57 protein-coding genes and 1 tRNA gene (1 of these 58 running past the window's edge) are annotated in these 57671 nt (G+C 46.2%); 38 read left to right on the top strand and 20 right to left on the bottom strand.

Going from position 1 to position 57671, the window contains the following annotated elements:
• From HPC38_RS00290 to truB, 9 genes are all read left to right on the top strand, one after another.
• On the top strand, positions 1–452 hold the 3' portion of the coding sequence (locus HPC38_RS00290) for a hypothetical protein (RefSeq protein ID WP_208119288.1). It extends 256 nt beyond the left edge of the window; only the last 452 of its 708 coding nucleotides appear in the window; its start codon lies off the left edge, out of view; the stop codon is at positions 450–452.
• 46 nt (positions 453–498) lie between these two features.
• On the top strand, positions 499–1221 hold the full coding sequence (locus HPC38_RS00285; RefSeq protein WP_208119287.1) for a BUD32 family EKC/KEOPS complex subunit: 723 nt from the start codon (positions 499–501) through the stop codon (positions 1219–1221).
• Positions 1218–1355, top strand: a complete 138-nt coding sequence (locus tag HPC38_RS00280) for a hypothetical protein (RefSeq protein ID WP_208119286.1) — start codon at positions 1218–1220, stop codon at positions 1353–1355. The genes HPC38_RS00285 and HPC38_RS00280 overlap by 4 nt, the downstream gene beginning before the upstream one ends.
• Before the next feature lie 53 nt (positions 1356–1408).
• Positions 1409–1485: transfer RNA gene (locus HPC38_RS00275), tRNA-Met, on the top strand.
• Between the two features lie 168 nt (positions 1486–1653).
• Positions 1654–2115, top strand: coding sequence for a ribosome maturation factor RimP (gene rimP, locus HPC38_RS00270; protein ID WP_208119285.1), 462 nt, complete (start codon positions 1654–1656; stop codon positions 2113–2115).
• Between the two features lie 32 nt (positions 2116–2147).
• Positions 2148–3641 carry a transcription termination factor NusA gene (gene nusA, locus HPC38_RS00265; RefSeq protein WP_208119284.1) on the top strand — a complete coding sequence of 498 codons (1494 nt, stop codon included), beginning with the start codon at positions 2148–2150 and terminating at the stop codon, positions 3639–3641.
• Between the two features lie 10 nt (positions 3642–3651).
• The gene (infB, locus tag HPC38_RS00260; protein WP_208119283.1) at positions 3652–6297 is read left to right on the top strand and encodes a translation initiation factor IF-2; all 2646 of its coding nucleotides are present in this window, start codon (positions 3652–3654) and stop codon (positions 6295–6297) included.
• Positions 6298–6352: 55 nt separating this feature from the next.
• Entirely contained in the window at positions 6353–6736 is a 384-nt protein-coding gene (gene rbfA, locus HPC38_RS00255; RefSeq protein WP_208119282.1) for a 30S ribosome-binding factor RbfA, read from the top strand.
• A gap of 1 nt (position 6737) precedes the next feature.
• On the top strand, positions 6738–7655 hold the full coding sequence (truB, locus tag HPC38_RS00250) for a tRNA pseudouridine(55) synthase TruB (RefSeq protein WP_208119281.1): 918 nt from the start codon (positions 6738–6740) through the stop codon (positions 7653–7655).
• 39 nt (positions 7656–7694) lie between these two features.
• On the opposite strand, the gene HPC38_RS00245 is transcribed toward truB, so the two are convergent.
• Complete coding sequence (locus HPC38_RS00245; RefSeq protein WP_235977535.1) at positions 7695–9173, bottom strand: DUF2264 domain-containing protein; 1479 nt, start codon at positions 9171–9173, stop codon at positions 7695–7697.
• A gap of 63 nt (positions 9174–9236) precedes the next feature.
• Positions 9237–10799 (bottom strand): sulfatase-like hydrolase/transferase, encoded by a 1563-nt coding sequence (locus tag HPC38_RS00240; RefSeq protein ID WP_208119280.1) that lies wholly within the window; start codon positions 10797–10799, stop codon positions 9237–9239.
• Between the two features lie 349 nt (positions 10800–11148).
• On the opposite strand from HPC38_RS00240, the gene agaR reads away from it, so the two are divergent.
• From agaR to HPC38_RS00175, 13 genes are all read left to right on the top strand, one after another.
• On the top strand, positions 11149–11922 hold the full coding sequence (gene agaR / locus HPC38_RS00235; protein ID WP_208119279.1) for a transcriptional repressor AgaR: 774 nt from the start codon (positions 11149–11151) through the stop codon (positions 11920–11922).
• 17 nt (positions 11923–11939) lie between these two features.
• A complete protein-coding gene (kbaZ, locus tag HPC38_RS00230) occupies positions 11940–13226 on the top strand; it encodes a tagatose-bisphosphate aldolase subunit KbaZ (RefSeq protein ID WP_208119278.1) in 1287 nt (428 codons plus the stop codon).
• Between the two features lie 12 nt (positions 13227–13238).
• A complete protein-coding gene (locus HPC38_RS00225) occupies positions 13239–14405 on the top strand; it encodes an SIS domain-containing protein (RefSeq protein WP_208119277.1) in 1167 nt (388 codons plus the stop codon).
• Between the two features lie 13 nt (positions 14406–14418).
• Positions 14419–14904 carry a PTS N-acetylgalactosamine transporter subunit IIB gene (gene agaV / locus HPC38_RS00220; RefSeq protein ID WP_208119276.1) on the top strand — a complete coding sequence of 162 codons (486 nt, stop codon included), beginning with the start codon at positions 14419–14421 and terminating at the stop codon, positions 14902–14904.
• A gap of 26 nt (positions 14905–14930) precedes the next feature.
• The gene (agaW, locus tag HPC38_RS00215) at positions 14931–15698 is read left to right on the top strand and encodes a PTS N-acetylgalactosamine transporter subunit IIC (protein ID WP_208119275.1); all 768 of its coding nucleotides are present in this window, start codon (positions 14931–14933) and stop codon (positions 15696–15698) included.
• Positions 15688–16548, top strand: coding sequence for a PTS system mannose/fructose/sorbose family transporter subunit IID (locus HPC38_RS00210; RefSeq protein WP_208119274.1), 861 nt, complete (start codon positions 15688–15690; stop codon positions 16546–16548). Before agaW ends, HPC38_RS00210 begins: the two co-directional genes overlap by 11 nt.
• A 60-nt stretch (positions 16549–16608) precedes the next feature.
• Entirely contained in the window at positions 16609–17049 is a 441-nt protein-coding gene (agaF, locus tag HPC38_RS00205) for a PTS galactosamine/N-acetylgalactosamine transporter subunit IIA (RefSeq protein ID WP_208119273.1), read from the top strand.
• A gap of 45 nt (positions 17050–17094) precedes the next feature.
• A complete protein-coding gene (locus tag HPC38_RS00200; RefSeq protein ID WP_208119272.1) occupies positions 17095–18141 on the top strand; it encodes a glycoside hydrolase family 88/105 protein in 1047 nt (348 codons plus the stop codon).
• Positions 18142–18239: 98 nt separating this feature from the next.
• Positions 18240–18881 carry an RpiB/LacA/LacB family sugar-phosphate isomerase gene (locus HPC38_RS00195; protein WP_208119271.1) on the top strand — a complete coding sequence of 214 codons (642 nt, stop codon included), beginning with the start codon at positions 18240–18242 and terminating at the stop codon, positions 18879–18881.
• 58 nt (positions 18882–18939) lie between these two features.
• Positions 18940–19860, top strand: a complete 921-nt coding sequence (gene kdgK, locus HPC38_RS00190; RefSeq protein ID WP_208119270.1) for a 2-dehydro-3-deoxygluconokinase — start codon at positions 18940–18942, stop codon at positions 19858–19860.
• A gap of 92 nt (positions 19861–19952) precedes the next feature.
• On the top strand, positions 19953–20900 hold the full coding sequence (locus tag HPC38_RS00185) for a tagatose 1,6-diphosphate aldolase (RefSeq protein ID WP_208119269.1): 948 nt from the start codon (positions 19953–19955) through the stop codon (positions 20898–20900).
• Between the two features lie 100 nt (positions 20901–21000).
• Positions 21001–22164, top strand: a complete 1164-nt coding sequence (locus HPC38_RS00180; protein ID WP_208119460.1) for an anaerobic sulfatase maturase — start codon at positions 21001–21003, stop codon at positions 22162–22164.
• Between the two features lie 9 nt (positions 22165–22173).
• Positions 22174–22962, top strand: coding sequence for a hypothetical protein (locus tag HPC38_RS00175; RefSeq protein ID WP_208119268.1), 789 nt, complete (start codon positions 22174–22176; stop codon positions 22960–22962).
• A gap of 76 nt (positions 22963–23038) precedes the next feature.
• Here HPC38_RS00175 and HPC38_RS00170 read toward each other — a convergent pair whose 3' ends face one another.
• The 5 genes from HPC38_RS00170 to prmB form a co-directional block, all read right to left on the bottom strand.
• On the bottom strand, positions 23039–23335 hold the full coding sequence (locus HPC38_RS00170) for a YciI family protein (protein ID WP_208119267.1): 297 nt from the start codon (positions 23333–23335) through the stop codon (positions 23039–23041).
• A gap of 2 nt (positions 23336–23337) precedes the next feature.
• Complete coding sequence (gene yciA / locus HPC38_RS00165) at positions 23338–23817, bottom strand: acyl-CoA thioester hydrolase YciA (RefSeq protein ID WP_208119266.1); 480 nt, start codon at positions 23815–23817, stop codon at positions 23338–23340.
• Between the two features lie 2 nt (positions 23818–23819).
• Positions 23820–24371 carry a septation protein A gene (locus tag HPC38_RS00160; protein WP_208119265.1) on the bottom strand — a complete coding sequence of 184 codons (552 nt, stop codon included), beginning with the start codon at positions 24369–24371 and terminating at the stop codon, positions 23820–23822.
• Complete coding sequence (locus tag HPC38_RS00155) at positions 24371–25069, bottom strand: hypothetical protein (protein ID WP_208119264.1); 699 nt, start codon at positions 25067–25069, stop codon at positions 24371–24373. Before HPC38_RS00155 ends, HPC38_RS00160 begins: the two co-directional genes overlap by 1 nt.
• Before the next feature lie 103 nt (positions 25070–25172).
• A complete protein-coding gene (gene prmB, locus HPC38_RS00150) occupies positions 25173–26123 on the bottom strand; it encodes a 50S ribosomal protein L3 N(5)-glutamine methyltransferase (protein WP_208119459.1) in 951 nt (316 codons plus the stop codon).
• A gap of 121 nt (positions 26124–26244) precedes the next feature.
• Between prmB and smrB the strand changes: the two genes are divergently transcribed.
• The 6 genes from smrB to xseA are packed head-to-tail and all read left to right on the top strand — an operon-like array spanning position 26245 to position 30584.
• Complete coding sequence (smrB, locus tag HPC38_RS00145; RefSeq protein WP_208119263.1) at positions 26245–26757, top strand: endonuclease SmrB; 513 nt, start codon at positions 26245–26247, stop codon at positions 26755–26757.
• A gap of 33 nt (positions 26758–26790) precedes the next feature.
• Positions 26791–27225 (top strand): type II toxin-antitoxin system RatA family toxin, encoded by a 435-nt coding sequence (locus tag HPC38_RS00140; protein ID WP_208119262.1) that lies wholly within the window; start codon positions 26791–26793, stop codon positions 27223–27225.
• Complete coding sequence (locus HPC38_RS00135; RefSeq protein WP_208119261.1) at positions 27218–27589, top strand: RnfH family protein; 372 nt, start codon at positions 27218–27220, stop codon at positions 27587–27589. The genes HPC38_RS00140 and HPC38_RS00135 overlap by 8 nt, the downstream gene beginning before the upstream one ends.
• On the top strand, positions 27576–27896 hold the full coding sequence (locus HPC38_RS00130) for a hypothetical protein (RefSeq protein ID WP_208119260.1): 321 nt from the start codon (positions 27576–27578) through the stop codon (positions 27894–27896). Before HPC38_RS00135 ends, HPC38_RS00130 begins: the two co-directional genes overlap by 14 nt.
• Entirely contained in the window at positions 27893–29104 is a 1212-nt protein-coding gene (locus tag HPC38_RS00125; protein WP_208119259.1) for a ribosomal protein uL16 3-hydroxylase, read from the top strand. Before HPC38_RS00130 ends, HPC38_RS00125 begins: the two co-directional genes overlap by 4 nt.
• A 1-nt stretch (position 29105) precedes the next feature.
• Positions 29106–30584 carry an exodeoxyribonuclease VII large subunit gene (gene xseA, locus HPC38_RS00120; protein WP_208119258.1) on the top strand — a complete coding sequence of 493 codons (1479 nt, stop codon included), beginning with the start codon at positions 29106–29108 and terminating at the stop codon, positions 30582–30584.
• Between the two features lie 11 nt (positions 30585–30595).
• Here xseA and der read toward each other — a convergent pair whose 3' ends face one another.
• Together der and HPC38_RS00110 are read right to left on the bottom strand one after the other, a co-directional pair.
• Entirely contained in the window at positions 30596–32110 is a 1515-nt protein-coding gene (der, locus tag HPC38_RS00115; protein WP_208119257.1) for a ribosome biogenesis GTPase Der, read from the bottom strand.
• A gap of 141 nt (positions 32111–32251) precedes the next feature.
• Positions 32252–32446: a CsbD family protein gene (locus tag HPC38_RS00110; RefSeq protein WP_208119256.1), complete on the bottom strand. Its 195-nt coding sequence runs from the start codon at positions 32444–32446 to the stop codon at positions 32252–32254.
• Between the two features lie 199 nt (positions 32447–32645).
• On the opposite strand from HPC38_RS00110, the gene HPC38_RS00105 reads away from it, so the two are divergent.
• The 3 genes from HPC38_RS00105 to HPC38_RS00095 all read left to right on the top strand — a co-directional run bounded on the left by HPC38_RS00105 (position 32646) and on the right by HPC38_RS00095 (position 35462).
• Positions 32646–33197, top strand: a complete 552-nt coding sequence (locus tag HPC38_RS00105; protein WP_208119255.1) for a DUF924 family protein — start codon at positions 32646–32648, stop codon at positions 33195–33197.
• Positions 33198–33333: 136 nt separating this feature from the next.
• Positions 33334–34374 (top strand): DNA cytosine methyltransferase, encoded by a 1041-nt coding sequence (locus tag HPC38_RS00100; RefSeq protein WP_208119254.1) that lies wholly within the window; start codon positions 33334–33336, stop codon positions 34372–34374.
• Between the two features lie 2 nt (positions 34375–34376).
• Entirely contained in the window at positions 34377–35462 is a 1086-nt protein-coding gene (locus tag HPC38_RS00095) for an HpaII family restriction endonuclease (RefSeq protein ID WP_208119253.1), read from the top strand.
• A gap of 60 nt (positions 35463–35522) precedes the next feature.
• Here HPC38_RS00095 and HPC38_RS00090 read toward each other — a convergent pair whose 3' ends face one another.
• Both HPC38_RS00090 and merB read right to left on the bottom strand, forming a co-directional pair.
• Complete coding sequence (locus HPC38_RS00090) at positions 35523–36980, bottom strand: catalase (protein ID WP_208119252.1); 1458 nt, start codon at positions 36978–36980, stop codon at positions 35523–35525.
• A 165-nt stretch (positions 36981–37145) separates the two neighbouring features.
• On the bottom strand, positions 37146–37916 hold the full coding sequence (merB, locus tag HPC38_RS00085; protein ID WP_208119251.1) for an organomercurial lyase: 771 nt from the start codon (positions 37914–37916) through the stop codon (positions 37146–37148).
• Positions 37917–37944: 28 nt separating this feature from the next.
• On the opposite strand from merB, the gene HPC38_RS00080 reads away from it, so the two are divergent.
• The 3 genes from HPC38_RS00080 to HPC38_RS00070 all read left to right on the top strand — a co-directional run bounded on the left by HPC38_RS00080 (position 37945) and on the right by HPC38_RS00070 (position 42126).
• Positions 37945–38400, top strand: a complete 456-nt coding sequence (locus HPC38_RS00080) for a DNA polymerase III subunit chi (RefSeq protein ID WP_208119250.1) — start codon at positions 37945–37947, stop codon at positions 38398–38400.
• A gap of 9 nt (positions 38401–38409) precedes the next feature.
• Positions 38410–41265: a valine--tRNA ligase gene (locus tag HPC38_RS00075; protein WP_208119249.1), complete on the top strand. Its 2856-nt coding sequence runs from the start codon at positions 38410–38412 to the stop codon at positions 41263–41265.
• A 69-nt stretch (positions 41266–41334) separates the two neighbouring features.
• Positions 41335–42126 carry an ADP-ribosylglycohydrolase family protein gene (locus HPC38_RS00070; RefSeq protein WP_208119248.1) on the top strand — a complete coding sequence of 264 codons (792 nt, stop codon included), beginning with the start codon at positions 41335–41337 and terminating at the stop codon, positions 42124–42126.
• Between the two features lie 39 nt (positions 42127–42165).
• On the opposite strand, the gene parC is transcribed toward HPC38_RS00070, so the two are convergent.
• Together parC and parE are read right to left on the bottom strand one after the other, a co-directional pair.
• Entirely contained in the window at positions 42166–44400 is a 2235-nt protein-coding gene (gene parC / locus HPC38_RS00065; RefSeq protein WP_208119247.1) for a DNA topoisomerase IV subunit A, read from the bottom strand.
• A gap of 21 nt (positions 44401–44421) precedes the next feature.
• Positions 44422–46338, bottom strand: coding sequence for a DNA topoisomerase IV subunit B (gene parE, locus HPC38_RS00060; RefSeq protein WP_208119246.1), 1917 nt, complete (start codon positions 46336–46338; stop codon positions 44422–44424).
• Positions 46339–46541: 203 nt separating this feature from the next.
• On the opposite strand from parE, the gene HPC38_RS00055 reads away from it, so the two are divergent.
• Complete coding sequence (locus HPC38_RS00055; RefSeq protein WP_208119245.1) at positions 46542–48170, top strand: sulfatase family protein; 1629 nt, start codon at positions 46542–46544, stop codon at positions 48168–48170.
• 102 nt (positions 48171–48272) lie between these two features.
• On the opposite strand, the gene HPC38_RS00050 is transcribed toward HPC38_RS00055, so the two are convergent.
• The 3 genes from HPC38_RS00050 to gloA all read right to left on the bottom strand — a co-directional run bounded on the left by HPC38_RS00050 (position 48273) and on the right by gloA (position 50799).
• Positions 48273–49631 carry a Na+/H+ antiporter family protein gene (locus tag HPC38_RS00050; RefSeq protein ID WP_208119244.1) on the bottom strand — a complete coding sequence of 453 codons (1359 nt, stop codon included), beginning with the start codon at positions 49629–49631 and terminating at the stop codon, positions 48273–48275.
• A gap of 69 nt (positions 49632–49700) precedes the next feature.
• Positions 49701–50357: a ribonuclease T gene (rnt, locus tag HPC38_RS00045; protein WP_208119243.1), complete on the bottom strand. Its 657-nt coding sequence runs from the start codon at positions 50355–50357 to the stop codon at positions 49701–49703.
• Positions 50358–50391: 34 nt separating this feature from the next.
• Complete coding sequence (gloA, locus tag HPC38_RS00040; RefSeq protein WP_208119242.1) at positions 50392–50799, bottom strand: lactoylglutathione lyase; 408 nt, start codon at positions 50797–50799, stop codon at positions 50392–50394.
• A gap of 84 nt (positions 50800–50883) precedes the next feature.
• Between gloA and HPC38_RS00035 the strand changes: the two genes are divergently transcribed.
• Genes HPC38_RS00035 through HPC38_RS00025 form a run of 3 tightly spaced genes read left to right on the top strand, consistent with a single transcriptional unit; the run spans position 50884 to position 54595 of the window.
• Complete coding sequence (locus HPC38_RS00035) at positions 50884–51699, top strand: hypothetical protein (RefSeq protein ID WP_208119241.1); 816 nt, start codon at positions 50884–50886, stop codon at positions 51697–51699.
• Positions 51699–54422, top strand: coding sequence for an intermembrane phospholipid transport protein YdbH family protein (locus tag HPC38_RS00030; protein ID WP_208119240.1), 2724 nt, complete (start codon positions 51699–51701; stop codon positions 54420–54422). Before HPC38_RS00035 ends, HPC38_RS00030 begins: the two co-directional genes overlap by 1 nt.
• On the top strand, positions 54419–54595 hold the full coding sequence (locus tag HPC38_RS00025; protein WP_208119239.1) for a YnbE family lipoprotein: 177 nt from the start codon (positions 54419–54421) through the stop codon (positions 54593–54595). Before HPC38_RS00030 ends, HPC38_RS00025 begins: the two co-directional genes overlap by 4 nt.
• Here HPC38_RS00025 and nth read toward each other — a convergent pair.
• The 4 genes from nth to rsxD are packed head-to-tail and all read right to left on the bottom strand — an operon-like array spanning position 54592 to position 57597.
• Positions 54592–55227, bottom strand: coding sequence for an endonuclease III (gene nth, locus HPC38_RS00020; protein ID WP_208119238.1), 636 nt, complete (start codon positions 55225–55227; stop codon positions 54592–54594). The two genes, HPC38_RS00025 and nth, sit on opposite strands and share 4 nt — an antisense overlap.
• A complete protein-coding gene (locus HPC38_RS00015) occupies positions 55224–55916 on the bottom strand; it encodes an electron transport complex subunit E (RefSeq protein WP_208119237.1) in 693 nt (230 codons plus the stop codon). Before HPC38_RS00015 ends, nth begins: the two co-directional genes overlap by 4 nt.
• Before the next feature lie 3 nt (positions 55917–55919).
• A complete protein-coding gene (rsxG, locus tag HPC38_RS00010; RefSeq protein ID WP_208119236.1) occupies positions 55920–56540 on the bottom strand; it encodes an electron transport complex subunit RsxG in 621 nt (206 codons plus the stop codon).
• Entirely contained in the window at positions 56533–57597 is a 1065-nt protein-coding gene (gene rsxD / locus HPC38_RS00005; protein ID WP_208119235.1) for an electron transport complex subunit RsxD, read from the bottom strand. The genes rsxG and rsxD overlap by 8 nt, the downstream gene beginning before the upstream one ends.
• Positions 57598–57671 lie beyond the last annotated feature (74 nt).

Genomic DNA, 57671 nt, shown 5'->3' with positions numbered 1-57671 from the left:
TAAAAGGCGATGTGAGCAAAGCCTATTATAAAAATGGCAAATTGTTCGCAGCAGTGGAAAAAGGGCAAATTTTTGGCTTTGATGATCAAGGCAAATTGGTGCAAGTGGTCAATAGCAATGGCAAAGTTGAAAAAGTGGATGACGCAGCAGCCATAAAACACGCTACCACATGGCATGCCAAAGCGAAAAAATGGCAAACTATGTTTGGTTTGACTGCCGCTGAGCGTAACCCATCTCGCGTGCGCACGGGTGCTGATGCGAAACTTAACTATTTATGTATCGCCAAGTTGCAACAAGTGGCTGGTACAAAACGTGTGTTCCGCAGCTCTGCCAACCGTGGCAATAGCACCCGTCTAAGTGCAGATATGCGTTTGAACGGTAATCAATATTATGTGATGGATTGCCAGTTGCAAGGCGATCGAGTTTCCAGTTTGAGACTGCATAAAAAATAATGTGTTTAACAGATAACAAGAGCGGCTTCGACCGCTCTTTTAGTTTATGATGACATTAACCGATTTGATCTCACAGCTAAGACGCGAGCATCCCGCTCAGCGGGTGTTGTCGTTTGACTATCAAGGCGAGAAATATTGGCTCAAACAAGTCGAACAAACCCGTGGTGTAATGCGGCTATTGAAAGGCAATCCTAAACGTGCGCTGGCAACAGAGATCGCCACATTGCGTCATTTGAACGCGCTAAACGCCCCCTGTGCCGAGTTAGTTGAGGCTGGGGAGGATTATTTGGTGTTAAAGGATGTGGGGGAAACGGTCAATCATTGGCTGAATAACGACAGCTTAACTGATGTGCAAAAAAATGCGTTGGTTGCACAGTGTGCCACGGCATTAGCTCAGCTGCATCACAACGAGATGGTGCATGGGCGCCCTGCGCTGCGGGATATGGGCTATATGAACGGCAAAGTGCGGTTTATTGATTTTGAATCTAGTCTCAATCATACCCAATTAGCGCGTAATAAAGTGCGTGATGTTTTGGTGTTTTTACACGATCTTTATCGAAGTGAAAGAGCTACAACAACGATGGTCACACAAGCGATCCATGCTTATCGCAAGGCAGGGGGGGAGAGTGTGTTGAGGCAGGCAACCGCACTTTTGCATCGCTGGTGTTGGTTGTATTACCTGTTAAAACCAACACGTCGGTTTGCAGGCAAAGATCTGCTTGCGGGCTTACAGCTGTTTGACTATTTTTTAAAAGAGGATAGAGCATGAAAAAATCATTGTTAATCCTAGCGTTGTGCGTCGTGCTTAGTGCGTGTGCCAACACGGGCGTAAGCGCTAGTGCAGGTGGTGGCAGCTTGGGCGTGGGAGGGAATCTCGGCATATTTACTGGTGTGAGTTTTTAAGATAACGGCTTGCTATTGCGCACAATAGTTTGTATAATGTGCGCTGTTTCGGACGCGGGGTGGAGCAGCTTGGTAGCTCGTCGGGCTCATAACCCGAAGGTCGTTGGTTCAAATCCAGCCCCCGCAACCAATCTGCGTAAGCGGAAGAATATGGCGATTTGCCTGCGTGGCAAATTGTGTAGCCCATAAAGCCCCAATAGGGGTTTTTTTGTGGAATAATGTTGGCGTTTGAGTTTTCAAACAAAAGTTTATGGGCTATCAGCCCTTTTTTTGTATCTTTTTTTAACTGGGGGATCTTTTGGCGACACTAGAGCAAAACATTGTTGATGCCGTGCAAAGTGCGGTCGATGCCTATGGCTGCGAGCTTTGGGGCGTTGAAGTGCAGCGCGTAGGTCGATTTTTAACAGTTCGTCTTTATATTGACAAAGACGGCGGTGTGAGCGTGGATGATTGCGCCGATGTCAGCCGACAAGTCAGTGCGATTATGGATGTTGAAGACTTTATCGCAGACAAATACAACCTTGAAGTGTCGTCACCTGGCTTAGATAGACCTTTATTTACTCTTGACCAATATCGCCGTTATGTTGGCCAAGAAATTGTCGTGCATCTGCGCGTGAGCGTTGCAAATCGCAGAAAATGGCGTGGCAAACTTGAAAGTGTTGAAGGCGATATGCTGACACTTAACGCCGATGGCGAAGTACAAACCTTCGCGTTTGGCAACATCCAAAAAGGACATGTCGTCTACCACTTTGATGATTAATACCCGCTGCAGCGCAGCATAGAGAGGCAACCATGAGTAAAGAAATTTTATTAGCCGCAGAGGCAGTGTCTAACGAACGTTTACTTCCAAGAGAGAAAATTTTTGAAGCATTAGAAAATGCATTGGCCATTTCAACAAGAAAAAAACATGAAATGGATATTGATGTGCGCGTGGTAATTGACCGTAAAACGGGCGACTTCCAAACATTCCGCCGCTGGCTAGTGGTGGAAGAGGTTACTATTCCAACCAAAGAAATTACCTTAGAAGCCGCGCAGATGGAAGAGCCAAATATTCAACTTGGCGATTATATTGAAGATGAAATCGATTCCATTCCATTTGATCGTATTACGATGCAAACTGCGCGTCAGGTTATTAGCAGCAAAATCCGCGAAGCGGAGCGCAATAAAGTGGTGGAAAACTTCCGCAGCCAAGAAGGCGAGATTGTTTCTGGGATTGTGAAAAAAGTTAACCGCGATGTGATTCAACTTGACCTAGGCAACCAAGCAGAAGCCGTTATTCAGCGTGATGACATGCTCCCGCGCGAAAACTTCCGCCCAGGTGATCGCGTGAAAGGGGTGTTGTATAAAATCAATCCTGAAGCCAAAGGGGCGCAATTATTCGTCACACGGTCTAAACCAGAGATGATCATTGAGCTATTCCGCCTTGAAGTGCCTGAAATTGGTGAAGAATTAATTGAAATCCGCGGTGCCGCGCGCGACCCAGGATCACGCGCAAAAATTGCAGTGAAAAGCAATGACCGTCGCATTGACCCTGTGGGTGCGTGTGTCGGCATGCGCGGTGCGCGCGTGCAGGCGATTACTAACGAATTGGGTGGAGAACGTGTGGATATCGTACTGTGGGACGACAATCCAGCGCAATTTGTGATTAACGCCATGGCGCCAGCTGATGTCAGCTCGATTGTAGTCGATGAAGACAAACATGCGATGGATATTGCTGTTGATGCAGCAAATCTCGCACAAGCAATAGGGCGCAATGGGCAGAATGTGCGCTTGGCTACCCAGTTGACTGGCTGGACATTAAATGTGATGACCACCGAAGAGTTAAATGAAAAGCACCAGCAAGAAACTGATCGGGCATTGAACTTATTCATTGAACATTTGGATGTGGATGAAGATATTGCGGAAATTTTAGTCGACGAAGGCTTTAGCTCCCTAGAACAAATCGCCTATGTGCCAACTGAAGATATGTTAGAAATTGATGGTTTCGATGAAGATTTGGTTGAAGAATTGAGATCTCGTGCTAAAAGTGCAATCACAACGATTGCATTAGCGGAAGAAGAGCGCTTGTCACAAGCGAATATTCAAGAAGAATTATTAAATCTTGATGGTATGGATCGTCATATTGCATTTAAATTAGCTGAAAAAGGTGTAACGGATCTAGAAGAGCTGGCCGAGCAAAGCATCGATGATTTGGCCGATATTGAAGAACTGAGCGCAGAAAAAGCGGGGCAGTTAATTATGGCTGCGCGTGAAATTTGCTGGTTCAGTGATGCTGAATCAAAATAGAGGGGGATATATGAGTAAAACAGTCAAGGATCTAGCAACGGAAATTAATACCCCACTAGATAAATTATTAACGCAGCTCAAAGAGGCTGGGATTGAAAAAAGCGCTGAAGATACCATCAGCGCCATTGATGAACGCAAGTTATTAAAATCACTGGGTGGTGCAGGCGCCAAACCAAAAAAATTAACTTTACAGCGCAAAGAGCGTAGCACGTTGAAAATCACGGGCACAGGTGGCAAAAGCAAAGAAGTGAAAGTGGAAGTACGGAAAAAACGGACTATCACGCCTGTGTCCAAAGAAGAAATTGAACGTAAGAAAGCAGAAGAACAAGCCCGTTTAGAAGCCATTGCCAAAGCAGAACAAGAAGCGAAAGAAAAAGCGCAAAGAGAAGCGGCGGAAAAGGCTCAGCGTGAGGCGGAAGAGAAAGCAAAACGCCAGGCGCAAAAACAAGCTCAAGCGCAGAAAAGTGAAAGTGCGGTCAAAGCCAAAACAGTGGATAGTGAAAAAGAAAAACTGCGCGCAGAAGAGGCCGAATTACGTCGCAAAGCAGAGCAGTTAGCGGCAGAAAAAGCCGAAGCGCTCGCTCGCCAAGCGGCAGAAGAAGCCAAGCGGATGGCGGAGCTGGCGAAAGATCGTGAAGATCAAGAAGACAAGCCAAAAGCAGAAGACTTCACCGATGCTAAATTAACTTCACGCTACGCGCAAGAGGCTGAAAATGAAGAAGCACGCCGCAAAGAAGGGCGCAGCCGTAATAAGAAAGTTAACAAAGCGAAAAAACGCGATGATGATAATTCAAAATCAGAGCGCGAAGCCAATCGCCGCAATCAAAAAAATGTGAAAGGCGGTAAAAATGGCAAACGTGGCAGCTCAATTCAGCAAGGTTTCACGAAGCCTGCAGCACCCGTTAACCGTGAGGTTGTGATTGGTGAAACTATTACAGTTGCTGAACTGGCTAACAAAATGGCCGTGAAAGCCACCGAAGTGATTAAAACCATGATGGGCATGGGGGCGATGGCCACAATTAACCAAGTGATCGACCAAGAAACGGCACAGCTTGTGGCGGAAGAAATGGGGCATAAAGTTGTTTTGCGTCGCGAAAATGAGCTGGAAGAAGCGCTGTTAAGTGATCGCGACAGCAATGCACAAGCGGTTACCCGTGCGCCAGTTGTGACCATCATGGGGCACGTTGACCACGGTAAAACCTCACTGCTGGATTATATTCGTAAATCACGCGTTGCCTCTGGCGAGGCGGGTGGGATTACTCAGCATATTGGTGCTTATCATGTGCAAACTGACAACGGCATGGTCACCTTTTTGGATACCCCAGGGCACGCGGCCTTTACTTCGATGCGTGCGCGTGGTGCGAAAGCGACCGACATCGTGGTGTTAGTGGTGGCCGCTGATGATGGCGTAATGCCACAAACCATTGAGGCGATTCAACACGCCAAAGCAGCGAATGTGCCGTTGGTGGTAGCGGTAAATAAAATTGATAAACCTGAAGCTGACCCAGACCGTGTGAAAAATGAGCTTTCGCAATACGAAGTGATCAGTGAAGACTGGGGGGGCGATACACAATTTGTCCACGTTTCTGCTAAAAAAGGCACGGGTGTGGATGAGTTACTTGATGCAATCTTGTTGCAATCGGAAGTGCTGGAGCTCACTGCGGTGAGAGATGGCATGGCCAGTGGCGTTGTGATTGAATCTTATCTTGACAAAGGACGTGGCCCAGTTGCGACGGTCCTGATTCAGTCAGGCACATTGCATAAAGGCGATATCGTTTTATGTGGCTTAGAATACGGTCGCGTACGTGCGATGCGCGATGAAAACGGCAAAGAAATTGACGCCGCAGGCCCGTCTATCCCAGTTGAGATTTTAGGGCTGTCAGGTGTGCCAGCCGCGGGGGATGAGGCAACGGTAGTGCGCGATGAGAAAAAAGCGCGCGAGGTGGCGTTGCACCGTCAAGGTAAATTCCGTGAAGTGAAACTGGCGCGTCAACAAAAAGCAAAATTGGAAAATATGTTCAGCAATATGACTGAAGGCGATGTGGCAGAAGTTAATATTGTTGTCAAAGCTGATGTACAAGGCTCGGTGGAAGCCATTTGCCAAGCATTGACCGAGCTTTCGACCGACGAAGTGAAAGTGAAAATTGTCGGTTCTGGCGTAGGGGGTATCTCCGAAACCGATGCCACATTGGCGGCGGCTTCCAATGCGATTTTGGTTGGCTTCAACGTGCGTGCCGATGCGTCAGCGCGCCGCGTGGTGGAAGCAGAGAACATTGATTTGCGTTATTACTCCGTGATTTATGACTTGATCAACGAAGTGAAAGCCGCCATGAGTGGCTTGCTCTCTCCTGAATTCAAACAAGAAATCATCGGTTTGGCAGAAGTGCGCGAAGTGTTTAGATCGCCAAAAATTGGCGCGATCGCAGGTTGTATGGTGACTGAAGGTGTGGTGAAACGCCACAATCCAATTCGTGTGTTGCGTGATAACGTGGTGATCTACGAAGGCGAATTAGAATCACTGCGTCGCTTTAAAGATGACGTCAACGAAGTGCGTAACGGCATGGAGTGTGGTATCGGCGTGAAAAATTACAACGACGTTCGTGTGGGCGACCAAATCGAAGTGTTTGAAACTGTTGAAGTAAAACGTAGTATCTAAGGTTGACCGCACTTTGCTTTTGACAGGTAAAGTGCGGTTTTTTTAAGGAGTTTATATGGCAAGAGAATTTTCTCGCTCGCAGCGCGTTGCGCAAGAAATCAAAAAAGAGATCGCGGTGATTTTGCAACGTGAAGTCAAAGACCCACGCATTGGCATGGTCACTGTTTCGGATGTAGAACTTTCACGTGATTTGGAGCATGCTAAAATTTTTGTGACGTTTTTGTTTGATCAAGATGAAAGTGCGGTGCAAAAAGGCATGCAAGGTTTGCATGAGGCTTCAGGCTATATCCGCACTTTGCTCGGCAAAGCGATGCGGCTACGCGTGGTGCCAGAGTTGCGTTTTGAATACGATAACTCTTTGGTGGAAGGCATGCGGATGTCAAATTTAGTGACCCAAGTGGTCAATGACGACAACGCGAAACATAAAGACGACGAATAACGTGGGCAGACCAAAAAAACGCGGGCGCGACATCGACGGCGTGGTGCTGCTCGACAAACCGCAAGGCATCAGCTCCAATGATTTGTTGCAAAAAGTTAAACGCCTTTTTCAAGCCAACAAAGCAGGACATACTGGCGCGCTGGATCCGCTCGCCACAGGAATGTTGCCGATTTGCTTAGGCGAGGCGACTAAATTCAGCCAATTTTTACTCGATGCGGACAAAACCTATGTGGTGACCGCCAAGCTCGGTGAACGCACCGACACCTCCGATGCTGAAGGGCAGGTGATAAGTACCCGTGAGGTAAAGTGCGGTTTGGCGGATATTGAGCAAGCATTACCGCACTTTCGTGGTGAGTTGATGCAGGTGCCGACCATGTTTTCTGCGCTGAAGCACAATGGCAAGCCACTTTATGAATACGCCCGCGCAGGCATCACCATTGCGCGTGAGGCGCGCCCTATTACGGTGTTCTCCCTTGAATTGCTCGACTATGAAGCGCCGTTTTTGCGTTTAAATGTGCATTGCTCAAAAGGCACTTATATTCGCACGTTGGTTGATGATTTAGGCAAAATGCTCGGGTGTGGTGCCCATGTGGTGGTGTTGCGCCGTATCGGTGTGGCGAATTATCCGCAGGATAAAATGCTCAGCCTTGAGCAGTTGCAAGCGCTCAGTGAGCAAGGAGCAAGCGCGTTAGATAAGGTGCTTTTGCCAACTGATAGCGCCGTGGACACGCTGCCAGCGCTTATGTTAGATGAAAGCCAAGCACTGCGCATATGCCAAGGGCAACGGCTCAAGCTTAATGTGAAAATGCAGCCAGGGCAGTTGTTACGTTTATTTTCGCCACAGCGGCAATTTCTCGGCGTGGGGCGATGTGACGAGCGGCAAACACTTCATCCACAGCGGCTGATTACAACCCATTAAAGCATAAAGTGCGGTCAATAAGACCGCACTTTTGTTTTATCACCGCCACTGAGTGGGCGGATTTAAGAACAGATTAAGGCGTGAGGAGTAGCAGGTTACGCCTTTGCGGATAAGGTTGTTTTTAGGCCGAATGGCGCGCCCAACAATGCGTTCAGCAATCGGCTGCCAAAAAGATTGAGACACGAGTGCGGCATTAACAAAAGGATAATCGGGATAGTCATTTTGTTGGAAAATAGCACATACTTCGCCTGTTTTTTTATGTCCGATAATGGTTAGCCCAATGGCATCAATCGTAAGATTGAAATCCCCTTTTTCAACTTCAAGCGGTTGCTCAGGTGTTGTCCATAGTTGAATATCATCACCGCCATAGGTGAGCAAAATCAACGTGCGTAATGACCACAGCGCGCTGCCCGAGCCACTGTAACTGTCCACCAGGCGGCGGTCGGTTTTAAATAAGCCTTGCGTGAGTACGCCTTTTTGAATTGCGCCGCGCTGGATAAAAAAGCGGTTCAAGGTGGCAACAATGCGTTTTACCTGCCCGTCGGCTTGCCCTTGTTGTAGCATGGAGCTGACCAGTGCACTTGGTGCGGCAAAGCGGTAGATAATACTGCGCCCGAAGAATGTCAGCCCTTGTGGGGTGAATAAATATTTAAATGTTTCACAAAAGGTTTTCGCGCTCTCAACAATAAAAGTGCGGTCAAAGGTAGGGTCAATTTGGTCGATCCAAAACAGGGCGTAGTGAAAGCCCCACGAGTTGTAATAGTCAAAATTGCCTTTTGCACCATCACGAAACCAACCATCGCCGACATAAAATTCTTTAATGCGGGCGTAACGATCGTGGTTGACGACATCTTCACCGCTGAGATCACGGATAACCAGTTGAGTGAGCACGATAAACAAATGCCAGTTATTATCCACCGTTTTGACATCGCTGATTTTTTTAAGCCAATTGATAATTTGCGCTTGCTCAGTGGCGGTGTAATGAACCCAGACCGCACTTTTACTTAACCATAAAGCGAGTGCGAAATCCGCTGTTTCACAAATGACTTGGCTGTAGTCACTTAACTCGCCCCAAAAGCCCTCACTTTGTGGATTGGTGGCACTGAGAAAGCCCGTTTTTAGAATGGCTTGCACTTTTGGATAGAGCAGTGAATTTTGATTATTTTTATTATGCAAAAAAGCCGCTAAAAGTGGATAACTGCGTGCCGCGCTTTCGATCGCGTCGCTTTCCACGCCTTGTTCGGCAGGAATGCCAGGATAATATGCTTTGGCGCCGTCGAAGTGCGCGTGATGGAGAAAACTTTGGATAAAGTAATCGCGCATAGTGATGCAGCCATTGGCAAAGTCATAATCCTCGTCTTCAAAGGCTTGCATTAATGCATCATCGTACTCGGTAAATGGCTTTTTGTATTTAAATACTTTGCGAATATTTTGTTTAAAAGTGCGGTAATAATCACGCCATGTTGGGTGTTCGTGGGCAAGAAATGGGCGTTCGGTGTAGCGGATATTATCGGGCATAGTACTCTCCTAAAAATAAATCACTCCCCATTTTACAACAGGGAGTGATTGTGTGCGCAGATATTATGCTTTTGGCTGTTCAGGGGTTGCACAAGTGTCAAGTTTCTTCTGCATTTTCTTGGTTGGGCCTGTGATAAATTCTACTGGACGCCAAGAATCACCTGTTTTTTCAAGCCATGGGATCAATTCTTCTTTAACCAATTTTTCAATCAGTTCAGGATTTTGATCGGCAATGTTTTTCTCTTGATATGGGTCATTGACGTTATCAAATAAGGTGTATTTGAGCGGTTCACCGTCTTGACGATCAATTTCAAGGGTATGGGTTGCTGTACGAACACCACGGCGACCAAACGATGGTTGACCGTATGGTACAAACAGATAGAGTTGTGATGTCGGGCTTTCGCCTTTGTCGTGCAGCACTTGTTCCGCCAAGCTCACGCCTTCCACACTGCCTGGAATAGAATCTTTCAAGCCGAGCAAATCCAGCACAGTTGGGTAAATGTCAGGTGCTGACATTAAGGTTTGGTTCACACCTGGTTTGATTTTGCCTGGCAAGCGGAACATCATTGGCACGCGCATGGATTCTTCATAAACCACATTTTTGGTTGGTTTACCGTGAGAACCAATGCAGCAACCGTGGTCAGAGAAGAATACAACTAAGGTGTTATCACTCAAGCCTTGTTTGTCAAGTTCAGCAAGAATGCGTCCGAATTGTTCGTCAACACCAGTGACCATTGCCATGTAGGATTTAAAATTATCTGGGCCGTAGCCATCCATGTATTTTTTATCCCAGTCAACGTTTGGACGTGTGTTAAGATCTTTCGAAGTTTTATCTTTATACATATCCAAGTATTTTTGTGGCACTTGGTTATAAGGTGAGTGTGGCGGATTCATAGATACGACCAACGCAAATGGCTTGTTTGGATCGCGGTATTTGTTGCCCTCATTACGCAGATAATTGATCGCCATATCTGCTTCGTGTTCAGGCCCCCATTGATCAACGTATTCAGGGTATTCACGCGGTGTATCATTGCCCCAATACATTGGTTTCATATGCAAGTCATAGGTGCCGTAGGAGTACCAAAAGTCAAAGCCATGGCGACGATCTGGCGGTGTCCACTCATTCCAGTAGCGACCTTCCATTGGGTTGTTATAACTTTTAATGTACGGTTCATGTGGCACATCCAAATGCCATTTACCGATATAACCAAGCGCATAGCCTTCGTCTTTTAACACATCAGACCAGCAGCGTGCATAAGGGGAAAGTTCAATCCCCACTTTGCCACCGTAGTCATGGGTGTTGCCTGTCACGCCATTATGCAATGGATATTGTCCTGTCATCAGCATGCCACGAAACGGTGAACACAGTGGATAGTTAGATGCCATCTGATCCATCACTTTCGCTTCTTTAGCAAAAGCATCTAGGTGTGGCGTAATGGCAGGATCTTCGCCTTTAAAACCCTGTGCTTGCGCACGCATTTCATCAGGGAAGACGAGTAGCAAATTCAATTTTGGTGCATTCTCTTTTTTATTTGGGGTGTCGTTGGCGACGGCTTTACCTGCCAATGTTGCAGCCACCGAGCTGCCTGCAACCCCTTTAATAAAGGTTCTGCGCGAGATACTCATTTTTCACTCCTTTAGTACATTATAAAAAATTTTCGTTTTCTTTTGTTTCGTAAGTATAACGGATTTTACTGACATAATTTGAGATATAGCTCACAAATTTTAAAAATAGAAACCGCACTTTAAAAATTTTGCAAAAATAAAGTAATAAAAATTGGAAAAGCATTTTGGCTCTAGAGTGCGGTTTTTTATAGTTCCTATATTAATGGCATTGGTTTAGGATGCAAGATAACTTGATTGAATACCTATTTTTTTGTGAGATTGATCAAAAAAATGAGATTCGGTGATTGAGCTTTCGTTTTCTTTCATTTATCTTGTATGCAAGAAAACAAAAGCAGTGAAGGTTGTTGTGATGAAAAGTGTGATTGAGCGTCGAATGGATATTGTTAGCCTCGTGAATGCACAAAATTCAGCACGAGTTGAAGACTTGGCAACACAATTTAATGTATCTGCTGTCACCATCCGCAATGATCTTAACTTTTTAGAAAAAAACGGCTATATCCTGCGTTCTCATGGCGTGGCTATGCCAAATAAAGGCCTGATTGCAGAGTTGTCAAACTCGGAAAAACGCCAACGTAATAGTGGCATTAAACAGAAAATTGGTGCAGCAGCACTGAAGTTTATCCACGACAATGACGCTATTATTTTGGATTCTGGTACGACGACGCGTGAAATTGCTAACCATTTAAAACAGTCTTCATTAGACAATGTGTTGGTGATGACAAATGGCTTGGATATTGCCACCGAGCTTGCCAAAGCGGCCAATACTGAGGTGTTGATGACGGGCGGTCGGCTGCGTAAAAATGTGTTGTCGTTTTCTGGTCGCCAAGCTGAGTTAAGCCTGCAAGGGCATTGCTTTAGTAAATTTTTCTTAGGTGTTGATGGATTTGATCTGCGCGCGGGTATTACCACGCATAATGAACAAGAAGCCACATTGAACCGTGCGATGTGCGATGTTTCAAATCATGTGGTGGCGGTGACGGATTCCAGTAAATTTGGCAAACAAAGTTGCCATATTATCCGTCGTGCATTTGAAATTGACACTTTAATTACCGACTCAGGTATCCCCGATGAGTATGTCAATGCATTACAAGACAATGGCGTCGAGGTCATTATAGTAGATTAGTCAATGGAGATAAGACAGTGAGCATTTTATTAGATGTTATTAAACAACACAAAGCAGGTGGACATAATGGGATTTATTCCATTTGTTCTGCTCATCCGACAGTACTTGAAGCCTCATTATTGCAGGCCTTAAAAGATGATTCTGTGTTGTTAATTGAAGCCACATCAAACCAAGTGGATCAATTTGGCGGCTACACAGGTATGACCCCCGCCGACTTCCGTGATTTCGTATTGGATTTGGCTCGTCAAGTCAATTTCCCGAAAGAGCGTTTGGTACTCGGTGGTGACCATTTAGGCCCGAATCGTTGGCAAGGATTGAGTGCCGATGAAGCCATGAAAAATGCAGAAGGCTTGATTGAAGCCTATGTGGCGGCAGGATTTGAAAAAATTCACCTTGATTGTAGTATGTCATGCAAAGGCGACCCAGTGCCATTATCTGATGACATCGTGGCAGAGCGTGCTGCGCGTTTGGCTGTGATTGCAGAAAAAACGGCTGAAAAGTGCGGTAACGCAGGCAAGACTGTGTATGTTATCGGTACCGAAGTGCCTGTGCCAGGTGGTGAAGCGGAAGCTATTAACGAGCTAGAAGTGACCAACCCAGAAGCGGCGAAGAAAACGTTAAATACGCACCAACAAGCGTTTGAAAAAGTTGGCTTAAAATCCATTTGGGATCGCGTGATTGGCTTGGTGGTGCAACCTGGCGTGGAATTTGACCACACCAAAGTGATCGACTTTGTGCCAGAAAAAGCTAAAAACTTGAGTAACGTGGTGAGTGAATTCCCACACTTGGTATTTGAAGCGCACTCAACCGATTATCAAACCGCGCAGGCGTATAAAGATTTAGTGGACAATCACTTCGCGATTTTAAAAGTTGGCCCGGCCTTAACATTCGCTTTGCGTGAAGGTTATTACGGCTTGTGCGGCATTGAAAAAGAAATTTTCCCTGAAGAAAAGCGCGCTAATTTGCGTGATGTGTTAGAAGAGGTGATGCTGGCTAACCCTGATAACTGGGCGAAGTATTACCATGGCGACAAACAACAACAATTCTTCGCACGCAGCTATAGCTTCAGTGATCGTATCCGTTACTACTGGGCTAACCCAACCATTGGTGCGGCGGTGGATAAACTGTTCGCTAACTTTGAAGGCGTGGAAATTCCATTGCCATTGTTGAGCCAATACTTCCCTGAACAATATGTCAAAGTACGTGAAGGAAAATTGAACGCCGATGCCAAATCATTGGTGATCGATAAAGTTCAAGGCGTGATTCGCGATTACGCAGCGGCAGCATTTTTCAACCAAAAATAAGGAATTGATATTATGCAAAATTATTTAGGCTTCGCACTTGAGCAGCTCGAAAAGCAAAGTGCGGTCATGACAGCCAAAGAAATTAATCAACAACCGTCATCTTGGGCGAAGGCGTTGAAAAACCTCGACGCACAAAAAGCGCAAGTGTTAGATTTTATTAAACCCGTGATGGAGGCAGAGGTTTCTCGCATTGTGTTCACTGGGGCTGGCACGTCTGCATTTGTGGGGCACTCCATTGCACCTGCGGTACGTACAATTACAGGCAAACGCACAGAATCGATTGCCACCACCGATATTGTGTCTAATCCGTATCAATATTTCAGCGAAGATATCCCAACCTTGTTGATTTCTTTCGCTCGTTCAGGCAACAGCCCTGAAAGTGTGGCTGCGGTAGATTTGGCCAACCAATGCTTGAGCAATGTACGCCATTTATTGATCACCTGTAACAAAGATGGCGCATTATTTGTTAACGGTTCAAAACAAGACAACGCCTTGCCACTGTTGATGCCAGAAGAAACGAACGACGGCAGCTTTGCGATGACATCGAGCTTTAGCTCAATGATGCTGACCGCACTTTCTGTGTTCTTCTTGCCACAAGGCTCTGTGGTTGAACGTTTTGGCTATATTGCTGAAAACACCGAAAAATTGATTCCGCGTTACGTGGACTATGTGAAAAGCATCATTAATGATGGCATTGAGCGCATTATCTATCTTGGTAGCGGTGGCTTGCAAGGTTTAGCACAAGAATCTGCTTTGAAAATTTTGGAGTTAACCGCGGGTCAAGTGGTTGCCACTTATGACTCCCCAATGGGATTCCGCCATGGTCCAAAATCGATCGTGAATAACAAAACCATGATCGTAGAGTATTTATCTAATAATGAATATACTCGTTTATATGACGTGGATTTATTAAAAGAACTTCGTCGTGATGGCATTGCGCGCCGTGTTACTGCACTGACTGCACTCTCAGATGAGGCGATTGCTAACCCTGATGTGTTGGTGCTAGATGGCTTTGAAAACGCACAAGATTTTGAGTTGCTGTTCCCTTACATTGTATTTGCACAAATCTATGCGCTTTACAGCTCATTGGCTCACGATATTACACCAGATAATCCTTGCCCAAGCGGTGAAGTAAACCGTGTTGTTCAAGGTGTGATTATTCATCAATTTACTAACTAACTTGGAGGATTCTATGCCTAATATTGTATGGACACGTATTGACGAGCGTTTACTACACGGTCAAATTCGAATCACTTGGGGCAAACATACTGGTGCTAATTTGATTTTAGTTGCTAATGATGCCGCTGCCGAAGGCCCTAATGCTGCATTTATGCAAGCGGGCATGAAAGCATCAGCTGGCGGTGAATATGCTGTACGTTTTTTCACCATTCAAAAAACTATTGATGTGATTCATAAAGCGTCACCAGCGCAAAAAGTCTTCATTCTTTGTAATAATCCAACAGATATTGCAAAGCTTGTTGAAGGGGGCGTGCCTATTAAACATGTCAACATCGGTAATATGCACTTCCATGATGGAAAGAAACAGTTAACTAAAACAGTTTCTGTTGATGAAAAAGATATCGAAGCATTTAAAAAATTGGTAGCAGCTGGCGTGAAATGTACTGTACAGAACACACCTGATGCGCCTGAAGTCGATATTATGGATCTTATCAAATAATCTAATTGATATAGGAGTTTACGACTATGTTTTTTGAAGCACTTTTGGTTGCCGGCTGGGCATTCCTGTGCGGTATCGATAAATACGATGTTGCACTTAATATTCACCGCCCATTGATTACAGGCCCAGTTGTTGGTTTGATCATGGGTGATATGCAACTCGGTCTTGTAACAGGCGCCACTCTTGAGTTGGCTTGGCTTGGTTTGGTACCAAATGCAGGTGCCCAGCCACCTGATGTTACCATGGGGACTATCGCAGCGGTTGCTTTTGCTGTGATGACAAAGCAATCACCAGACGTTGCAATGGGCGTGGGTATGCCAATTGCGGTTGTGATGCAAATGTTGGTGATCGGTTTCTTCGCAGTAACCTCATTCACCATGGGCAAAGCTGACCGTTATGCTGAAAATGCCAATCCAAACGGTATAGATTTTTTGTTGATTGCAACTATCTCATTACGTTCGTTAATGTATGCCATTATCGCTTTTGTCACTGTTTATTTCGGGGAGCATGCCGCAGCATGGATTGATGCTTATGCACCGAAAACATTGCTTGAGGGCCTAGGCTTAGGTGCTCGTTTGGTTCCAGCGATTGGTTTTGCAATGTTATTAAAAATCATGTGGTCAAAAGAAATGGCGGGTGTGTTCTTCATCGGTTTCGTGGCGACTACTTACTTAAAACTACCAATTATGGCAGTAGCTATCATCGGTGGCTCAATTGCCGTACTTTATTACTACTTCTCTGGCAGCAATAACTCAAACAACCAACAAGCACAGGAGTTTGAAGATGGAATCTAATATGGAAAAAACAGGTTTAGTGGATAACATCGACGCATACCAAGACACCACCGTACGCAAAGTAATTACCAAAGGCGATCTTTGGAAATGCGCAATCCGCGGTTTGTTCATGGAAGGTAACTTTAACTTTGAACGTATGCAAGGTGCTGGTTTTGCTTATTCCATTATTCCTGCATTGAAAAAAATCCACGGTAACAATAAACGTGACTTAGCAACCGCATTGAAAAACCATTTGCAATTCTTCAATGCCAGTCCAAAATTGTTCACCTTCTTGTTGGGTACTGCCATCGCGATGGAAGAAAACAAAGAGCAACCGTCTACCATCAACGTAATGAAAGTGGCAGGTATGGGGCCAACAGGTGGTGTGGGTGATGCCATCGACCACATGACTTTGATGCCATTGACGTTGGCACTGGGTGCGTCAATTGCTATCGAAGGCTCAATTGCAGGTCCATTTGTGTTCTTCATTCTTTACCAATTGGTGCATTTCTTTGTGTACTTTGGTTTGATGTTCATGGGCTACAAAGCGGGTACTGCGGCAATGGTGAGCATGAGTGATTCTACTGAAAAACTCGCGCGTGCTGCCAACATCATGGGGATCTTCGTTATCGGTGCATTGTGTGCGACCTTTATTCGGTTTAAAACGACCGCCACGCTCACCATGGGGGGCAAGGTTGTACCACTGCAAACCGACTTCTTTGACAAGATTATGCCAAACATTTTGCCACTTGCATTAGTTTTCTTGATGTTCAAATTGGTAAAAGGCACTGGTTTCTGGGCTAAACCACCAGTATTAATCTTCTCAACACTCGCATTTGGTGTTATCGGACACTATATCGGTATCATCTAATCACACATTTAGGAGAGGAGCTTGCTCCTCTCTTACTGCTTTTTTATTTTGGGGGATATTATGTTAGGTATCGTAGTTTCAGGACATTTAAATTTTGCATCGGGTATGCAATCAGCTGTGCAAGCCATTGTAGGCAAACAAGATCAACTGGAATTTGTTGATTTTTTAGAAAGCATGTCAACTGAACAGTTGGAAGAAAAACTCGTTGAGGCAATGAAAAACGTCAACACTGGCGAAGGTGTGCTGTTTTTAACTGATATTTACGGTGGCTCACCAACCAACCGAGCCATTAATATTTTGCTACAAAACCCAGACGTTGAAGTGGTTTGTGGTGCAAATCTTTCTATGATCGTCAATGCTGCACTTGAGCGTGAAGAGTTTACGTTAAAAGAATTAAAAGATGCGTTAGTCAGCGGTGAAATGAGCAATATTAAAGATATTCGCACAGAAGTCGAAACGGCGATGAACGCACAAGACGAAGAAAGCGAAGATGGCCTATAAATAAGCAAAGTGCGGTTAACCGCACTTTTGAAAAAAGGAGCATGTATGAGTATTCAAAAAGACGCGGTGCAAACGCTAATGAAACGCGTATATCGCTGGCAAGCAGCCAATCAAACCCGCAGCGTCATTCGCCGCTCAGGCAAAACCCGTTTTATTAAAGACACCGACTGGGAGCGTGGCGTATTTTGGTCTTGCGTGGCCGCGGCTTGGCAGGCTACAGGCGATGATGATTATCGTGACGGCGTATTAAACTATACCTTGCACACAGGTTTTCGTACAGGTCCTAATGCCCGCTTTGCTGATGATTTGGTGTGTGCACAAGGCTACATTGACATCTATCCTGAAATTAATCAAGAAGAAGCGTTAGAGCCGACCATCAATTTCATCAATGACATGATCGACAATCCAAAACCAGGGCGTGAAGACTGGTGGTGGTGCGATTCACTCTTTATGGCGCCACCTGCGTTCGCCAAATTGAGCAAACAAACGGGTGAGGCGAAATACGTTGAGTATATGAACCAAGCTTTTTGGGACAGTGTTGCGCACCTGCAAGACCCAGAAACCGCACTTTTCTACCGTGATCACCGCTACATTCCTGACGGTAAAGGCAGTGAAATGCGTGAAGCTAACGGTGAGAAAGTTTTCTGGAGCCGTGGCATTGGCTGGGTGATTGCCGCTATTCCACGCATTTTGGCCAGTCTGCCTAATGATTTTGCTGATCGTGATCGCTATTTGGACTTGTTTAAACAATTGGCGCAACAAGTGATTAAATATCAACACGACGACGGCTTCTGGCGCGCCAGTTTGCTTGACCCAGATAATTTCCCAGCACCAGAAAGCTCCGCCAGCTCACTGTTTTGCTATGCGTTAGCGTGGGGTGTGAATCACAACGTGTTGGATACAGCCACCTATCTTCCTGTGGTGGAAAAAGCTTGGTCTGCATTGGAAAGTGCGGTGCACGAAAATGGCATGATCGGCTGGGTGCAACTGCCAGCATTTAATCCGCGCGATGTGAAATTTGAACACAATATCGACTACGGTGCTGGCGCATTTTTGCTAGCTGGCTGTGAAGTGCAAAATCTTAGCAAATAAGCCAAAAGTTGATGAAACACGATAAGTGCGGTAAAATGAACCGCACTTTTAATATATTTGAAGAGTATTTTTTAAGCGATATTTAAGGATAACAATTTATGAAAATTGCATTAATGATGGAAAACAGCCAAGCGGCGAAAAACCCAATTATTTTAAAAGAATTACAAAGCGTTGTAGCACCAAAAGGCTATGATGTGTATAACGTGGGTATGGACAGCGAAAACGACCATCACCTCACTTACATCCATTTAGGGATTATGGCGAGCATCTTGTTGAACTCAAAAGCGGTTGATTTTGTTATCGCAGGTTGTGGTACTGGACAAGGTGCATTAATGTCATTAAACGCGCACCCAGGCGTGGTGTGTGGTTACTGCTTAGATCCTGCTGATGCGTTCTTGTTTGCACAAATCAACAACGGTAACGCCTTGTCATTGGCATTTGCAAAAGGCTTTGGTTGGGGCGCAGAATTGAACGTGCGTTATATGTTTGAAAAAGCCTTCGCGGGCGAACGTGGTCAAGGCTACCCAGTTGAACGTAAAGAACCACAATTGCGCAATGCTGGCATCTTAAACCAAGTGAAAGCAGCTGTGGCGAAAGACAACTATCTTGACACCTTAAAAGCCCTTGATCCTGAATTGGTGAAAACCGCTGTAACAGGTGAGCGCTTCCAAGAATGTTTCTTCAACAACTGCCAAGATGACGAAATCCGCGCATACGTTGAAAGCGTGTTAAAAGCATAAGTTAACGCATAAAAAAGCCAGCATTACGCTGGCTTTGTTTAATCAAAGAGGTGATAGTATGGCGAAAAAAGTAGCAATTATCGGCGAATGTATGGTGGAGCTAAAAAAAGAAGGTGATCTTTATAGCTCAGGCTTTGGTGGGGATACCTTAAATACCGCACTTTATCTTTCGCGTTTGACCGCCAATCACGGTGTGGAAGTCGCTTATCTCACAGGCCTTGGCACCGACGAGTTTAGCCGCAATATGCTCGACGCATGGCAGCAAGAAGGTATCAACACCGATTTGGTGGCCATTTCTGAGAAAAAATTGCCAGGCCTTTATACCATCTCAACCCGCGAAGACGGCGAGCGTGATTTCCGCTATTGGCGCAGCGATGCGGCAGCGCGTTTTTGGCTCTCCAGCGTCGATATTGAGGCGTTATACCGCACTTTGAGCGATTATGAATTGATTTACCTCAGTGGTATTAGTCTTGCCATTTTACCTGAAAAAGAACGAAATATTTTATTTGAACTGTTAGAACGCGCTCACAATAACGGCGTGAAAATTGCCTTTGACAACAACTATCGCCCAATTTTGTGGGAGAGCAAAGAGGCGACCCAGGCGGCCTATGCTCGTATTTTAAAACTTACCGACATTGCGTTTTTAACCTTTGATGATGAAGTGATGCTCTATGGCGATAGCGCTTTGAGTGAGTGCTTAGACCGCACTTGTGCATTTGGCGTGCGTGAAATTGTGATCAAACGTGGCAGCGAGTCTTGCATCGTGGTGACCCGCGATGAACGCGTGGAACTTGCCCCAACGCCAGTGAAAAACGTGATCGATACCACAGCAGCGGGGGATTCATTTAGTGCAGGTTATCTTGGTGAACGTTTGCAAGGCAAGTCAATACTGGATGCCATCGCTGGCGGGCACCGATTGGCTGGCACGGTCATTCAGCACAAAGGTGCCATTATTCCAAAAGACGCCATGCCACAATAATCATTTAGAAAGCAGGCGTATGCCTGCTTTGCTTTTTTGTGATAATGGTTTTATTATACACAAGATGAGAATGATTTTTACTAGGAGAGTCTATGTCTGAGTTAAGACAACAACGTTTAAAAAAATTATGTAGCGACACGCACATCATCGGCGCACTGGCGATTGACCAACGTGGCGCATTACGTCGTATGTTAGGCGATGGTGCGACAAATGAGCAATTAGCCGCATTTAAAGTGCTGGTATCACAATACCTTACCCCTAATGCGTCATCTATTTTGCTAGACCCAGAAGTAGGCTGGAATGCCGCAAGTCAACGTGCGCCAAATGCAGGGCTTTTAATGGCGTATGAAAAAACAGGCTATGATAAAACCGTTCCAGGGCGTTATCCTGATTTGATCGATGATGTTTCTGTTTATCGCTTGAAAGAAAAAGGCGCCGATGGCGTGAAATTATTGCTCTATATCGACATTGACGAAGGCAAAGCGGTTAATGACGTGAAAGAGGCTTTTGTGGAGCGAGTGGCATCAGAGTGTAAAGCCGAAGAGATGCCATTTTTCTTGGAATTGGTCAGTTATGACGCCAACGTCAGCGACCCAAAAGAATACGCTAAACTCAAACCACGCAAAGTGATTGAAGCCATGAAACTGTTCAGCCAGCCGCGCTTTGGCGTTGACGTGTTGAAAGTGGAAGTGCCAGTGAACATGAACTATGTTGAAGGCTATGGCGAAGAGGTGGTTCACACGCAAGCGCAAGCGAAAGCCTTTTTTAAAGAGCAAAGTGACGCGACCAACACGCCATTTATCTTCTTAAGTGCGGGTGTGAGCTCTGAGCTGTTCAACGAAACCTTGCGCTTTGCCAAAGCCGCTGGCAGCCACTTCAACGGTGTGCTGTGTGGGCGTGCAACGTGGGCAGGTGCGGTAGATGTATTTAAAAACGAGGGTGAAGACGCGGCTCGGGCTTGGCTTGAAACGCAAGGTCGTGCCAATATTGAAGCACTCAACGCTGTGTTAAACGAAAACGCCACCCCAATTAAACTATAATTTTTCTGGCGTTATTGATGTCAATAACGCCTTTTTTCTCTTTTTATTTTATGGAGTGATTTTGCAGCAACCTAATTCTAAGCCCAGCTACTTTCACGTGATGGCTAAACCAAGTAGTTTCAACTGCAATATCAAATGTGAATACTGCTTTTATCTTGAAAAAGAGGCAGTGCTTGCGCATAAAGTGGATTTGATGAGTGATGAAACGCTCAAAGCCTATGTTAAAAACTACATCGAATCGCACGCAGGTGATACAGTTGATTTTGCCTGGCAGGGGGGCGAGCCAACCTTAATGGGGATCGATTTTTATCGTAAAGCGCTGGCCTATCAACACGAATTTGCTAACGGCAAGACCATCACAAACAGCTTCCAAACCAACGGCATTGCATTTAACCGCCAGTGGATGGAGCTGTTTAAACAAAACAATTTTTTAATTGGCATTTCCGTGGACGGCGCAAGTGCGGTGCATGATAGATACCGCATTTCGATCAACGGGCAGCCGACATTTGAGCGTGTTAAACGGGGCATTAATCTGCTAAAAGAGTATGAAGTGGATTTTAATACGCTCACTGTGATCAACGATCAAAATTGGCACAAAGGTGTGGAAACCTATGAGGCTTTAAAAGATCTTGGTTCCACTTTTATGCAGTTTATCCCGATTGTGGAAGTGGCCAATTACGATTTGACCAAGGCTGATTATTCCCCCAATAAAAACGCCCGTATGGCGCCGTTTTCTGTGCCACGCGAGGGGTATGGGCGCTTTTTGTTGGATGTGTTTAACCACTGGGTGCGCCGTGATGTGGGCACCATTTTTGTACGGGAGTTTGACAATCTGCTCGGGCAATGGATGGGTTTTCCGTCCACTAGTTGTATCCACACGGTAACATGCGGCAAAGCGGTGGTTATCGAGGCCAATGGTGATATTTATTCGTGCGACCATTTTGTTTATCCAGCCTATAAAATTGGCAACGCTACTAAAACACCGCTTAGCGCGATCATCAATTCCAAAAAACAACAAGCCTTTGGTGATGCGAAACGTGATACATTAACTAAAGCGTGCGAAAAATGTGATGTGAGAATGATCTGCCACGGCGGTTGCCCAAAACACCGCATCGTACCGCTGAAAGGGGAGCAGCATAAACATAATTATCTCTGCCCATCCTACCAGCTCTTTTTCCGCCAAACAGCACCTGTAATGAACCGCATGCGGCAAATTATTCAGCATGGTGGATTAGCAGCGGATATTATGCCAATGATACGTTAAGGATAAAGTATGCAAAAACTGACATTAACACTATTCGATAAAGACGATAATATCAAGCTCGCGCGCAGTGATTTTGATGAGGTGGTGGCGACCTTTAAAGGGGAATACGCACAAGGCGACAAATGGGTGGTGGAAGCGCAAACCTACCCGTGTTTTTTAAAAGTGCGGTTGGAAGATAGCTTTGAAAGTGCGGTTTTATATTTAACCGACAAGCTCATTTTCACCATTCCTTTTGGCGATGCGGCGCGTGTCTACAATTCGGATAAAGCCTTCCGTGGCGGCATGCACTTTGTGTGGGTGAGAGTGGCGCGGGAATATGAAATTAACCAATACGGCAACCTTGCCTTTAATCCTTATCAACAAACTGATCAGCAGGGCGTTTATCCGTGCGCACAGAGCAATATTCAAGCGGGCAATATCCGTTTTGCGGCGCGTAATGTTATTGACGGCGCATTTGACACCAATGCCCATGGCTCTTACCCATACACTTCATGGAGCAACGCGCAAGATTCCAGTGCGCAGCTCAGCATCATATTCGGGCGCACAGTGGAGATTGACAGCGTCATCTTATACCTGAGAGCCGATTTTCCTCATGATAGCTGGTGGCAACATTTGACAATCACCTTCGACGACGAGCAACCTGAAACGATCGAAGCCAAACGCACAGGCAAAGCGCAGCATTACCAATTCAGCGCCCGTCAATGCCAAAAAATCACCCTCAGCAACCTCATTAAAGGGGAAGAGCCTGCACCCTTCACCGCACTTTCCCAACTTGAAGTGCTTGGGCGTAATGTGTGAAAAGCAAAGTGCGGTTTGACCGCACTTTATTTGCTATCGGCATTGGCACAATGACGAATAATGATCGAATGAGTAATTAAAACACCCGTTTAAACGGCTTGACGATTACCTCACCATAGACGCCAGCTTCAACATAGGGGTCGGCTTTGGCCCATTGTTGTGCAGCCTCAAGGCTATCAAATTGTGCGATCACAGTAGAACCCGTGAATCCCGCCTCTTGTGGGTTTTCATCATCAATGGCAGGGTTTGGCCCAGCAACTAATAGGCGATTATCGGTTTGCAATGCTCTTAGGCGGTCTAAGTGCTGTTCACGTACAGCCAAACGCTGAGTTAAAGTATTGGGTTTATCTTGTGCAAAAATAACATAATACATTATTAGCAGCCCTCATTTTCAAGTTCACGCATGGCTTTATCAAGTTCTGGATTATTTTCTTTATTGATTGGGCGTGGACGACCATTTTTATCAATGGCGACAAAAGTGAATATTGCATCTGTTACACAGTAGCGCTCATTAAAAGGATCGGTAGAAACTTTTTTTACCCACACTTCCACCTCAACTTTGAGTGAACTATTGCCCACCTTTATACAACGTCCGTAGCAGCAAATAACATCACCAACGCTGACAGGGCGAATGAAATTGATTTTATCTACTGATACAGTCACGACAGGGCCTTGTGCAATTTCTTTTGCCATAATTGCGCCGCCTAAGTCCATCTGCGACATAATCCAACCGCCAAAAATATCGCCATTGGCATTGGTGTCCGACGGCATTGCCAAGGTGCGTAACAACAATCGCCCACGCGACACACGCCCTGGGTTTGCGCCCGCTTGAGTTTCTACAAATTCGTTTGCCATGATTAATCCTTGTGTCTGTTGTTGCTTTCTTGTGGCAGGTATTTATACAAATAGACGCCCGTGGCAAGGGTGGCAATCAAGGTGAGCCCCAAAATGCCAAACACTTTAAAGTTATACCACGCGTCGTCAGAAAAATAGTGGCTGATGAAGATATTTAGCACCATACACATGAAAAAGAACATCGCCCAGCCGAGATTGAGCTTGCCCCATACGTATTCAGGCAGCACCAGCTCTTTGCCGAGCAGCGCTTTGACCAGTGGCTTGTGGAAGACATATTGGCTGACGAAAAGTGCGGTTGCAAAAATGGCATATACCACAGTGACTTTCCATTTTAAAAAGGTGAGATCGTTAAAATAGACGGTCAGCAGGCCAAAAAAGACTACGGCAATCGCCATGATTTTTTGTGATTTTTCAATTTTGCCAAATTTGAGATGCAGCACGACGAGCTGGATAAGGGTGGCTACAATGAGCACCACTGCACTGATTTGTACGCCGTAGAGTTTGTAGGCGATAAAAAATAAAATGAGCGGAATAAATTCAATCAACTGCTTCATTATGCGCTCCGTTGCATAAACTGTTGATAAAAGCGGTAGGTGAAAATCAAACTAAAAACCGCAATGGTGGAGCTTATTAAGGTGGTGAGCACCTCAACCAGCGCAGAGTCTCCTAAGCGCGCGAGTTGTAAATTGACTGCACTTGGAAAAATATACGCAATGATAGTGAACAAAAAGAGTGCAAACATACGCCCTGTGCCCTGTTGCCACACTTTTTTCATCGCCGCATTGATGGAAGTGCGGTCAATCACATAGGCATAAGGTGCAAGGGATAGGCGCACAAACATAAAGCCGCCGAGCAAAATTGCAACCAAGCCTAAAATGCCACCCGATCCAGTGAGTAGGCTTAAAATGGCGAGCGTAAAGGGCAACACAACGAAAAAGTTAAGTAATAAAAACGGCAGCAGCTGCTTGAGACTGTTGCTCAATGCGCTGGCGTAGTGGATTTGATGGGTGCGGCTGACTTGCATAATGGCGTTAAGCAACCATAATGTCACAACCAGCACAGCAATTTGTCCACCCACCGCAATCAAGGCTTGTGTGGTGTTGATTTGATTGGTTTCATTAACCAGTGGGTCAAGGGGCAATGCGCGTAGCGTAAAAGCAATGATGGCTTGCAGCACAATAAAAAACAGCGTCATCTGTTTTTGATTGCGCATAAAATTCACACAGTCTTGGATAATCGCGGTAAAATTCATGACTAGACTTCCTATTGGCTAAACGGGGCAAAGTATAGCAAGTTGAGGGGGGATTTTCATCATTTTTCAATGTGAAAGTGCGGTCAGCTGACCGCACTTTGTACTACTTGTAGGCTTGAAATTCGGCTTGACAGTTGAGCAGTTGCGCACGGGTGATAGAGAACACGCCGTCGCCACCATGTTTAAATTGAATCCAATTAAACGGTACATTCGGGAACTGTTCTTGTAAGTGCACCATACTATTGCCCACCTCACACACCAATACGCCGTGTTCTGTTAAATAATCGGCGGCATGCGCTAAAATACGTTTAACTAACACTAAGCCATCATCGCCTGCCTCAAGTGCCATTTTCGGCTCGTGTTCGTATTCTGCTGGCATATCACTGAGATCTTCAGCGTCAACATAAGGTGGATTACATACAATGAGATTGTAGCTGTCTTGTGGTAGTGCTTGAAAAAGATCCGATTTCAATGGGAACACTTGCTGTAATGCATCGTGTTTTTCAATATTGATTTCGGTGACTTCAAGCGCCTCATTGGAGAGATCCACAGCGTCAATTTCTGCATGGGGGAAACGCTCAGCGCAGGCAATCGCAATGCAACCACTGCCCGTACAGAGATCTAAAATGCGTTTTGGCTCTTCTTGCAGCAAGCCGGTGAAACCATCTTGAATCAGTTCACCAATTGGAGATCGAGGTACAATTACGCGCTCATCAACATAAAAAGGCAAACCACAAAACCATGCTTGATTGGTTATGTAAGCAAGCGGTTTACGCTCGCTGATACGGCTAATTAGTGCATTGAAAATACGATCTTTTTCGTGAAAAGTTAAGTTGGATGAATATAATGCTTGCGGCACATCTTGCGGCAAGTGTAAGCAAGATAGTACTAATTGTACGGCTTCGTCCCATGCGTTATCTTGCCCATGCCCATAGTAAATATCGGAGGCATTGAAACAGCTATACGCCCAACGTAGATAATCTTGAATATTATGTAACTCTTCATAAACAGGTGCGTCAGACATTTCTTCAATGAGTGCTTGATTGTAAGTCATTTCTTCTTCAGACATTGTGTACCTCGAGTATTATCATTTTTAAGTCATAGTTATATCACATTTTAGCAATTAAGGCATAGAGCGTGGTAAAATAGATTTTTTAAATTGAATTAGAGATGTGATGAGCTTAGATGATGATGACATCAAACTGTTTCGTGAACAAGTGCGTGGCGTCAAAGCGTTGCGCCAAGACACGCACAGTTTACGAGTGCCCAAAATAGCGCAAAAGCGTGAGAAGAAGATCGACGCGCAAAAGCAAGACAATCTGTTTTATTTTTCTGACCAATACGAACCGCACTTAGAAGAAGGGGCAGTCATTCGTTATCGGCGTGAAAATGAAGAACCTCACTTATTAAAACAGCTGCGCCGCGGTGATTTTGAGCCTGAGTTATTTTTGGATTTGCACGGGCTTACCCGTGAACAAGCCAAGCAAGAGCTGGCCGCACTGTTGCTGGCGTGTGAGCAAGAAAATGTGGCATGTGCAAGTATTATGACAGGTTACGGCACCTATGCACTCAAGCAGCAAATTCCACGCTGGCTGGTGCAGCACCCTAAAGTGCGCGCGATACATCAAGCGCCGAAAGAGTGGGGTGGTGATGCCGCGTTTTTATTTTTATTTGATGTGCAATCCTAGCCGCTTAGCGAGAATATAATAAGGAGATCGCAAATGCCATCGGTTAATCAATCTGCTATGGTTGACTTTAGTGCGCAGCAGATGTATCAATTGGTCAATGATTACGAGCAATACCCGCACTTTTTACCAGGCTGCGTGGGGGCACGCACGCTCAATCGTAGTGAAAATGAGCTGACTGCTGAGCTTGTGATCAGTAAAGCAGGCATAAGCCAGCAGTTTACAACGCATAATATCATGCAGCCCAATCGTGAAATTTTGATCGAATTGGTGGAAGGGCCATTTCGCTTTTTAAAAGGCATGTGGCGTTTTGAACCATTAGATGAACAGTCGTGTATTATTCGTTTGCAGCTAGAATTTGAGTTTTCTAACTTTTTAATCAGTAAATTATTTGGCAAAATCTTCGAGCAATTAACACAAAAAATGGTGTCAGCTTTCAAACAGCGGGCAAGTGAGGTGTACGGTGGCTGATAAAATCCGCATTCAAATTGCTTATGCACGACCAGATTGCTACTTTTTACAGCACTATCAGGTCGAACAGGGCACAACTATTCAAAGTGCGGTGCTCAGTTCTGGCATATTAGAACAATTTCACGAAATTGATTTGCGCAAAAACGCACTGGGTATCTTTGCCCGCCCTGCTAAATTGACAGACGTGTTGCAAGATGGTGACCGCATTGAAATCTATCGCCCACTGCTGGCTGATCCGAAAGAGATCCGTCGCAAACGTGCGGAGCAGCAACGGTTAGAGCAAGAGGCGGAGAAAGCACGCGAGCGCGCGCTTAAGCGTGAACAAAAGCAACTTGAAAAAGAGCGCCAACATGATGAAACTTGAAGGTGTCTATCAAAGTGCGGTCAAATGTAGTCTGCTGTTTTTGCTGGTGTTGGGAGGTGCGTTTGGCGTGTGTGTTGTGCTGGATTTAACTTTTCCCACGCCACTGGCATTTTTAGCGGTGGCGGTGTTATATTTACTGCTAACACCAAGCATATTGCTGCATCTGCCATTGGCTGATGGCGAATTTTTACCGTTGCCTGCCAGCCCACAAGGTTGGCTTTTGGGCGCTGGGTTAGTATTATTTATGTTATTTACAATAAGCCTCGTATTTGTGCTAGCGTGGCGATTTTTGAGAGTGAAACAATGATTGAATTTGATTATTTATGTTTGCCAAAAGGCATTACCCCAGAAATTTTCCTAAGTGACTATTGGCAGAAAAAGCCCCTGTTGATTAAGCAAGGCTTGCCGCAAATTAAAGGACTGTTAGAACCGCAGGATATTATTGAGCTTGCTCAGCAAGAGGACGTCACCGCGCGTTTGGTGCAAACCACCGTAGAGCAAGGTGAAGAACGCTGGACGCTGAAAACTAGCCCATTGGCGGCGAGTGATTTTGAGCATTTGCCTGAGAAATGGTCCGTGTTGGTGCAAAATCTTGAACAATGGTCGCCAGAACTCGGTGAACTATGGCACGCCTTTCAGTTTATCCCACAATGGCAGCGTGATGATATTATGGTGTCTTACGCGCCAGCGGGTGGCTCGGTGGGCAAGCATTATGACGAATACGATGTGTTTTTAGTGCAAGCCTATGGGCATCGCCGCTGGCAGCTCGGCAAGTGGTGTGATCCGAGTACCGAATTTAAAGAAAATCAGCCGATTCGCATTTTTGACGACATGGGCGAGCTGATTTTTGACGAAGTGATGGAGCCGGGCGATGTACTGTATGTGCCATCACGTTTGTCGCATTTCGGCGTAGCGCAAGACGACTGCCTGACCGTATCCTTTGGTTTGCGTTACCCTAATTTGGGTGATTTACTCGAAGGCGTTAACAACACGCTTAACCACAGCTCACCGCACTTTAATGCCAGTGAGTTCACAATTCCATTGCGCTTAACGCCACAATGGCAACCGCTGGCCAAATTAGACGATGACATGGTGCAAGCCATGAAGCGCGAGTTGCTGGAAACATTAAGTCACTCGGCTGAATTTGACAAATTGTTTAAACAGGCGGTGGCTAGCGCGGTCAGCACGCGGCGCTATGAGCTGCTTGAAAGCGATGATGAATATTACCCTGATGAGTTGGCACAGGCGCTGCAACAGGGGGCGCGAATCGTGCAGGACAATAATTGCAAAATGCTCTACACCGAGCAGCCTTTCGCGTTTTATGTCAACGGCGAATGGCTTGATGAGCTAAATCCAACGGAACTGGCCGTGTTGGTCTCACTGGCTAATGGCAGCGTGTTAGATTGGCAGATGCTGCAACGTTTCGCCCCTGATTACAACGACATGGTACAAACTCTGCTGCTGGATTCACTGTGTAACTGGCTGGAAAATGGCTGGCTGATTTTGCAGGATTAAGATGGCTGACACCATTTACAGCGTTTCGCAACTCAACCACAGCGCCAAAAGCGTGCTTGAAAGCCAGCTTGGGCGCGTGTGGCTGACAGGCGAAATTTCCAATTTTGTGCAACCGATTTCGGGGCATTGGTATTTGAGTTTGAAAGATGAAAATGCCCAAGTGCGGTGCGCGATGTTTCGTGGTAATAACGCCCGCGTGACGTTTCGCCCTGAAAATGGTATGCAGGTGCTGGTGCGCGCGCAGGTGAGTATGTATGAGCCGCGCGGAGATTATCAGCTTTTGATTGAATCAATGCAAATGGCAGGAGACGGGCTGTTACAGCAGCAATTTGAACGGCTGAAGCTGATGCTCGCCGCAGAAGGGCTATTTGCACAGCAGTATAAAAAAGCCTTACCGCACTTTTGCCATAAAGTGGGGATCATCACCTCAAAAAGTGGCGCGGCGCTGCATGATATGCTCACAATTCTTTCCCGTCGCAGCCCCATGACGGAGATTATTTTGTATCCAACCGCAGTGCAAGGCAAAAGTGCGGCGGAGGAGATTGCAGAAACGATTGCGCTGGCCAACGCGCGCCAAGAGGTGGATGTGCTGATTGTCGGGCGTGGCGGTGGCGCATTGGAAGATTTGTGGTGCTTTAATGAAGAACAGGTCGCACGGGCAATTTTTGCCTCACACATTCCTATCATCAGTGCTGTTGGGCATGAAACGGATGTGACGATCGCTGATTTTGTAGCAGATTTGCGCGCCCCAACACCGTCGGCGGCGGCAGAATTGGTCAGCCAAGACAGCCAAGCACTGCAACGTCAACTCAGTACGGCGCTGCAAACCCTGTTTATTGCTTTTGATCGCCAAACCGAGCGCTTGGCACAACGGCTGCACACGTTTGTGTTGCGCTTGAACCATCAGCACCCAAAGCGCTTGCTTGCGGAACAAAACACCCAGCTAAGCCACCTTGTGCAGCGTATGCAAAGTGCGGTCAATGCGCAGTTAAAAGCCGACCAACAGCGATTTGTGTTGCGGCAACAGCAGCTTTACGCGCAGCATCCAAAGCGCCAGTTGCAAGTGCAATCTGTGCGCCTGAAACAGGCCTATACGCAATTGCAAAGTGCGGTGACGCGCGCCCTGCAACAAGCACAGCAGCAACACACTTATTTGCACCAGCGTTTGGTGAAATCGCCCTTGCCGTATCAATTGATGCAACAGGAACAACGCATTGCGCAATATCGCGTGGTGTTGAAAAATGCGATGTATCGCGTGTTACAAGCCAAGCAACATCGCTTTGCGCAACACACCTTGTTGCTGGATAATCTCAGCCCGCTGAAAGTGCTCACTCGGGGCTATTCCATCACTTTAGACAACCACGGCAACAGCGTGAAAAGTGCCCTTGCTCTGCGCACAGGTGATGTGATTACCACACGTTTGCTGCACGGGCAGGTGACTAGTCAGGTGATTGATATTCAAAAGAAAAGCGAGTTTTAACTCGCCTTTTGCTATTTTTTCTTCGATTTTTTAATAAACTTCATCAGCCGTTTGCGCTTGCGCAGCTGCGTTGGCGTAAGAGTGTTACGCTTGCCCGCATAAGGGTTCGCCCCTTCTTGGAATTGAATGCGAATCGGCGTGCCGATAATTTTCAAGCTGCGACGGTAGTAGTTGGCCAAATAGCGTTTGTAGGAGTCGGGCAATTTTTCCACCTGATTGCCGTGAATGACGATAATCGGCGGATTATGCCCACCAGGGTGAGCGTATTTCAATTTCACTCGACGGCCTGATACGAGTGGTGGTTGATGCTCATCGGTTGCCATTTGCAAAATGCGCGTTAGCATAGAGGTGGAGTAGCGTTTAATGGCGCAGGCATAGGCCTCTTGCACCGATTTAAACAAATTCCCCACGCCAGAGCCATGCAGCGCGGAAATAAAATGCACGCGCGCAAAATCAATGAAATCCAAGCGGCGATCAAGCTCAGATTTGATCTGATCTTTGGCGTCCATATCCAGCCCGTCCCATTTATTCACGACAATCACCAGCGAGCGCCCTGCGTTAAGAATAAAGCCCAACAAGGAGAGATCTTGATCGGAAATACCTTCGCGCGCATCGATCACCAACAGCACGACATTGGCATCTTCAATCGCTTGCAGCGTTTTAATCACGGAAAATTTTTCCACCGCCAAAGTCACTTTGCCGCGTTTGCGCACCCCTGCGGTGTCGATCAAGGTGTATTCTTGCCCGTCACGTTCCATCGGGATGTAGACACTGTCACGCGTGGTGCCAGGCAGATCGTACACTACCACGCGGTCTTCACCCAAAATGCGGTTTGTCAGGGTGGATTTGCCGACATTGGGGCGGCCTACGATCGCAATTTTAATATTGCGCTGTGTAATGTCTTCAGGGTCGTCTTCTTCGTCGTCGTTTTCTAAAAGTGCGGTCAGCGCGTCATCATCAAGGTTGAACTCATCATCCCACTCATCGTCTTCGTCATCATCTCCGAGCTCACTTTCATCTTGTGCGAGCTGCTCTTGCGCCAGTGGGGCGAGCACTTGCTCGATCAACGCGTTCACGCCACGCCCTTGGGAGGCGGCGATTTGCACAATCTCGCCAAGGCCTAACTGATAAAATTCCGCACAGTGAGAGTCGGCATCAATGCCATCAGTTTTATTCGCTACCACCACGGTGGTTTTATCACGTTGGCGCAGATAATTCGCCAGCCCAATATCCGCGGGCATTAGCCCTGCGCGGGCGTCCACCATAAATAGCACCACATCGGCTTCATCAATGGCCAGCAGCGATTGCTCCGCCATTTTTTCTTCCACGCCTTCCTCGCTGCCATCAATGCCGCCAGTATCAATCACAATAAAATCATGGCCTGCCAAGTGCGCCTGTCCATATTTTCGATCGCGAGTTAAGCCTGGGAAATCCGCCACCAACGCATCGCGAGTGCGCGTTAATCGGTTAAAGAGAGTCGATTTGCCCACATTTGGGCGCCCCACAAGGGCAATTACCGGCGTCATCTTGTTATCCTTTTCATAAAACTGTAATTAATCTGCCATCATACCCAATTTTGCCGTGAACATATAGCAAAATTTATCAAAGTGCGGTCAAACTGCGGACAAAAAAATACTCGCCGAAGCGAGTATTTGTGTGCGTGCGGATTATGAGTCTTCCCACTCTTTGAGTTCTTTTTCCACTTCTTCTTTAGTTAGACCATAGCGCTCTTGAAGTTTGCCTACAAGTTGATCGCGCTTGCCTTCAATCACAGTCAGATCGTCATCGGTCAACTTGCCCCATTTTTCTTTCACAGAGCCTTTAAGTTGTTCCCATTTACCTTCGACTTGATCCCAATTCATAATTGCTCCTTAATTTTGTTACCACTGTTATTCAGTGGATTTTAGTATATAACATATTTCTTATAAAATCAAATGGTTGCAATTTTAGTAGTGAGTGGCGAGGCCTTTTAGCGGTGAAAAAAGGCGGTATAACCTTTTGTCAAAATGCCTGTTCTGTGGTTGAATAGGAGCTGAATAAATGACGAAATAAGGGGGCGGTATGCAGGTTCATCGTGATGCACAAACGGTATTAGATTTTTGGTTTGATGAGAAAAATCAGGCGCACTGGTTTGTTAAAAGTGCGGTTTTTGATGAGCAAATTCGCACTCAGTTTGCTGATGTTCTGATGCAAGCGTCCGCCTGTGAGCTTTCCGAGTGGCGCACCACAGTGGAAGGGCGGCTGGCTGAGATTATTGTACTGGATCAGTTTTCACGCAATATTTATCGCAATACGCCACAAGCCTTTGCACAAGATGACATTGCCTTGGCGCTGGCACAAGAAGCGCTGAAAAAAGAAGGCTATGTAGCGCTGTGCCCTGTGCAGAAAAAGTTTATCTTAATGCCGTTTATGCACAGCGAATCACGCTTGATTCATGAGCGAGCATTGCCGTATTTTGAGGCGCTGCAAGATGAACGCACGTTAGATTATGAATTGCGCCACAAGGCAATTATCGACCAATTTGGGCGTTATCCACACCGCAATGCGATTTTAAACCGCACTTCGACACCAGAAGAACAAGACTTCCTCAAACAGCCCAACAGTGCGTTCTAACTCAAACAAAACCCCACCATTAGGTGGGGTTTTTATGTAGCGCAGCGAGGTTACAGCTTCCCCTTTTGGTTTATTTGGTTATCAATTGATGATAAGATTTCGGCGAGCATCGAAGATAAGTGTAGAAGGAGTGTAGATGTATAAATCCATTGATTTGTTTGCAGGTATTGGTGGAATAAGGCTAGGATTTGACCAGGCATTTGGTGGCGAAATTCACACTGTATTTGTAAGCGAATGGGATAAAAAAGCCGTCGAAACATATAAAGCTAATTTTGGTGATAGTATGGATGTTGCTGGAGATATTACAAAAGTTGATGAAAGCGATATTCCTGCGCATGATATTTTATTAGCTGGTTTCCCGTGTCAGGCTTTTTCTCTTGCAGGGTATAAAAGAGGATTTGATGATGCTCGCGGTACATTATTTTTTGATGTGGCTAGAATTATAAAATATCATAAGCCAAAATTAGTTTTTTGTGAAAATGTAAAAAATCTTGTTAATCATGATCGAGGACGTACTTTTAAAGTTATCCGTGAAATATTAGAAGATTTGGGTTATAAGGTTTTTTATAAAGTTCTTAATAGTAAAGATTTCGGTGTTCCACAAAATAGGGAGAGAATCTATATTGTAGCGTTTAGAAACGATATTGCTATAGCTGATTTTACTTTTCCAGAAAAAGTAGATGACACCAAGGTTATTAATGATATTGTTGAGGAAAATGAAGTTTCACCGAAATATTATTTATCGTCATCTTATCTAACTTCGCTTGAAAAACATAAAGCCAGACATGCTTCAAAAGGAAATGGTTTTGGCTATGAGATTAGATCCCTAAATACCATTGCAGGTGCAGTGGTTTGTGGTGGAATGGGGAGAGAAAGAAACCTTATAGTTGATAAGCGATTGACTAATTTTACACCTGTAACGCACATCAAAGGTGAAATAAACAAAAATTTTGTTCGTAAAATGACACCGAGAGAGTGGGCGAGGCTGCAAGGCTTTCCGAATGATTTTAAGTTGGTTGTAGCAGATACACACTTGTATAAGCAGTTTGGTAATTCTGTAACAGTTCCTGTTATTCGGGCCATTGCTGAAGAAATTAAAAAATATATTAAGCAAAATGTGCATCCAAAACCTGTCAAAAAATCAAAGTGTGAACAGATTTCATTTTTTGGGGGATAGTTATGTTGACAGGCAACAAAGGCGAATGGTCTGAAATCTATGTGCTTTTAAAATTGCTTTCAGAAGGACGGTTGTACGCTGCCGATGAGGATCTTAATAAACTGGATAAGATATTTTTTCCTATTATAAAAATTATTAGAGAAGAAATTGTCAATGAGAAAAAAGAATATTTTTGTGGTGATACTGTTGAAGTTTATTTGAACGGTAAAAAAATTAATTATATGCCAGCTTCTCGTTTTTCTGACGAAGCTGAATATTTGCTGAGATCATTAACTTCAATCAAGGGAAATCCCGCTTTTTCAATTGAGCACACTCAATTTTTCATGAATGAGATTTCCTGTTATAAATTGACGGCACCCGCATCAGATAAAAGCGATATCACAATTGAAATAGTAGATATAAACACGGGTTATCGTCCAACTGTTGGTTTTTCTATTAAATCTGAATTGGGTGCTAAGCCAACACTTTTGAATGCAGGTCGGACAACTAATTTCATCTATAAAGTTAACTGTAATAATCTGGATCTCACAAGAGAAGTTAATGGAATTTATAAAATGAGTAATGGTCGTCAGCATACGGATGTTCGTGGTCGCATTGAAAAAATTATCAATCAAGGTGGTCGATTACAGTTCTCAAGGTTAAATAATGATGTGTTTCGAGATAACTTGATTTTGATTGATAGTAATCTAGATAAAATACTCGCTGAAACTATTTTGTATTTTTATCGCGATGGGATTACTCATTGCAAAGATATGGTTGATAAGTTAGAACAAGTAAACCCAATGAATTATGGCAATGTGAATGCCTATCGCTATAAATTTAAAAAGTTTCTCACTGCAATTGCGCTAGGAATGAAACCTGGGTCAGTATGGAACGGTCAAGACGAAGCCAATGGCGGTTATATTGTTGTCACAAAAGCAGGTGATGTTCTTGCGTATCATATTTATAATAGAAATTATTTTGAAAACTATCTTCTCAATCATACAAAATATGAAACAGCTTCTACTTCAAGACATGATTTTGGCGATGTTTATGAAGTTGAAGGCGAGGCGTTTATCAATTTAAATCTACAAATCAGATTTAGTTAATTATTCTCTTCTCAAACAAAACCCCACCATTAGGTGGGGTTTTTATGTAGCACAGCGAGGTTACATACCAAGTGCTTTTTTCACACCTGCACCGTAGGCAGGGTCGCATTTGGTGCAGTTGTCGATGTGACGTTGTTTGATGAAATCAGGTGCATCGCCCATCGCGCGGGCGGTGTTTTCAAACAGCACTTGTTTTTGTTCATCGCTCATCAAGCGGAAAAGTTCACGAGGTTGGCTGAAGTAGTCGTCATCATCTTCGCGATAATCCCAAAAATCAGCGTCACCTGTGATTTTCAATGGTGGCTCTTTGTATTGCGGTTGTTCTTGCCATTGGTTAAAACTATTCGGTTCATAGTGTGGCAAGCTGCCGTAATTGGCGTCTACGCGACCTTGGCCGTCACGGTGGTTACTGTGTACAGGGCAACGCGCGCGGTTTACGGGGATTTGTTGATAGTTCACGCCTAAACGATAGCGTTGCGCATCGGCGTAGTTGAACAAGCGCGCTTGCAGCATGCGGTCAGGTGAAACGCTAATGCCAGGCACAAGGTTGCTTGGCGCAAAGGCAGATTGTTCTACGTCTAAGAAAAAGTTCTCAGGGTTGCGGTTGAGCTCAAATTCGCCCACCTCAATTAATGGATAATCCCCATGAGGCCACACTTTAGTTAAATCAAATGGGTGATATGGCACTTTCTCCGCATCTTCTTCAGGCATGATTTGCACATACATTGTCCATTTCGGGAAGTCGCCACGTTCAATGGCTTCGTAAAGGTCACGCTGGTGACTTTCACGATCTTTTCCGATCAACTCTGCCGCTTCGGCGTCAGTTAAATTCTTGATGCCTTGTTGGGTTTTGAAATGGAATTTGACCCAAAAGCGTTCATTTTCCGCATTGATAAAGCTGTAGGTGTGTGAACTAAAGCCGTGCATGTGGCGGTAGCTCGCTGGAATGCCGCGATCACTCATCACAATGGTCACTTGGTGCAGGGCTTCAGGCAATAATGTCCAGAAATCCCAGTTATAAGTGGCAGAACGCATATTGGTGCGTGGGTCACGTTTCACCGCTTTGTTGAGATCAGGGAATTTACGCGGATCACGCAGGAAGAATACAGGCGTATTGTTGCCCACCATATCCCAGTTGCCTTCTTCGGTGTAGAATTTCAAGGCAAAGCCACGAATGTCGCGCTCGGCGTCGGCTGCACCACGTTCGCCTGCCACGGTGGTGAAACGGGCGAACATCTCTGTTTTTTTGCCCACTTCGCTGAAGATTTTTGCGCGGGTGTATTTTGTGATGTCGTGGGTGACGGTGAATGTGCCGAATGCGCCAGAGCCTTTGGCGTGCATACGGCGCTCAGGAATGACTTCACGCACAAAATTGGCAAGTTTTTCATTCAACCATACGTCTTGCGCAAGCAATGGGCCACGCGGGCCTGCGGTCATACTGTTTTGGTTATCTACAACGGGGGCGCCAAAGTCGGTGGTGAGGTGACTCACTGGGCATTTGCTTTTGTTGTCTGTCATAATGTGTCCTTATTTTGATATGAGTAAAAGTAACAGCTTTGCTGTTATTCGTTGCGCCTATCATAACAAAGACAAGGCTATCAATTCTCCTATCAATGCAATAAGTCATGACTTGAATCAAAAGCGAACCGCACTTTGCATAAAGTGCGGTTATGTTTAGTTGAGTTAGTGTGAGAAGAGCAGCCAAGCAATTTTATTGGCGGTTTCGAGATCGATCGCAAAGGTTTCTTGGGTGAGGTGTTGATTGTGCGCCAGCCATTCATTCAAACTGTGTTGGCAGTTGAAAAAGTGCATAATATTGCAGCAGCTACACGACCAATTGGCATATTTATCTAAATTTGTATGCAGCACATAAATCTCTTCGCCACCTTGTTCGATCTGCACTTTTCCTTTTTCCAGCGTGAGCACAATCGGCTCTTGGCAGTGCTCGCAGTGGCTTTCAATCCGAATGGGTTGATTAAAAGCATAATGAAAACCGAGCGCATCAATGGCGCACATCGCCCACGCGCTGCGGCCGTCGGCTAATATCACCCGTTTGTTGGTTGGTTTGAGCGAAATGGGGTAGGCGGCAGTGATGGTGTTGCCATCCAATGCGAGGGCATTTTTGCGCGCCAATTCCGCTACAATGGCTTGCTGCGGTGGTGTGAAGATCAGCGATTTGCCCGCAAGCAGGCGCTGGAGAATCTCATCGCGCAGCGCGGCTTGCTCGGTGGTGAGTTTGCTAACAATGGGTTGTGAAATCAGTTTGGTGATCGGGTAATGGTTTGACATCGGCGCTCCTTGGTTATTTTGGCTTATAGTAGCAAAGTGCGGTGTAAAGTCTAGAGAGTTGATAATAATTCTCAACAAAAGTGCGGTTTTGCGGTCTGCTGTGGCGGCTTTTGCTTTATGTTTGACGGCTTTTTGGGTAAAATGACTGATTACGCAAAGGGGCATACCGCACTTTTGATCAAGTGAGAACACAATGGCAAAACAAGCGCAATTTTACATTCTTTCCGCCGACGATGGGCAGGATTTAACGCAAGCAGAGCGTGTGGCCTGTGAGTTGTGTGCCGCACAGTGGCGGGAGGGCAAGCGTGTGCTGGTGGCCTGTGACAGTGAGGCGCAAGCACTCAAACTTGATGATGCGCTGTGGGCGCGTGATGCGGATGCGTTTGTGCCGCATAATTTATCAGGCGAAATCACCACCTATGCCACACCGATTGAGCTGGCATGGGGCAGCCAGCGCAATAGCCAGCGCCGTGATGTGTTGATTGTGCTTCAGCCCAATGTGCCTGATTTTGCTGCGCATTTTAACATCGTCTATGATTTTGTGCCTGCCGCCGATGAGCAAAAAGCTCAAGCACGGGCACGCTATAAACATTATCGTCAGTTAGGCTTTGCCTTAACGACACAGACACCGAACAACGACAACGAATAAGAAAACGCTATGGAAACCACCTATAATCCCAAAAATATTGAACAACGCCTTTACCAACACTGGGAACAACAAGGCTATTTTAAGCCGTCTTATGATGCAGGCCGCCCAAGTTACAGCATTGCCATTCCGCCACCGAATGTGACAGGCAGCTTGCACATGGGGCACGCGTTTCAGCAAACTTTAATGGACACGTTGATCCGCTATCATCGTATGCAAGGCGATAACACCTTATGGCAAGTTGGCTCAGACCACGCCGGCATCGCCACCCAAATGGTGGTGGAGCGAAAAATCGCCGCCGAAGAGGGTAAAACTCGCCACGATTTCACCCGTGAAACCTTTATCGACCGCATTTGGGATTGGAAAGCGCAATCAGGCAACACTATTTACAAACAAATGCGCCGTATCGGTAATTCGGTGGATTGGGAACGTGAGCGTTTCACGATGGACGAGGGCTTGTCCGATGCGGTGAAAGAAGTCTTTGTCCGCCTGTATGACGAAGGCTTGATTTACCGTGGCAAACGCTTAGTTAATTGGGATCCAAAACTGCACACCGCCATTTCAGATCTCGAAGTGGAAAACAAAGAATCGAAAGGCAACCTATGGCATTTCCGCTATCCGCTCGCCAACGGTGCGAAAACGGCTGAAGGTTTGGATTACTTAGTGGTGGCCACCACACGCCCTGAAACCATGCTAGGTGACACCGCAGTTGCCGTTCACCCTGATGACGAGCGTTATCAAAACTTGATCGGCAAAACCGTATTATTACCGCTGGTGAACCGTGAAATTCCAATTGTGGCGGATGACTATGTGGATCGTGAATTTGGAACAGGGGTGGTGAAAATCACGCCAGCCCACGATTTCAATGACTACGAAGTGGGCAAGCGCCACAATTTACCGATGGTTAATGTGCTGACACTGAATGCTGATATTCGTGAGCAAGCCGAAGTGTTTGACGACAAAGGGCGTGAAATTAACGACTATGAGGCGGTGATTCCAACGCAATATCAAGGTTTAGAACGCTTTGCTGCACGTAAATTGATCGTGCAAGAGTTCGAGCAACTCGGTTTATTGGAAAAAATCCAACCTCATGATTTGAAAGTGCCTTATGGCGACCGTGGCGGCGTGCCGATTGAGCCAATGCTGACCGACCAATGGTATGTCAGCGTGGCACCGTTAGCAAAAGAGGCAATCCGCGCCGTGGAAGACGGTGAAATCGAATTTGTGCCAAAACAGTACGAAAATCTCTATTTCTCATGGATGCGTGACATTCAAGACTGGTGTATCTCTCGCCAATTGTGGTGGGGGCACCGTATTCCTGCGTGGTATGATGCCGAAGGCAATGTGTATGTGGCGCGCAGTGAAGAAGAAGTGCGGTCGAAATACAATCTCGCTGCCGATGTAGCCTTGCATCAAGATGACGATGTGTTGGATACCTGGTTCTCATCTGGCTTGTGGACATTCTCCACCCTTGGCTGGCCTGAGCAAACCCGTGAGCTTGAGATGTTCCACCCAACGAGCGTGTTAATTACGGGCTTTGACATTATCTTCTTCTGGGTGGCGCGTATGATTATGTTCACCATGCACTTTATTAAAGACAACAACGGCAAACCGCAAGTGCCGTTCAAAAAAGTGTATGTGACAGGGCTTATTCGTGACGAAAATGGCCAAAAAATGTCAAAATCGAAAGGCAATGTGCTGGATCCATTAGATATGATCGACGGCATTGATTTGGATTCCTTGATGGCGAAACGCACCTCCAATATGATGCAGCCACAATTAGCAGAAAAAATCGGCAAAGCGACACTAAAAGCCTTCCCGAATGGTATCGCAGCTCACGGCACCGACGCCTTACGCTTCACACTAGCGGCACTAGCCTCCACAGGGCGGGACATCAACTGGGATATGAGTCGCTTAGAGGGTTATCGTAATTTCTGTAATAAATTGTGGAACGCGAGCCGCTTTGTGTTGATGAATGCGGAAGGCAAAGATTGCGGATTTAATGGTGGTGAATGGCAACTTTCCGTTTCTGATCGCTGGATCTTGGCTGAATTTAATCGCACTGTGCAAACTTTCCGCCAAGCACTGGATCAATTCCGTTTTGACTTGGCGGCGAACGTGCTTTATGAATTTACATGGAATCAATTCTGTGACTGGTATTTGGAGCTGACCAAACCTGTGCTGCAAAACGGCAGCGAGGCTGAACAACGCGGCACTCGCCACACCTTGCTCACAGTGCTTGAAGGTTTGCTGCGCTTGGCGCACCCAATTATTCCATTCATCACCGAAGAGATTTGGCAACGAGTGAAAAGTGCGGTCAACATCACTGCCGACACCATTATGTTGCAGCCATTCCCAGAGTTTGACGCCACAAGAGAAGACGCTGACGCCGTGAGCGAGATTGAGTGGCTCAAACAAGTGATCATCAGTGTGCGAAATATTCGTGCGGAGAAAAACATCCCGCCGAGTAAACCACTTGAATTGCTGCTGCGTAACCTCAACGCGCAAGAGCAATGGGCCCTTGAGCATAACCGCACTTTGCTGCAAATTATGGCAAAACTTGAACGCATTGAAGTGCTCAGTGCTGATGCTGACGCGCCACTCTCGGTTGCTAAATTAGTCGGTAATGTGGAAGTACTGGTGTCAATGGCCGGTTTCATCGACAAAGAGGCTGAACTTTCTCGCTTGAACAAAGAGATCGCAAAATATCAGCAAGAGATTGAGCGCATCGAGAAAAAGCTCGCCAACGAAGGCTTCGTCGCCAAAGCTCCGGCGCAAGTAATTGAAAAAGAACGTGCCAAAATGGCTGACTACCAAGATGGCCTTGCCAAACTCAACGCTCAATGCGAACGGATTAAAGCGTTATAAAAACGAAAAGTGCGGTGAGTAAATTAACCGCACTTTTTATTATTTAGGCACTATAAAATAAGGTAATACATGCTAGGTGCAATAGTTGGCGATATTGTCGGCTCTCGCTATGAGTGGTTCAATCATCGCAGCAAAATATTTGATCTATTCTCCAATGAGTGTTTTGTTACTGATGATTCAATCATGACGCTGGCAATAGGCAAAGCGTTGTTGATAAGTCGCCCTGACTATCGTGATTTAGCGAAAAATGCGGTTAAGTGCATGCAAACCATTGGGCGCTATTATCCCGATTGTGGCTATGGAGACAGATTCTATGATTGGATTTTTTCAGACAATCCGCAACCCTATAATAGCTTTGGTAATGGTGCAGCGATGCGAGTCAGCGCTGTCGGATTTGTCGCACAAAGCTTAGATCAGGCCAAATGGCTGTCTAAACAGGTCACTGCCATCACCCATAATCACTCAGAGGGCATAAAAGGTGCTGAAGCCACAGCAGTTGCGGTTTTTCTCGCAAAAACAGGATATTCCATTGCGCAAATTCGTGAGTATATCGATAAATATTATTACCCGATGAATTTTACATTGGATGAAATTAGGGGGCCGTATCTTTTCAACGAAACGTGCCAAGAAACAGTCCCGCAAGCACTACAAACGTTTTTTGAATCGGTCGGATTTGAAGATGCCATCCGAAATGCTATTTCTATTGGTGGCGATAGCGATACCATCGCTGCTATTTGTGGTGGCATTGCTCAAGCCTACTACGGTGTGCCCCCAGAAATTGAAAGAACCGCACTTTCGTATCTTGATGACAGGTTATTGGCTCTTCTTGAAGAATTTCAACATCAGATTGATAAGGGATAAGTAAAACCGCACTTTAAATTTAAAGTGCGGTTTTTTCTATCAAATCACTTCAATCTCTGCATTGGCGACACCGCGTAGTTGCCCACCGCGGCGGCCGCGTTCGCCGTAAAAGTTCGCTAAATCTTCGGGTTTTAACACCAATTTCCGTCGGCCTGATTTAATCACCATACTGCTACTTGGTGAGATGATTAAAATTTGGCTAAGCCACTCTTCTCTGGATTTGGCTTTATTGGCGGGAATGCCGATAATTTTATTGCCTTTACCTTTGGAAAGCATTGGCAGGTCACTGACAGGGAAGATCAACATTTTGCCAATATTGGTGATTGCCACTAACAGTTTGTCTTCACCCACAATGGCTTGTGGTGGTAATGAGCGCGCATTTTCAGGCAAGTTGATGAGTGCTTTGCCTGCTTTATTCCGCGCGACTAAATCACTAAAAGTACAAATAAAACCGTAACCTGCATCGGATGCCATAAGGTAGTGCTGCTCGTCATTGTCCATCAACACATGCTCAACTTTGGCACCTGTTGGTAGCGTGAGCTTGCCAGTGAGCGGTTCACCTTGTGAACGCGCGGATGGCAAGGTAAGTGGATCGAGGGCATAGCTGCGCCCTGTGTTGTCAATAAACACTGCAGGCTGATTACTTTTGCCACAAGCGTGCGCAAGGTAACTGTCACCACTTTTGTAGCTTAAATTTTGTGCGTCAATGTCATGGCCTTTGGCGCAGCGCACCCAGCCCATTTTAGAGAGCACAATGGTGACAGGTTCGGCAGGCAGCATTTCATTTTCAGCGATGGCTTTCGCTTCAGCGCGTTCTACTAATGGTGAACGGCGTGGGCTGGCATAAGTTTTCGCATCTTGTTGAATTTCTTTTTTAATCAAGCTGTTGAGCTTGCGTGGTGAGTTGAGCAGTTGCTCAAGGCTATCACGCTCGGCGTTGAGATCGTTTTGCTCGCCTTGAATTTTCACTTCTTCCAATTTCGCCAAGTGGCGCAATTTGAGATCTAAAATCGCGTCGGCTTGTATTTGGGTGAGATTAAAGCGTTGCATTAGCACGGCGCGTGGCTCATCTTCATTGCGGATGATTTCGATCACTTCATCGATATTTAAAAATGCAATCATCAAGCCGTCTAAAATATGTAGCCGTGCTAGCACTTTATCCAAGCGGTGCTGCAAGCGGCGGGTGACGGTGGTGCGGCGGAACGTGAGCCATTCGCTTAAAATCTCCAGCAGATTTTTCACCGCGGGTTTGCGATCAAGCCCAATCATATTCATATTGATACGATAGCTTTTTTCCAAATCGGTGGTGGCAAATAAATGCGCCATCAGCGCATCCACGTCCACGCGGTTGGAGCGTGGCACAATCACAATGCGAGTTGGGTTTTCGTGATCGGATTCATCGCGCAGGTCATCGACCATCGGCAGCTTTTTGTTGCGCATTTGCGTGGCAATTTGTTCAATCACTTTGGCGCCTGAAACTTGATGTGGCAAGGCTGTGACGATCACTTCACTGTCTTCTTTTTGCCACACGGCACGCATTTTCACCGAGCCTCGCCCAGTGCTGTAAATTTTCGCGATGTCGGCTTTTGGCGTGATGATTTCCGCTTCCGTTGGAAAGTCAGGCCCTTGCACAAAATCTAAAAGTGCGGTCAGCTCAGCTTTCGGGTTGTCGAGCAAATGCACGGCGGCATCGGCTACTTCATTGATATTGTGTGGTGGAATATCCGTTGCCATGCCAACCGCAATCCCTGTTGTGCCGTTGAGCAAAATGTGCGGCAGGCGAGCGGGCAGGTATTCAGGCTCTTCTAATGTACCGTCGAAATTCGGCTGGTAGTCCACCGTGCCTTGCCCAAGTTCTGAAAGCAAGATTTCGGAAATCTTAGACAAACGTGATTCGGTATAACGCATGGCAGCAAAGGATTTCGGGTCATCTGCCGCCCCCCAGTTGCCTTGCCCGTCGATGAGTGGATAGCGATAGGAGAAAGGCTGCGCCATTAACACCATCGCCTCATAGCAAGCGCTGTCACCGTGTGGATGGAATTTACCCAGCACGTCACCGACGGTGCGTGCCGATTTTTTATATTTTGCGCTGGCGTTTAGCCCCAGTTCAGACATGGCATAAATGATCCGCCGTTGCACAGGCTTTAAGCCATCGCCGATAAACGGCAAAGCACGGTCCATAATCACATACATTGAATAATTTAAATAGGCACGCTCAGTAAACGTGCCGAGCGGCATTTGCTCAACGCCTTCGTAATTAATCGTGTTATCCATAAAATTTCCCTAACCGCACTTTTAGACGGTTAAATCCGCATTGTTGCCATTAGCTTGCAGCCACGATTTGCGATCTTCAGCACGCTTTTTGGCCAGCAGCATATCCATCAGTTCAAGCGTATTAGCATTTTCTTGTTCTTGTGTGTCATTTTCTGCCACGTTAAGGGTCAGTTGCACCAATCGACGGGTATTCGGGTCCATCGTGGTTTCACGCAGCTGCAGTGGGTTCATTTCACCTAAGCCTTTAAAGCGTTGCACATTCGGCTTGCCACGCTTGGATTTTAGCCGCTCTAAAATCGCTTCTTTTTCTGCTTCATCAAGGGCATAGAATACCTCTTTGCCTAAATCAATACGATAAAGTGGTGGCATCGCCACATACACATGCCCATTTTCCACCAGTGCAGGGAAATGGCGCACAAACAGCGCACACAACAGCGTAGCAATATGCAAGCCGTCGGAGTCGGCATCGGCGAGAATGCAAATTTTGCCATAGCGCAACTGGCTGAGATCGCGGCTGTCGGGGTCAATGCCAAGGGCGACGGCGATGTCGTGAATTTCGGCAGAGGCAAGCACTTGATCGCTGGCCACTTCCCACGTATTTAAGATTTTTCCACGCAGTGGCAATATCGCTTGATATTCCCGATCCCGCGCTTGCTTCGCTGAGCCGCCCGCAGAGTCCCCCTCGACTAAAAACAGCTCTGTTTTAGCTAAATCTTGACTACTACAATCCGCTAATTTACCTGGCAGCGCAGGGCCGCTGACTAATTTTTTACGCACCACTTTTTTGGCTGCACGTAGGCGGCGTTGAGCGGAGCTGATTGCCATTTCGGCTAATTGCTCGGCTTGTTGCACGTTTTGGTTAAGCCATAGGCTAAACGCATCTTTCACGCTGCCTGCCACAAAAACCGCACTTTGGCGAGAGGATAGCCGCTCTTTAGTTTGCCCTGCGAATTGCGGGTCTTGCATTTTGAGTGACAACACATACGCGCAGCGATCCCAAATATCATCGGCGCTGAGTTTGATGCCACGTGGTAAGAGATTGCGGAATTCACAAAATTCACGCATTGCGTCCAACAGCCCTTGACGCAAGCCATTAACGTGCGTGCCGCCTTGTGGCGTTGGGATCAAGTTAACATAACTTTCGCTAAGCAAATCGCCACCTTCAGGCAGCCACGTTAATGCCCAGCTCACCGCTTCGCTTTCGCCTTTAATGTCGCCAACAAACGGGGTTTCAGGCAGCGTGGTGAAGCCGTCGACACTTTCTTGTAAGTAATCAGAAAGACCGTCTTGATAGCACCACACATCTTTGCTTTGGTTAATTTTGTCAACAAACACCACTTCTAAACGAGGGCAGAGCACCGCTTTGGCGCGCAGCAAATGGCGCAAGCGAGTGACGGAAAATTTTGCACTGTCGAAATATTTTGGGTTCGGCCAAAAGCGCACCGTGGTGCCCGTGTTGTGTCGCCCGCAGGTGCCCACCACCTCAAGCTCTTCCACCTTATGCCCATTGGCAAACGCAATGCGATAAATCTCACCGTTGCGTTTAACAGTCACCTCCACGCGATCGGAAAGGGCATTCACCACTGAAATCCCCACCCCGTGCAAGCCGCCAGAGAATTGATAATTTTTATTGGAAAATTTCCCCCCTGCGTGCAGCTTACTCAAAATCAGCTCCACGCCAGAGATTTTCTCCACAGGGTGAATATCCACTGGCATACCACGCCCATTATCAATCACTTCAAGGGAGTGATCTTCGTACAAAATCACTTCAATTTTACTGGCAAAGCCAGCTAATGCCTCGTCCACACTGTTATCAATCACCTCTTGCCCAAGATGGTTAGGGCGCGTGGTGTCAGTGTACATGCCTGGGCGCAGTTGCACTGGCTCAAGGTCTTTTAAAACCGTAATATCATCGGCTTGATAGGTTGATGTTGTCATAACTCGTAGCGTATGTGAAAAGTATAGCCAAAGTTTACCCGATGTTAGCAACCCTGACAAATAAAAGGGGAAAGTTAAAGTGCGGTCAGGCCGCACTTTGATGTGGAGATTTGAGCTTAAACCTTAACTTTTGATAAGAATCACAGAAATGCAGCACAAAAGCGCGTACATTAAAAGCCACATTTGTAGATAGGGAGCTGATTATGGCAATTTCAAGACGTCAATTTATTCAAAATGTTGCATTAGGTGGGGCGGGGTTAAGTCTTGCGGATACGGTTGCTGCAAATTCGTCTCAAAAGGGGGAGACGAAAAAAGCGTTGAATACAAAAAATATTGTGATCATCACAGCCGATCAACTGGCTAAACGTGCTGTGGGGGCGTATGGTAATTCAGATGTGAAAACGCCGAATATCGACAATTTAATACACACTGGCGTGAGCTTTGACAATGGCTATTGTAGTTATCCATTATGCGCACCTTCAAGATCTTGCTTTTGGACGGGCTGCTTGCCACACCAAACAGGTGTGGTTGCCAATGACAATCCCAATATTCCTGAAACACTTGCCACTGTGGGAACGCTTTTCAGCGCGGTGGGGTATGAGTGCCGCCACTTTGGTAAACGTCATGATCATGGTGCGTTAAAAGGTTTTGACAGCGCTGATCAAGTAGAACTAGACTTCCCTGCAGAGAAAGCATTTCCTGTCAATTACGACACTCGTGAAGACGTCTATTGTTTACAAGAAAGCCTAAAATACATCAATGGGCTTAATCAACGAAAAGAGAAAAAGCCATTTATCTTGGCGGTAGAATTTAATAATCCGCATAACATTAACGGCTGGATTGGCAAATTTGCAGGTGAGCATGGTGATATTGACGGCATTGGTGAGTTGCCTGATGTGTTAGATAATTTCGATACTGCTGCAGATTTAATAAATCGCCCAAAAGCAGTGCAATATGCCTGCTGCACCCATACGCGTGTGAAACAAGCGGGCAAGTGGAATGTCAAAAATTACCAACAATATCTGAAAGCCTATTATTACTACACCGAACTTGCGGATAATTATATCGGTCAGATTATTGACGCATTAAAATCTAATGGGCTTTATGAGGATACGTTAATCGTCTTTTTTGCTGACCATGGTGATGCTATGGGCGCTCATCGCTTGGTGACCAAAATGAATTGGTTTTATGAAGAAGCCACCAATGTGCCGTTGGTTTTCCGCGGCCCAGGTATTCAAACAGGCCAATTAAAATCAGAATTAGTATCTTTGTGTGATTTATTGCCGACGTTGTGTGACTATGTGGGTATTGACATTCCACAAGGGATTTATGGTCGTTCATTATTGCCACTATTGACGGGCCAACACGTTGACCAATGGCGTGATTATGTGATAGCCCATTGGAATACGAATCGCAATCTTGATTTACAACCTGCGCGTATGTTGCGCACGCAAGAATATAAGTATGTTTTATACAAAGAAGATGAGGAAGAAGAATTATATGATATGCAGCGCGATCGTGGCGAAACCCAGAATCTTGCGCATCTTGCGGAATATCAAGACACGAAAAAAGCCTTGCGTGGCATGTTGGATAAACACATTCAAAATGTTGCTGATCCGTTTTATTCACAAGATGTTTTGCTCGATTATAAACAATGGCGTAGCCACCCAGTGGGCTATGAACATCACGTTGGGGATACCAGCACGGAGATTTATCTTCGCGAAATTCGCCCATTATTAAAGCAAAAAGCATTTGATGATGCACATAAGATCAAATTAGCGCTACAAAAGAAAATTCGCTTTTCCTTTGCTTGTGAAATGCCGACAAAATAGGTGCAGCAACACAAAGTGCGGTCAGCTCGACGGCACTTTATGTTAATCATTCTCAACCGCACTTTGGTATAAAAGTGCGGTTTTTTATTGTGAGGATGGGGATTAGAGCACCATGGCGGCGATCCAACCAAAGATCACTAATGGGATGTTAAAGTGAATAAAGGTTGGCACAACGGTGTCCCAAATGTGGTCGTGCTTGCCGTCGGCATTTAAACCCGATGTTGGCCCAAGCGTGGAGTCTGAAGCAGGGGAGCCAGCATCGCCGAGTGCGGCAGAAACGCCTACGATGGCAACGGTGGCCAGTGGGCTAAACCCAAGGGTGATACAAATCGGGATATAAATGGTGGTGATGATCGGCACGGTGGAAAATGATGAGCCAATCCCCATGGTAATAAATAATCCGATTAACAGCATCAATAATGCCGCCCAGCCTTTGTTGTCGCTGCCGATGGTGTCGCTGAAGGTTTGCACCAATGTTGATACGCCGTCGGTGGCTTTGATCACGCTGGCAAAACCTGATGCGGCAATCATCACAAAGCCGATCATCGCCATTAAGCGCAAGCCTTGTTGGAAAACGTCGTTGCTTTCTTTGAGTTTGAAAATGCCGCCAAGCGCAAAGATACATAAACCTGCTAAGCCACCGACGATAATGGAGTCGGTGTAAAGTTGCAGCGCAAATGTCACGAGGATCGCGATTAAACTGATGATAACGTGGTATGACTTGATGTGCGCTACGCGGGCTTCAATGTCGGCACTGCTTGGCTCAGGCGTGTTGGTGTCGTAGTCACGAGGCTTACGGTAACTAACAAAAATGGCGAAAAGCAAACCTAAAATCATGCCAGTGACGGGAATCAACATTGCACTGCTCACTTGCGCAGCCGAAGTTTGCAAGCCAAATTCCGCACCTGCTTCGTTGATTTTGGTGACGATAATGTTGTCGATAAAGATTTTACCAAAGCCGACTGGCAGGATCATATAAGTTGCGGTTAAACCGAATGTTAAGGCGCACGCCACAGCGCGGCGGTCGAGCTTTAAGCGGTTCATAATATCCAGCAGTGGCGGCACCACGATTGGGATAAAGGCGATATGCACTGGCAACAAGTTTTGTGATGATACTGCAAAGAGCAACAACAAAACGATAATAAAATATTTGAACCAGAAAAGTGCGGTTTGGCTTGGGGTTTGCCCGAGTTTTTTAATCACTTTCACGGCGAGCAAATCGGTTAAGCCCGATTTAGAAATGGCCACCGCAAAGGCACCAAGAATGGCGTAGTTCATCGCAACAGCAGCACCGCCGCCAAGCCCATCGGTGAAGGTATTGACCGTGCTGCCAATATCCATGCCGCCCATTAAGCCTGCAACCAGCGCTGAAATAATCAGTGCAATCACCACATTGATGCGCATCAGGCTTAGCGCCAGCAGCACGATAATGGAGATCACAACATTATTTGCAAATAACATAGTGTGTTCCTGTAAGGTTAAATGAAAGAAAAGTCAAAAAATGAAAGCTGATTTTACCTAAATAAAACGTCAAGGTGTACTAAAAAGAGGCGAACCTTGATGAATTTTTAGGTAGTTAACCATGAAACAGAATAATTCTGCCGTTTTTTGGGTATCGTAAAGCGCGCCGTGCGCCTGTTTTTGATCAAATTCGATCTGGGCTGCTTGGCAGGCTTTCACTAACACATTGTTACCGAACATAAACGCACCTAGGGTTGCGGTATCAAAGGTGGCAAATGGGTGAAACGGGTTGCGTTTGAGTTCACAGCGCTCAGCCGCCGCCATCACAAAACTGTGATCGAACGCGGCGTTGTGCGCCACCATAATTGAGCGTTTACACTCTGCCGCTTTTTGAGTGCGGCGCACCATGCGAAACAGCTCACCGAGAGCGAGCTCTTCACTCACCGCACCGCGCAGTGGATTTTCAATATCAATGCCGTTGAATTTGAGCGAATCAGGATTAATGGTGGCGCCCTCAAAAGGCTCAATATGAAAATGGCATTGTTCATCAATTTGCAACAGCCCTTGCGCGTCCATTTTTAACGTGATGGCGGCCAACTCTAATAATGCGTCACTTTTGGCATTAAAGCCTGCAGTTTCCACATCAATAATCACAGGGAAATAGCCACGAAAACGATTTTTCAACAGATTATAATCAACAATGACAGGGTTTTCTTGTTCAGACATACATACTCAAAAGCCCACTTGCGTGGGCGATGGATTAATAACCTAGTGCCTCTTTGGCTTGTTTGTTTTCAATAAATTCAATTTTGTAGCCGTCTGGGTCTTCCACAAAGGCAATCAGGGTAGAACCGCCTTTCACAGGGCCTGGTTCACGGGTAATATTACCGCCCGCGGCTTTCACGCGTTCACAGGTGGCATAAATATCATCCACGCCGATGGCGATATGCCCATAGGCTGTGCCGAGATCGTAGCTTTCCACGCCCCAGTTGTAAGTCAATTCAATCACCGCGCTGGAATCTTCATCATCATAACCCACAAAGGCAAGGGTATATTTGTATTCAGTGTTCTCACTGGTGCGCAGTACACGCATGCCGAGTACGTTAGTGTAAAATTCCACTGAACGGTCTAAATTACCCACGCGTAACATGGTATGTAAAATTCGCATAATCCACTCCTATTAAAAGCGAAATTAACTTCAAGTTTTGTTATAATCGAAAAATCAGTAGCATTCTAACATATTGAGTTTTTTATGTCGCAGCAATCCGAGCATAAAACCGCACTTTTATTTTTTTCGCTTGCGCCTATCGCAGAGCTTGTTACCTTTGAGGCTTTATTTTACGGCCTGCGTGTCACGTATGCCGACAGCCGTTTTTTCGCACTGTTTTCCGCCGCCGTGTTGAGCGCACAGGCAATTTTGCATTTGGTGTTTTTCAAAGGTGAAATTTGCCCTGGCCAACGTGGTCGGCTTTCAAATGTGGCGATGTATTTTGCGATTTATTGGGTGTTGGTGTTGGTTGCTTGTGTGCATAAACCTTTTGTGCCACAAAGCTGGCAGGCACTTGCGGGATTATTGCTCACGTTTAGCGCCTTCCGCCAACCGAAAGAGCCACAATTACGCAAGGCGATTTTGCTTTTTGGGGGCATTGCTGGCAGTTTGGGGCTGGTGTGTTATGCCTTATTGTTATATCGCGTAAGTGGGCCAATGTGGCTGATGTTAAGCCCGTTTAATCAGTTACTTATCGCCTGCATATTGACGTATTATGCGCTGCAGCTCGCGCGTAGTCGGCTGGCCAATTTTATTCAACTATTGCCATGGGCGATGTTGCTGATGCTGGTGTGCAATGTGATTTTTGCGCTGGTGGTGTTGACAACGTTTTATTGGCAAGAGCAGGTGCTTGCGCTCAATGTGGGGCTAAGTGCGCTCTATTTTGCACTGCATTTGTTGCTCGCGGGGCTTATCATACGTGCAATTTTGCGCCAACGCGCGGCAGGTAAAATGCAAAGTGCGGTCTGGTTGGGCATCAGCTTAGCCCTACCACTAGTGTTTATTTGGGCGAATTTATAATGGGCAAAAAGTGGCTTGTTGGCTTGGGCGTGCTGGTGTTGGCGGTGGTTGGTATTGGCAGCTGGGCGCTTTTTGGGGGTGGCTTGCAAAAAGTGGCCAACCATTTTTTAGCCCCCGATTTTCGTGTGGCGTGGCAACCCAAGCTCGCTATTTCCCGCGATGGGCTGTCGCTGGCGCATTTTCAGTTGTATAACGAAAAACACAGCTGCCAAGTCTTGAGCTTGGATAACACGCACTTTCGCTGGCACGAGCGCCAATTGCAAGCCGAGCACGCAAATGTTAATTACGCCTGTGCGCAAACTCTCGGTGGTGGGCAGGCGTCGTCAAGTGAGCCGCCATCATTGCGTAAACTCGTCGCCTTGGTGCCAGTGGGCAGTGCGGTGATTGAACATCTTACTTTTAGCGATTTTGATGATGTGACGAATCCGAACTTGCAGGCGATTTTACAAAGTGAAAGTGCGGTCAATCTAACGCAAACGCCTCAAGGTTTGGCGTTAACGCTGAAAAGTGTCGCCGATGGCAACACCGTGCTTGACACTCACACCATCTTGCAAGATCACACCTTGACGGGGGAGTTGACCTATCACGGGCAAGAGACGATGGATCATCAAGTGCATTTTACCACGACCTTAGCAGATAACATTACCCAGTTGCCTGAGCAAGCGCAGGTAGATTACCGTTGGCAAAATCCTGATGTGATTATCCCGCAGGGCAAACTGACGCTTGATTGGCAAGGCAAGAAAGGCACTTTGCACGCCTTTGAGTACGTTGATGGGCAAGATGAAAAGCGCTTGAGCGTGCCGTTTGAATGGCGTGGCAATGGGCTGCGTATTGAAAAAGCTGCCTTTGCATGGGATAAAAACCTTCCACAACCTGTCAATGGCTTTGTTGATGTTGATATTTCAGCCGACAGCCAAGAGCAATTGCTGACAGGGCACGGCTTAGCGCTGAATTTTCGGATCTCGATCCTCACCAACGGGGAGAAAGGCAAAGGCGTTATTGTGCTGCAAGGCAAAGAGGGGCGGCTAGACAATGGTGCGTGGCAGTTGCCACTGCAAGCCAACGGCAGCGTGAAATCAGGTGATACGGTATTTTATGCTAAATTACCAATGCAGCTTGAAGGCAAAATGAGTGAACCGCACTTGCACTTTTTATCAGGCTCACTGCTGCGTATGCAAGGCAAAACGGACTATATTGACTTGCAGGAATTGCGCTTGCCGCTGGCGGGTGTGAGTGTTAGCCCTTATGGCGTTGACGGGCGGCTACAAGCCATTTTAAAAGGGCAGACGGATCAATTTGATAATATTGATCTGCACCTCGATGGTAAGGCGTATGAATTTATTGCGGGTATTCAATCGATCTTCAAAGTGCGGTCAGCCAGCGGTGTTACAAGCCCTGCAGTGGCGAATTTGTGGCAGTGGAAGTTTTGGGGCAGTGCAGGGGTGAAAGTTCTTAATAATCAACTTGCACTACAAGGTCGTGGGCAGTGGCAAGATAACCGCATTGATATTCATCAGTTTGATGGGCAGATGAGCGCTTTTGCACTGCCAGGCGTAAAAGTACAGCCGTTGGCGATGACCATTGCCGAGGCAATTCATTGGGATTATCAAAATGAAGAGCTGCAAGGTGCGTTAATGGTACACAATAGCAGCATTGATCTTGATTATGGCGGCACATTTAGCCAACCCGAAATGAAAATGGCTATTGCGGGTCAGGATTTTTCGCATTTAGCGATCAAAGGTGAGCTGCGAGCCAACACCCTCGGGCCAATCACGCTTTTCGCCAGCTATCAAGATCAGCGTTTAAAAGGCAATATTTACTGGCCAGAGCAGTCGGCGAGCGTGTTTCAGTCACTCTTTCCACCTAAAATGGATTGGCTGATAAAACAGGGCAAAATCCGCGGGCAAACGGCGTTTTCTATCACGCCAGAGCAAGGCGCAATAGCTGGTGGACACTTTGCTATTGAAGGCGGGCGGATCAAGCTGCCCGACGGTGAGATTAAAGGCATTGAATTCTCGTTGCCGTATCGCTATTTTGATCAGCATGTACAACTGGGCGTGAAAGCGCCCGTGGCAGTGCGCGTGGCTGAAATTGAAAACAATGGACTGAAAGTGAATAATCTCTCGGTCAAAGTGCAGGGGGATTATCCTTATAGTGTGCAAAAGCCACTAAAACTTTCGCAATTGCGCCTTGAACTGTTGGGGGGCGAGCTGAGTGTCAACCGCTTTGCCCTGCCGCAACGACAAGTAGCACATTTTAAGCTTCATCATATTGATTTAGCGCAGGTGTTGAGTTTATTGCAATACAATCAAATCAGTGCTACGGGCTTACTCAATGCCGATTTGCCGTTTTGGATCAACGGCAAAAATTGCATTATTTGTGATGGCGTGATTGAGCAAGGTAATCAGTGGCACATTAAACTCAGCCCAGCACTGGTGGCACAAGTGACGGCAAAAGGTGGCATGACAGAACAGATTTTGCTTGATATTTTGCATGAAATGCAAGTGTTTGATTCCAATATTAAGGTTAATTTGCTCAATGACGGGCTGGGACTGATGAGTGCAAAAATTCATGCCACTAACGCCCAAGGCAATCCTGTAACACTCAATTATACCCACAAAGAGAATCTGTTTGATTTGTGGTATTCTATCAATTTTGGCAACACGCTAGAGCAGCAATTAGATTATTTGCTTGAGCAACAACAAATGAGACATTTACCATGAAAATCTTCACTCTGACCGCACTTTTACTGTTATGTGCCTGCACACCGAAAATTCAGCTAGAAACGCCCAAAGAGGGAATTACGGTAAATTTGAATGTGGAAGTAGATCACAAAATTCAGATTGAAGCGGACAATAACACCAAAGCCATTTTGGATAAAACGCCAGCGCGTTAGTATTCGGTTTTGTCTTTAAACTCGCACAAATCTTCAATGATACACGCACCGCAGCGCGGTTTACGCGCCACACAGGTGTAACGCCCATGTAAAATCAGCCAGTGGTGTACGTCTACTTTAAACTCAGCGGGTACCACTTTGAGCAGTTTTTCTTCCACCTTGACCACATCTTTACCCACGGCAAACTTCGTACGGTTACATACGCGGAAAATATGGGTGTCAACGGCAATGGTTGGCCAGCCAAAGGCGGTATTGAGCACGACATTGGCTGTTTTACGTCCCACGCCAGGTAGCGCTTCAAGGGCTTGGCGATCTTCTGGTACTTCACCGTGGTATTGAGAGGCTAAAATACCGCAAGTTTTGATGATGTTTTCAGCCTTACTGTTATAAAGCCCGATAGTTTTAATATATTCTTTCAAGCCCTCCACGCCAAGATCAAAAATTGCTTGCGCTGTATTGGCGACAGGGAAGAGTTTGGCGGTGGCTTTGTTTACACCTTTATCCGTGGCTTGGGCGGATAAAATCACGGCAATCAGCAGCTCAAACGGAGAGCTGAAATTGAGCTCTGTCGTTGGATGCGGGTTGTCATCACGCAGACGGGTTAGAATTTCAAGGCGTTTTTGTTTATTCATTTTTCAATTTTGTCATCTAGCAAGTTTTTGAACGCTAAAATCAGCCCTAGACCAATGAACGCACCCGGTGGCAAAATGGCAAGTAAAAAGGCGGTGTCAACGTGCAACACGGTGATTTTCAAATTCGCCGCCCACGGGCCAAAAAGCTGTTCAAGCCCTGCAAATAACGTGCCAGAGCCTAAAATTTCACGCATTGCACCGAGTAATACAAGGCTTAAGGTCATGCCAAGCCCCATCGCAAAGCCGTCAAATAAAGATGGCAACAGTGGATTTTTTGAGGCAAAGGCTTCCGCACGCCCAATTACAATACAGTTGGTGACAATCAATGGAATAAAGATCCCTAAAGCCAAATAGAGATCATAGACAAACGCATTCATCAGCAGCTGCACCGCCGTTACCATGGTGGCGATAATCATCACATAAATGGGAATCCGGATTTCATGGGGGATCGCTTGTCGGCAAAGTGACACAATACCGTTTGTGCAGATCAGTACTAACATCGTTGCCAGCCCCAGCCCCAGTGCATTGGTGACGGAACTTGAAACTGCCAACAAAGGGCATAAACCAAGTAGCTGTACCAACGCGGAGTTATTGCTCCAAAGCCCTTGGCGGAATATCCCAGCCCAATCGGTGGTGATTTTTTCTAACACCACAGGGGTGTCGTTCACGGTGATGTCTGAATTGGCCATAATTTACTCACAAGGTTGCAATTGGGATAGCGCACTTGGCGGAATATGTTCTAGCACTGTCGTGGCGGTGGCTTTCACAGCATTGACCACGGCGCGCGGCGTGATGGTTGCACCAGCGAATTGGTCAAACTCGCCGCCGTCTTTTTTCACCGCCCATTTTGCGCTATCTTCTAAGCGAAAGCGTTTGTTGCTGAAGTCATAAATCCAGTTGGATTTTGCCGTTTCCACTTTGTCGCCTAAGCCAGGTGTTTCGTTGTGCTCAAGTACGCGTACGCCTAAAATTTCGCCATCAGGTGTCATGCCCACAAGGATCACAATTTTGCCTGAATAGCCCTGCATTGTCACGGCTTTGATGGCATAAGCTTGCACTTGCTCATCTTTTTTGGCAACAAAAATCGCTTGAATAGAAGGCGCAAAAGCAAAGTGCGGTTTCAGGCAGCTTTGCAAAATAGCGTTATTATAACTGCCCGCAGGGAGCACTTGGTTGAGCAGCATCTCTTGTTGGGCTTGGCGTTGCGCATTGATGCGAGATTGAGTCATTAAATGAATGCCAAGAGAAAGTGCGGTACACGCCAACGCCACAAAGCCCAGAATCAGCGCTGAGCGCAAAGTAGTTTTAAACATGTCGACCTCCTTTGCTGCCGTAGATAGCTGGCTGCGTGTAGTGGTCGATTAACGGCACGCAAATATTGCCAAGCAAAATGGCAAATGCTACGCCATCGGGATAGTTGGCGTAATAGCGGATAATATAAATCAACAGGCCCACCAATGCGCCAAAAATCCACTTGCCTTTCGGTGTGATGGAGCCTGTCACGGGGTCGGTGGCAATAAAAAAGGCACAAAACATCGTCGCTCCGCTCATTAGCGTTGTGAGTGGATTTACGCCATTGGCTGCGCCAAAAAGGTAATTACCGCCAGCGCATAGCAATAGCGCAAGGCAAAGTGCGGTTGGCGTTTGCCAATGGATGATTTTTTTCCATAGCAAAAATAGGCCACCAAGCAAAAATGCGAGGTTGATTTGCCACCAACCGAGGGCAAAGCCTGCGTGGTTAAAAATGGGCGAGGCGAGCAAAGCGGGCAGCGTTGCATCGTGGCTAAGCCCTGTTTTGATGGTATCCAGTGGGGTGGCTTGGGTGATGCCATCAATGCTGGCTAGCAGTTGGGCTTGGCTATAACCGTCGGTGGTCAGCCCTGAGAAAATAAGTGAAACGGCATCATGGAGTGACGGCGGCTCACTGAGCAGCGCAATGGGCGGCATCCAGCTAGTCATTTGCAGTGGAAAAGAGATCAACAAAATCACATAACCGACCATTGCAGGGTTAAACGGGTTTTGCCCTAAACCGCCATAAACATGCTTGCCTAACAACACCGCACACAACACGCCCACCAAAATCACCCAATAAGGCGCATAAGGTGGAATGGCAACCGCTAAAATTAGTGCGGTGAGCAGCACGCTGAAATCACTAACATAAAAAAATAGCGGCTTACGGCGCAGCAGCGTGATCGCAAGCTCTAGCACATAAGCAAAACTCATCGCCAGCGCGCTTTGTACCAGCACGCCTGGCCCGAAAAAATAGCACATCACCACAATGGCTGGCATCATCGCCACCATTACCCATAGCATGAAATGCGCGGTGAGTTGGCGTGAATGAACATGGGGGGAGCTGATGAGTTTAAACATTAATCACCTTCCTTAAGAGTGTGTTGCGCTTTGGCGGCCTGTTTGGCTTTGCGTAGATCGCTTTCTTGTGGCTC

The organism is Spirabiliibacterium pneumoniae (assembly GCF_014884995.1).
Lineage (GTDB): Bacteria > Pseudomonadota > Gammaproteobacteria > Enterobacterales > Pasteurellaceae > Spirabiliibacterium > Spirabiliibacterium pneumoniae.
This window is presented reverse-complemented; position numbering and strand designations above follow the sequence as displayed.

Excerpts from the sequence above, each read along its gene's own strand:
- HPC38_RS00285 (WP_208119287.1), top strand. The coding sequence starts at position 499 with ATGATGACATTAACCGATTTGATCTCACAGCTAAGACGCGAGCATCCC.
- HPC38_RS00280 (WP_208119286.1), top strand. The coding sequence starts at position 1,218 with ATGAAAAAATCATTGTTAATCCTAGCGTTGTGCGTCGTGCTTAGTGCG.
- nusA (WP_208119284.1), top strand. The coding sequence starts at position 2,148 with ATGAGTAAAGAAATTTTATTAGCCGCAGAGGCAGTGTCTAACGAACGT.
- infB (WP_208119283.1), top strand. The coding sequence starts at position 3,652 with ATGAGTAAAACAGTCAAGGATCTAGCAACGGAAATTAATACCCCACTA.
- rbfA (WP_208119282.1), top strand. The coding sequence starts at position 6,353 with ATGGCAAGAGAATTTTCTCGCTCGCAGCGCGTTGCGCAAGAAATCAAA.
- HPC38_RS00245 (WP_235977535.1), bottom strand. The coding sequence starts at position 9,173 with ATGCCCGATAATATCCGCTACACCGAACGCCCATTTCTTGCCCACGAA.
- HPC38_RS00240 (WP_208119280.1), bottom strand. The coding sequence starts at position 10,799 with ATGAGTATCTCGCGCAGAACCTTTATTAAAGGGGTTGCAGGCAGCTCG.
- agaR (WP_208119279.1), top strand. The coding sequence starts at position 11,149 with ATGAAAAGTGTGATTGAGCGTCGAATGGATATTGTTAGCCTCGTGAAT.
- HPC38_RS00225 (WP_208119277.1), top strand. The coding sequence starts at position 13,239 with ATGCAAAATTATTTAGGCTTCGCACTTGAGCAGCTCGAAAAGCAAAGT.
- agaV (WP_208119276.1), top strand. The coding sequence starts at position 14,419 with ATGCCTAATATTGTATGGACACGTATTGACGAGCGTTTACTACACGGT.
- agaW (WP_208119275.1), top strand. The coding sequence starts at position 14,931 with ATGTTTTTTGAAGCACTTTTGGTTGCCGGCTGGGCATTCCTGTGCGGT.
- HPC38_RS00210 (WP_208119274.1), top strand. The coding sequence starts at position 15,688 with ATGGAATCTAATATGGAAAAAACAGGTTTAGTGGATAACATCGACGCA.
- agaF (WP_208119273.1), top strand. The coding sequence starts at position 16,609 with ATGTTAGGTATCGTAGTTTCAGGACATTTAAATTTTGCATCGGGTATG.
- HPC38_RS00200 (WP_208119272.1), top strand. The coding sequence starts at position 17,095 with ATGAGTATTCAAAAAGACGCGGTGCAAACGCTAATGAAACGCGTATAT.
- HPC38_RS00195 (WP_208119271.1), top strand. The coding sequence starts at position 18,240 with ATGAAAATTGCATTAATGATGGAAAACAGCCAAGCGGCGAAAAACCCA.
- kdgK (WP_208119270.1), top strand. The coding sequence starts at position 18,940 with ATGGCGAAAAAAGTAGCAATTATCGGCGAATGTATGGTGGAGCTAAAA.
- HPC38_RS00185 (WP_208119269.1), top strand. The coding sequence starts at position 19,953 with ATGTCTGAGTTAAGACAACAACGTTTAAAAAAATTATGTAGCGACACG.
- HPC38_RS00180 (WP_208119460.1), top strand. The coding sequence starts at position 21,001 with ATGGCTAAACCAAGTAGTTTCAACTGCAATATCAAATGTGAATACTGC.
- HPC38_RS00175 (WP_208119268.1), top strand. The coding sequence starts at position 22,174 with ATGCAAAAACTGACATTAACACTATTCGATAAAGACGATAATATCAAG.
- HPC38_RS00170 (WP_208119267.1), bottom strand. The coding sequence starts at position 23,335 with ATGTATTATGTTATTTTTGCACAAGATAAACCCAATACTTTAACTCAG.
- yciA (WP_208119266.1), bottom strand. The coding sequence starts at position 23,817 with ATGGCAAACGAATTTGTAGAAACTCAAGCGGGCGCAAACCCAGGGCGT.
- HPC38_RS00160 (WP_208119265.1), bottom strand. The coding sequence starts at position 24,371 with ATGAAGCAGTTGATTGAATTTATTCCGCTCATTTTATTTTTTATCGCC.
- HPC38_RS00155 (WP_208119264.1), bottom strand. The coding sequence starts at position 25,069 with ATGAATTTTACCGCGATTATCCAAGACTGTGTGAATTTTATGCGCAAT.
- prmB (WP_208119459.1), bottom strand. The coding sequence starts at position 26,123 with ATGACTTACAATCAAGCACTCATTGAAGAAATGTCTGACGCACCTGTT.
- smrB (WP_208119263.1), top strand. The coding sequence starts at position 26,245 with ATGAGCTTAGATGATGATGACATCAAACTGTTTCGTGAACAAGTGCGT.
- HPC38_RS00140 (WP_208119262.1), top strand. The coding sequence starts at position 26,791 with ATGCCATCGGTTAATCAATCTGCTATGGTTGACTTTAGTGCGCAGCAG.
- HPC38_RS00130 (WP_208119260.1), top strand. The coding sequence starts at position 27,576 with ATGATGAAACTTGAAGGTGTCTATCAAAGTGCGGTCAAATGTAGTCTG.
- HPC38_RS00125 (WP_208119259.1), top strand. The coding sequence starts at position 27,893 with ATGATTGAATTTGATTATTTATGTTTGCCAAAAGGCATTACCCCAGAA.
- xseA (WP_208119258.1), top strand. The coding sequence starts at position 29,106 with ATGGCTGACACCATTTACAGCGTTTCGCAACTCAACCACAGCGCCAAA.
- der (WP_208119257.1), bottom strand. The coding sequence starts at position 32,110 with ATGACGCCGGTAATTGCCCTTGTGGGGCGCCCAAATGTGGGCAAATCG.
- HPC38_RS00110 (WP_208119256.1), bottom strand. The coding sequence starts at position 32,446 with ATGAATTGGGATCAAGTCGAAGGTAAATGGGAACAACTTAAAGGCTCT.
- HPC38_RS00105 (WP_208119255.1), top strand. The coding sequence starts at position 32,646 with ATGCAGGTTCATCGTGATGCACAAACGGTATTAGATTTTTGGTTTGAT.
- HPC38_RS00100 (WP_208119254.1), top strand. The coding sequence starts at position 33,334 with ATGTATAAATCCATTGATTTGTTTGCAGGTATTGGTGGAATAAGGCTA.
- HPC38_RS00095 (WP_208119253.1), top strand. The coding sequence starts at position 34,377 with ATGTTGACAGGCAACAAAGGCGAATGGTCTGAAATCTATGTGCTTTTA.
- HPC38_RS00090 (WP_208119252.1), bottom strand. The coding sequence starts at position 36,980 with ATGACAGACAACAAAAGCAAATGCCCAGTGAGTCACCTCACCACCGAC.
- merB (WP_208119251.1), bottom strand. The coding sequence starts at position 37,916 with ATGCCCCTTTGCGTAATCAGTCATTTTACCCAAAAAGCCGTCAAACAT.
- HPC38_RS00080 (WP_208119250.1), top strand. The coding sequence starts at position 37,945 with ATGGCAAAACAAGCGCAATTTTACATTCTTTCCGCCGACGATGGGCAG.
- HPC38_RS00075 (WP_208119249.1), top strand. The coding sequence starts at position 38,410 with ATGGAAACCACCTATAATCCCAAAAATATTGAACAACGCCTTTACCAA.
- HPC38_RS00070 (WP_208119248.1), top strand. The coding sequence starts at position 41,335 with ATGCTAGGTGCAATAGTTGGCGATATTGTCGGCTCTCGCTATGAGTGG.
- parC (WP_208119247.1), bottom strand. The coding sequence starts at position 44,400 with ATGGATAACACGATTAATTACGAAGGCGTTGAGCAAATGCCGCTCGGC.
- parE (WP_208119246.1), bottom strand. The coding sequence starts at position 46,338 with ATGACAACATCAACCTATCAAGCCGATGATATTACGGTTTTAAAAGAC.
- HPC38_RS00055 (WP_208119245.1), top strand. The coding sequence starts at position 46,542 with ATGGCAATTTCAAGACGTCAATTTATTCAAAATGTTGCATTAGGTGGG.
- HPC38_RS00050 (WP_208119244.1), bottom strand. The coding sequence starts at position 49,631 with ATGTTATTTGCAAATAATGTTGTGATCTCCATTATCGTGCTGCTGGCG.
- rnt (WP_208119243.1), bottom strand. The coding sequence starts at position 50,357 with ATGTCTGAACAAGAAAACCCTGTCATTGTTGATTATAATCTGTTGAAA.
- gloA (WP_208119242.1), bottom strand. The coding sequence starts at position 50,799 with ATGCGAATTTTACATACCATGTTACGCGTGGGTAATTTAGACCGTTCA.
- HPC38_RS00035 (WP_208119241.1), top strand. The coding sequence starts at position 50,884 with ATGTCGCAGCAATCCGAGCATAAAACCGCACTTTTATTTTTTTCGCTT.
- HPC38_RS00030 (WP_208119240.1), top strand. The coding sequence starts at position 51,699 with ATGGGCAAAAAGTGGCTTGTTGGCTTGGGCGTGCTGGTGTTGGCGGTG.
- HPC38_RS00025 (WP_208119239.1), top strand. The coding sequence starts at position 54,419 with ATGAAAATCTTCACTCTGACCGCACTTTTACTGTTATGTGCCTGCACA.
- nth (WP_208119238.1), bottom strand. The coding sequence starts at position 55,227 with ATGAATAAACAAAAACGCCTTGAAATTCTAACCCGTCTGCGTGATGAC.
- HPC38_RS00015 (WP_208119237.1), bottom strand. The coding sequence starts at position 55,916 with ATGGCCAATTCAGACATCACCGTGAACGACACCCCTGTGGTGTTAGAA.
- rsxG (WP_208119236.1), bottom strand. The coding sequence starts at position 56,540 with ATGTTTAAAACTACTTTGCGCTCAGCGCTGATTCTGGGCTTTGTGGCG.
- rsxD (WP_208119235.1), bottom strand. The coding sequence starts at position 57,597 with ATGTTTAAACTCATCAGCTCCCCCCATGTTCATTCACGCCAACTCACC.